40 protein-coding genes and 1 tRNA gene (1 of these 41 cut by a window edge) are annotated in these 49,251 nt (G+C 68.8%); 30 read left to right on the top strand and 11 right to left on the bottom strand.

Annotated elements, in window-relative coordinates; all coding sequences use genetic code 11:
• The first annotated feature begins 63 nt into the window (after window positions 1–63).
• The 4 genes from gyrA to QM624_RS01470 all read left to right on the top strand — a co-directional run bounded on the left by gyrA (window position 64) and on the right by QM624_RS01470 (window position 4,794).
• Window positions 64–2,631, top strand: a complete 2,568-nt coding sequence (gyrA, locus tag QM624_RS01485) for a DNA gyrase subunit A (RefSeq protein WP_415088319.1) — start codon at window positions 64–66, stop codon at window positions 2,629–2,631.
• 18 nt (window positions 2,632–2,649) lie between these two features.
• On the top strand, window positions 2,650–3,210 hold the full coding sequence (locus QM624_RS01480; RefSeq protein ID WP_415088315.1) for a DUF3566 domain-containing protein: 561 nt from the start codon (window positions 2,650–2,652) through the stop codon (window positions 3,208–3,210).
• A gap of 56 nt (window positions 3,211–3,266) precedes the next feature.
• Window positions 3,267–4,601: a hypothetical protein gene (locus QM624_RS01475; RefSeq protein ID WP_415088314.1), complete on the top strand. Its 1,335-nt coding sequence runs from the start codon at window positions 3,267–3,269 to the stop codon at window positions 4,599–4,601.
• Between the two features lie 119 nt (window positions 4,602–4,720).
• A tRNA-Ile gene (locus QM624_RS01470) sits at window positions 4,721–4,794 on the top strand.
• A 136-nt stretch (window positions 4,795–4,930) separates the two neighbouring features.
• Here the strand turns inward: QM624_RS01470 and QM624_RS01465 are convergent.
• On the bottom strand, window positions 4,931–5,590 hold the full coding sequence (locus tag QM624_RS01465) for an HAD family hydrolase (RefSeq protein WP_415088313.1): 660 nt from the start codon (window positions 5,588–5,590) through the stop codon (window positions 4,931–4,933).
• Between the two features lie 930 nt (window positions 5,591–6,520).
• The gene (locus tag QM624_RS01460) at window positions 6,521–6,919 is read right to left on the bottom strand and encodes a hypothetical protein (protein ID WP_415088311.1); all 399 of its coding nucleotides are present in this window, start codon (window positions 6,917–6,919) and stop codon (window positions 6,521–6,523) included.
• A gap of 230 nt (window positions 6,920–7,149) precedes the next feature.
• Between QM624_RS01460 and QM624_RS01455 the strand changes: the two genes are divergently transcribed.
• From QM624_RS01455 to QM624_RS01415, 9 genes are all read left to right on the top strand, one after another.
• Complete coding sequence (locus QM624_RS01455; RefSeq protein ID WP_415088310.1) at window positions 7,150–7,806, top strand: AAA family ATPase; 657 nt, start codon at window positions 7,150–7,152, stop codon at window positions 7,804–7,806.
• Between the two features lie 73 nt (window positions 7,807–7,879).
• Entirely contained in the window at window positions 7,880–8,650 is a 771-nt protein-coding gene (locus tag QM624_RS01450) for an SDR family oxidoreductase (RefSeq protein WP_415088308.1), read from the top strand.
• The gene (locus QM624_RS01445; protein ID WP_415088307.1) at window positions 8,647–9,753 is read left to right on the top strand and encodes an isochorismate synthase; all 1,107 of its coding nucleotides are present in this window, start codon (window positions 8,647–8,649) and stop codon (window positions 9,751–9,753) included. Before QM624_RS01450 ends, QM624_RS01445 begins: the two co-directional genes overlap by 4 nt.
• A complete protein-coding gene (locus QM624_RS01440; RefSeq protein WP_415088306.1) occupies window positions 9,750–11,462 on the top strand; it encodes a (2,3-dihydroxybenzoyl)adenylate synthase in 1,713 nt (570 codons plus the stop codon). The genes QM624_RS01445 and QM624_RS01440 overlap by 4 nt, the downstream gene beginning before the upstream one ends.
• Complete coding sequence (locus tag QM624_RS01435; protein WP_415088305.1) at window positions 11,459–12,349, top strand: isochorismatase family protein; 891 nt, start codon at window positions 11,459–11,461, stop codon at window positions 12,347–12,349. The genes QM624_RS01440 and QM624_RS01435 overlap by 4 nt, the downstream gene beginning before the upstream one ends.
• Window positions 12,339–16,250, top strand: a complete 3,912-nt coding sequence (locus tag QM624_RS01430) for an amino acid adenylation domain-containing protein (RefSeq protein ID WP_415088304.1) — start codon at window positions 12,339–12,341, stop codon at window positions 16,248–16,250. The genes QM624_RS01435 and QM624_RS01430 overlap by 11 nt, the downstream gene beginning before the upstream one ends.
• A complete protein-coding gene (locus tag QM624_RS01425) occupies window positions 16,247–16,894 on the top strand; it encodes a 4'-phosphopantetheinyl transferase family protein (RefSeq protein ID WP_415088303.1) in 648 nt (215 codons plus the stop codon). Before QM624_RS01430 ends, QM624_RS01425 begins: the two co-directional genes overlap by 4 nt.
• Window positions 16,891–17,769: a LysR family transcriptional regulator gene (locus QM624_RS01420; RefSeq protein WP_415088302.1), complete on the top strand. Its 879-nt coding sequence runs from the start codon at window positions 16,891–16,893 to the stop codon at window positions 17,767–17,769. Before QM624_RS01425 ends, QM624_RS01420 begins: the two co-directional genes overlap by 4 nt.
• Window positions 17,770–17,906: 137 nt before the next feature.
• Entirely contained in the window at window positions 17,907–18,593 is a 687-nt protein-coding gene (locus tag QM624_RS01415) for a type 1 glutamine amidotransferase domain-containing protein (protein ID WP_415088301.1), read from the top strand.
• 17 nt (window positions 18,594–18,610) lie between these two features.
• Here QM624_RS01415 and QM624_RS01410 read toward each other — a convergent pair whose 3' ends face one another.
• Both QM624_RS01410 and QM624_RS01405 read right to left on the bottom strand, forming a co-directional pair.
• Window positions 18,611–19,573 carry a Gfo/Idh/MocA family protein gene (locus tag QM624_RS01410; RefSeq protein WP_415088300.1) on the bottom strand — a complete coding sequence of 321 codons (963 nt, stop codon included), beginning with the start codon at window positions 19,571–19,573 and terminating at the stop codon, window positions 18,611–18,613.
• A gap of 63 nt (window positions 19,574–19,636) precedes the next feature.
• The gene (locus tag QM624_RS01405) at window positions 19,637–20,470 is read right to left on the bottom strand and encodes a class I SAM-dependent methyltransferase (RefSeq protein ID WP_415088299.1); all 834 of its coding nucleotides are present in this window, start codon (window positions 20,468–20,470) and stop codon (window positions 19,637–19,639) included.
• Between the two features lie 160 nt (window positions 20,471–20,630).
• On the opposite strand from QM624_RS01405, the gene QM624_RS01400 reads away from it, so the two are divergent.
• Window positions 20,631–21,308, top strand: a complete 678-nt coding sequence (locus QM624_RS01400) for a winged helix-turn-helix transcriptional regulator (protein ID WP_415088298.1) — start codon at window positions 20,631–20,633, stop codon at window positions 21,306–21,308.
• Window positions 21,309–21,345: 37 nt separating this feature from the next.
• Here QM624_RS01400 and QM624_RS01395 read toward each other — a convergent pair whose 3' ends face one another.
• A complete protein-coding gene (locus tag QM624_RS01395; RefSeq protein ID WP_415088297.1) occupies window positions 21,346–21,918 on the bottom strand; it encodes an HdeD family acid-resistance protein in 573 nt (190 codons plus the stop codon).
• 260 nt (window positions 21,919–22,178) lie between these two features.
• Between QM624_RS01395 and QM624_RS01390 the strand changes: the two genes are divergently transcribed.
• The gene (locus QM624_RS01390) at window positions 22,179–23,489 is read left to right on the top strand and encodes a glycosyltransferase family 2 protein (protein ID WP_415088296.1); all 1,311 of its coding nucleotides are present in this window, start codon (window positions 22,179–22,181) and stop codon (window positions 23,487–23,489) included.
• A 115-nt stretch (window positions 23,490–23,604) separates the two neighbouring features.
• Here the strand turns inward: QM624_RS01390 and QM624_RS01385 are convergent, their stop codons facing one another.
• A complete protein-coding gene (locus QM624_RS01385; RefSeq protein ID WP_415088295.1) occupies window positions 23,605–24,219 on the bottom strand; it encodes an NUDIX hydrolase in 615 nt (204 codons plus the stop codon).
• A gap of 134 nt (window positions 24,220–24,353) precedes the next feature.
• Between QM624_RS01385 and QM624_RS01380 the strand changes: the two genes are divergently transcribed.
• Together QM624_RS01380 and QM624_RS01375 are read left to right on the top strand one after the other, a co-directional pair.
• The gene (locus tag QM624_RS01380; protein WP_415088294.1) at window positions 24,354–25,799 is read left to right on the top strand and encodes a 3' terminal RNA ribose 2'-O-methyltransferase Hen1; all 1,446 of its coding nucleotides are present in this window, start codon (window positions 24,354–24,356) and stop codon (window positions 25,797–25,799) included.
• Complete coding sequence (locus tag QM624_RS01375; RefSeq protein WP_415088293.1) at window positions 25,796–28,351, top strand: polynucleotide kinase-phosphatase; 2,556 nt, start codon at window positions 25,796–25,798, stop codon at window positions 28,349–28,351. Before QM624_RS01380 ends, QM624_RS01375 begins: the two co-directional genes overlap by 4 nt.
• Window positions 28,352–28,614: 263 nt before the next feature.
• Here QM624_RS01375 and QM624_RS01370 read toward each other — a convergent pair whose 3' ends face one another.
• The 4 genes from QM624_RS01370 to QM624_RS01355 are packed head-to-tail and all read right to left on the bottom strand — an operon-like array spanning window position 28,615 to window position 33,298.
• Entirely contained in the window at window positions 28,615–28,878 is a 264-nt protein-coding gene (locus tag QM624_RS01370) for a hypothetical protein (RefSeq protein ID WP_415088292.1), read from the bottom strand.
• A gap of 10 nt (window positions 28,879–28,888) precedes the next feature.
• A complete protein-coding gene (locus QM624_RS01365) occupies window positions 28,889–29,047 on the bottom strand; it encodes a hypothetical protein (protein ID WP_415088291.1) in 159 nt (52 codons plus the stop codon).
• Between the two features lie 40 nt (window positions 29,048–29,087).
• Window positions 29,088–32,099, bottom strand: coding sequence for an alpha-mannosidase (locus QM624_RS01360; RefSeq protein WP_415088290.1), 3,012 nt, complete (start codon window positions 32,097–32,099; stop codon window positions 29,088–29,090).
• The gene (locus QM624_RS01355) at window positions 32,099–33,298 is read right to left on the bottom strand and encodes a glycoside hydrolase 5 family protein (RefSeq protein ID WP_415088289.1); all 1,200 of its coding nucleotides are present in this window, start codon (window positions 33,296–33,298) and stop codon (window positions 32,099–32,101) included. Before QM624_RS01355 ends, QM624_RS01360 begins: the two co-directional genes overlap by 1 nt.
• A gap of 233 nt (window positions 33,299–33,531) precedes the next feature.
• Between QM624_RS01355 and QM624_RS01350 the strand changes: the two genes are divergently transcribed.
• From QM624_RS01350 to QM624_RS01330, 5 genes are all read left to right on the top strand, one after another.
• A complete protein-coding gene (locus QM624_RS01350) occupies window positions 33,532–34,572 on the top strand; it encodes a LacI family DNA-binding transcriptional regulator (RefSeq protein WP_298134485.1) in 1,041 nt (346 codons plus the stop codon).
• A 156-nt stretch (window positions 34,573–34,728) separates the two neighbouring features.
• Window positions 34,729–36,009, top strand: coding sequence for an ABC transporter substrate-binding protein (locus tag QM624_RS01345; RefSeq protein WP_415088288.1), 1,281 nt, complete (start codon window positions 34,729–34,731; stop codon window positions 36,007–36,009).
• 40 nt (window positions 36,010–36,049) lie between these two features.
• Window positions 36,050–36,931 carry a carbohydrate ABC transporter permease gene (locus QM624_RS01340; RefSeq protein WP_415088287.1) on the top strand — a complete coding sequence of 294 codons (882 nt, stop codon included), beginning with the start codon at window positions 36,050–36,052 and terminating at the stop codon, window positions 36,929–36,931.
• Between the two features lies 1 nt (window position 36,932).
• Window positions 36,933–37,868, top strand: a complete 936-nt coding sequence (locus QM624_RS01335; protein WP_415088286.1) for a carbohydrate ABC transporter permease — start codon at window positions 36,933–36,935, stop codon at window positions 37,866–37,868.
• 91 nt (window positions 37,869–37,959) lie between these two features.
• The gene (locus tag QM624_RS01330; protein WP_415088285.1) at window positions 37,960–41,148 is read left to right on the top strand and encodes a glycoside hydrolase domain-containing protein; all 3,189 of its coding nucleotides are present in this window, start codon (window positions 37,960–37,962) and stop codon (window positions 41,146–41,148) included.
• A 34-nt stretch (window positions 41,149–41,182) separates the two neighbouring features.
• Here the strand turns inward: QM624_RS01330 and QM624_RS01325 are convergent, their stop codons facing one another.
• Window positions 41,183–42,103 (bottom strand): ROK family protein, encoded by a 921-nt coding sequence (locus tag QM624_RS01325; protein WP_415088284.1) that lies wholly within the window; start codon window positions 42,101–42,103, stop codon window positions 41,183–41,185.
• Between the two features lie 43 nt (window positions 42,104–42,146).
• Here QM624_RS01325 and manA point away from each other — a divergent pair, with 43 nt between their 5' ends.
• From manA to QM624_RS01285, 8 genes are all read left to right on the top strand, one after another.
• Window positions 42,147–43,343: a mannose-6-phosphate isomerase, class I gene (gene manA / locus QM624_RS01320; RefSeq protein ID WP_415088283.1), complete on the top strand. Its 1,197-nt coding sequence runs from the start codon at window positions 42,147–42,149 to the stop codon at window positions 43,341–43,343.
• Between the two features lie 27 nt (window positions 43,344–43,370).
• Window positions 43,371–44,231 carry an EamA family transporter gene (locus QM624_RS01315; protein ID WP_415088282.1) on the top strand — a complete coding sequence of 287 codons (861 nt, stop codon included), beginning with the start codon at window positions 43,371–43,373 and terminating at the stop codon, window positions 44,229–44,231.
• Window positions 44,232–44,299: 68 nt separating this feature from the next.
• The gene (locus QM624_RS01310) at window positions 44,300–44,821 is read left to right on the top strand and encodes a VOC family protein (RefSeq protein WP_415088281.1); all 522 of its coding nucleotides are present in this window, start codon (window positions 44,300–44,302) and stop codon (window positions 44,819–44,821) included.
• A 153-nt stretch (window positions 44,822–44,974) separates the two neighbouring features.
• Window positions 44,975–45,310: a PTS lactose/cellobiose transporter subunit IIA gene (locus QM624_RS01305; protein ID WP_415088280.1), complete on the top strand. Its 336-nt coding sequence runs from the start codon at window positions 44,975–44,977 to the stop codon at window positions 45,308–45,310.
• Complete coding sequence (locus QM624_RS01300; protein ID WP_415088279.1) at window positions 45,307–46,725, top strand: glycoside hydrolase family 1 protein; 1,419 nt, start codon at window positions 45,307–45,309, stop codon at window positions 46,723–46,725. Before QM624_RS01305 ends, QM624_RS01300 begins: the two co-directional genes overlap by 4 nt.
• Window positions 46,722–48,083 carry a PTS transporter subunit EIIC gene (locus QM624_RS01295; protein ID WP_415088277.1) on the top strand — a complete coding sequence of 454 codons (1,362 nt, stop codon included), beginning with the start codon at window positions 46,722–46,724 and terminating at the stop codon, window positions 48,081–48,083. The genes QM624_RS01300 and QM624_RS01295 overlap by 4 nt, the downstream gene beginning before the upstream one ends.
• 60 nt (window positions 48,084–48,143) lie before the next feature.
• Window positions 48,144–48,437: a PTS sugar transporter subunit IIB gene (locus QM624_RS01290; protein WP_415088276.1), complete on the top strand. Its 294-nt coding sequence runs from the start codon at window positions 48,144–48,146 to the stop codon at window positions 48,435–48,437.
• A 27-nt stretch (window positions 48,438–48,464) separates the two neighbouring features.
• A protein-coding gene (locus tag QM624_RS01285; RefSeq protein WP_415088275.1) for a BglG family transcription antiterminator crosses the window boundary here: on the top strand, window positions 48,465–49,251 show its beginning. The gene runs 1,124 nt beyond the window's last position; only the first 787 of its 1,911 coding nucleotides appear in the window; the start codon lies at window positions 48,465–48,467; its stop codon lies beyond the right edge, outside the window.

Here is a 49,251-nt window from a genome sequence, read left to right as displayed (position 1 = left end):
GACGAGCCGGTCGAGGGCAACGACGACGCCGGCACCGAGCCGACCCAGGCCCGCACCGACGAGATCGACCTGAACGTCGAGATCCAGCGCTCCTACCTCGACTACGCGATGAGCGTCATCGTCGGACGCGCGCTGCCCGACGTCCGCGACGGCCTCAAGCCGGTGCACCGCCGGGTGCTGTACGCGATGTACGACGGCGGCTACCGGCCCGACCGGGGCTGGAACAAGTGCTCCCGGGTGGTCGGCGAGGTGATGGGTCTGTACCACCCGCACGGCGACTCGGCGATCTACGACACCCTGGTCCGGCTGGCGCAGCCCTGGGTGATGCGGGCTCCGCTGGTGGCCGGTCAGGGCAACTTCGGCTCACCCGGCAACGACCCGGCGGCCGCGATGCGGTACACCGAGTGCAAGATGGCGCCGCTGGCCATGGAGATGGTCCGCGACATCACCGAGGACACCGTCGACTTCAAGCCTAACTACGACAACCGCGACACCGAACCGGTGGTGCTGCCGGCCCGCTTCCCGAACCTGCTGGTCAACGGCTCCTCGGGCATCGCGGTCGGCATGGCCACCAACATCCCGCCGCACAACCTGCGTGAGGTGGCCGACGCCGTCCAGTGGTCGCTGGAGCATCCCGACGCCACCAAGGAAGAACTGCTCGAGGCGGCGATCGAACGGATCAAGGGCCCCGACTTCCCGCTCGGCGCACTGATCGTCGGCCGCAAGGGCATCGAGGACGCCTACCGCACCGGACGTGGCTCGGTGGTGATGCGGGCGGTCATCGACATCGAAGAGGACAAGTCCGGCCGCACCCTGCTGGTGGTCACCGAGCTGCCCTACATGTGCAACCCGGACAACCTGGCCACCAAGATCGCTGAACTGGTCAACGCCGGCAAGCTGAGCGGCATCGCCGACATTCGCGACGATTCCTCGGCGCGCACCGGTCAGCGGCTGGTGATCGTGCTGAAGCGTGACGCCCAGCCGCGGGTGGTGATGAACAACCTGTACAAGCACACCCAGCTGCAGGACACCTTCGGCTGCAACATGCTGGCGCTGGTCGACGATGTCCCCCGGACGCTGCGGCTCGACCAGTTCCTGTCGCACTGGATCAAGCACCAGTTGCAGGTCATTCAGCGCCGGACGGCGTTCCGGCTGGCCGAGGCCGAGAAGATGGCGCACATCTACCGCGGCCTGGTGAAGGCGCTGGACGCGCTCGACGAGGTGATCGCGCTGATCCGGGCCAGCTCGGACGCCGAAACCGCGCGCACCGGGCTGATGGAACTGCTCGAGATCGACGAGGCGCAGGCCAACGCGATCCTGGAGATGCAGCTGCGCCGGCTGGCGGCCCTGGAGCGGCAGAAGATCATCGACCGGCTGGCTGAGCTGGAGCGGCTGATCGCCGACCTGCAGGACATCCTGGACCGGCCCGAGCGGCAGCGCAGGATCATCGGCGAGGAGCTCGCCGAGATCGTCGAGAAGTACGGCACCGACCGCCGCACCCGGATCATCTCCGCCGACGGTGACCTGTCCAACGAGGACCTGATCCCCGACGAGGACATGGTGGTCACCATCACCCACGGTGGTTACGCCAAGCGCACCCGGACCGACCAGTACCGGGCGCAGAAGCGCGGTGGCAAGGGGGTTCGCGGTGCGAGCCTGCGGGCCGACGACGAGGTGGAGCATCTGTTCGCAACCACCAACCACCACTGGATCCTGTTCTTCACCAACCTCGGCCGGGTCTACCGGGCGAAGGTGTGGCAGCTGCCGGAGGCCGGCCGCGACGCCAAGGGCGGGCATGTGGCCGGGCTGCTGTCGTTCCTGCCCGAGGAGCGGATCGCCCAGGTGCTGACGTTGCGCAGCTACACCGACGCGCCGTACCTGCTGCTGGCCACCCGCCGCGGCCTGGTGAAGAAGACTTCGCTGAACGCCTACGACTCGCCGCGGCAGGCGGGCGTGATCGCGATCAACTTCCGCGACGAAGATGACGAGCTGATCGGCGCCGAGCTGTGCTCGTGGGCCGACGACGTGCTGCTGATCTCGCGCAAGGGCCAGGCGATCCGGTTCGCGGCCAGTGACGAGCAGCTGCGGCCGATGGGACGGGCGACGTCCGGGGTGACCGGGATGAAGTTCCGTGGCGACGACACGTTGCTGTCGATGGCGGTGATCGATGCCGACATGCCCGAGGACGACCGCTTCGTGTTCACCGTCACCGACGGTGGTTTCGCGAAGCGGACGGCGGTCTCGGAGTACCGGCAGCAGGGCCGAGGTGGTCTGGGCATCAAGGCGATGAAGCTGAACGACGACCGCGGTTCGCTGGTCGGCGGGCTGGTCGTCCAGGAGAACGACGAGATCATGGCGATCAAGACGTCGGGGCAGATCATCCGCTCCTCGGTGAGCGAGGTGCCGCCGAAGGGACGCGACACGATGGGTGTGAAGTTCGTCCATGTGCAGGGCGACGACTCGGTGTCGGTGATCGCCTTGTACCCGGAGAGCGGCGCTGAGGTGGAAAACGGCGCCGATGGGGAAGAATCGACCCAAGGGGCGGTGTCGGATACCGTGCCAGCGTCGGATACCGTTGGGCCGGACGCCGTTGATTCAGACGGTGGCGACCCGCAGAATCCCGTCGACTGACGAGGGTCGAGGAGGACTATGAGCGACCAGCAGGGCAAGTCCAGCACGTCTGTGGCCGGGAATGTCTGGAACCCGGGGACGGCGGGCGAACACCGCGACGCCGGTGACTCCGACTCCACCCGGGTGCAGCCGGCGATCGGCGAGCAGGCGCCCGCTCAGCCCGCGCGTCCGTCGGTGGTGAGTGCCGGACCGCGTTCGGTGTCGCGACGCACCCGCAAGGCGCGACTCCGGCTGTCCCGGATCGATCCGTGGTCGGTGATGAAGACGTCGTTCCTGTTCTCCATCGCCTTCGGGATCATGTTCTGGTTCGCCACTTATGTGGTGTGGTCGGTGATCGGGGCGTCCGGTTTGTTCGACGCGGTGAACACGATTCTGCAGAGCGTGCTCTCCAACCCGAACGACCAGACCCAGGTCCGGATCGAGGACTTCGTCAACACCAACAAGGTGCTCGGCGTCGCGGCATTGATCGCGGTGATCAATGTGGTGCTGTTGACTGCGATCGGCACTCTGACGGCGTTCCTGTACAACCTGTCGGCGAACATTCTCGGTGGTCTCGAACTCACTCTTGCCGAGGACTGACCCTCATCTGCCGTTAGCATGTCCGGGTCCCCCAATCCTTAACGGAGGCACCTGGCATGACTGATCCCAACCGTCCCAACGATCCCGGACAGCCCGAGCACAGTCCGCAGTTTCCGTCGGCAGGTAGCCCCTACGCACCGCCCGGTGGGCAGCCCGGCTACGGTCAACCCGCCTACGGCCAGCCGAGCTATCAGCAGCCGGGCTACGGCCAGCCCGGCCAGCAGCCGCCGCAGGGCGGTTTCGGTCAGCAGCCCGCGGCCGGTTTCGGCCAGCCGGTGGGCTCTCAGCCGGGCTACCAGGCCCCGGGAGCGCCCGGTGGCCCCGGAGCCCCCGGTCCGGGCTGGGGAACTCCTCCGCCGCCGCCGCCCGGGCAGCCGGCCAAGGGCGGCAACAAGATGCCGCTGATCATCGGCGGTGCGGTGCTCGTCATCATCGCTTTGGTGTTCGGCCTGATGCAGCTGGGCAAGAACAACCAGGGCACCACCGGAACGCCGAGCAGTTCCGCGTCGCCGCAGGCCAGCCAGGGCACCGGCGTCGGGACCGGTTCGGCGACGGAGACCGTCCAGAAGTACTTCGACGCGCTGGCCGCGTCCGATCCCGACACGATCTTCGGCCTGGTTCGCGGTGATCTGCCGGATCGCACCTTCCTGACCAAGGAAGTGATGACCGCCGCCGTGCAGGCGAACCCGATCACCGACCTGAAGCTGACCGAACTGGAGTCGTCCAAGTACAGCGCCCAGATTCAGGCCGACTACACCATCAACGATCGCCCCAAGACCGAGAAGTTCACCCTGATCAGCAGCGACGGACGTTGGTTCATGAGCCGGATCGCAGCCCGGTTGTCGATGAGCCCGTTCAGCCCGGCTGATACCGGACTGACCGTGAACGGCATTGCGGTCGGCGATGTGGACGCCATCGAGGTGTTCCCCGGTGGTTACACGCTGGCCAGCACGGGTGACACCTACACGTTCAGCAAGACCAAGGTGGTCGTCGAAGGACTCATCGCCTCCACCAACGTGTACAGCATCCGGGTGCAGCTCTCGGACAGCGCACTGAAGTCGTTCCGCTCCGCCACCAAGGACCTGGTCAACTCGTGCAAGAAGCCGGGTTCGCTGAAGAACGCGCGGTGCAGCATCAACTTCCGGCAGCCGTCCGGCACCAAGATCAAGGCCAGCACGATCGCCTGCACGCCGTCCCGGGTGAACTCGATCGACCGGATGAAGCCGACTCTGGACTCGACCGACATGACGGTTCGCGGTTCGCTCAGTGTCAGCTTCACCTGCACGATGAAGGGCACCAACGGACGCAGCTTCCGCGGCTACGAGAGCCTGGTGGCGGTCTACGGGCAGAAGACCGAGTCGGGCTGGAAGGTCAGCGCCGAACGTCCGTGACTGCGATGTCGGCCCGGACCGTTACACGTGAAGCGGTCCGGGCCGACCCACGGGTGGACACGATTTGAGCGGGCGGCACCAGAGTCGGTAGTGTTGTCACTCGGTGTTCCCGCCCACGCGGGCCTATAGCTCAGACGGTTAGAGCGCCGCCCTGATAAGGCGGAGGTCACTGGTTCAAGTCCAGTTAGGCCCACCCAGATCTGCAAGCAGGTCAATGCCTCGGCTGCATGCCACTCCCACACCGACTGAGTGACTCCTTAGCGAGCGACTGCCGTCCTCCAAAGCGCCATCGGCGGGAACCGACCGGTCACAACGAGCGATCTATCGGGTCAGTCCTCGAAGAGCGAGAGTAGATCACGTAGGTCACTGCACTGTCGGAGTATCCTCGCGCCCGCGGGAGCTGTTCGTTGTTGTTCGTTGACCCAAGCTACGTGGATTCCGAGCGCGTTTGCTCCGGCAATGTCCGAACTCAACGAGTCGCCGACGTGGAGGACCTCAGCACGATCGAGACCGAGCGCTCGTAGTCCCGCCTCAAACAGTTCTGCTCGCGGCTTGTACGAGCGGGCTTCTTCACTGGCAATGGTCAGAGGTAAGGGCAACTTGGTGTGGCTGATCGCCGCGTCAAGGTCCACCCGGTCGATGTTGGAGATGACGCACACAGGAACGGGGCACGCGGACAGAAATGCGGCGGCTCCTGGGCGCACGGAGGGCGACTGCCAATAGGCGAACTGGTCTGCGGATAGTTCCACGGGATCAAGGGCGGACCCGATGTTTCTGAGCACTGTGGTCAGTGACGCGATTCCCAGTTCACGCTGGGTGCGGAAGGAGCGCCCGTGCGAAGCCACGAGCAGTCCAGAGAATTCCCTACCCCATTCCCGCGCGAGCCATGGTGCTGAGTGCTCTGGATGATCACGCACGATCTGTCGGACGATGTTGCGGATGGTTGGACCATCCTCTTCAACGACCGTCCCGTAGAAGTCCAGCAGCAACCCTCGATACGTCACATGAGTCAGAGTGTCAGCCCTTCGCGTCTGCGTCTCGTTGTGCGGCCTCAGCGTGCTGAACGGCCCCGGCGCACCCTTGCGCTGTGCGGCGTGCCAATTTTCGCCGCTGCCGCACATCACCAGTTCGGGTGGGGCATATGCCCGGCTCCTGAGACGTACATGGCGGCTGAAGTGGGTGCTTCTTAGGCCTGTCGACCGGGCTCGCCGCCCCGTTGCCAGCCCTCCACAATGTCGCGTCGCGCCCGGTGCAACCAAACCCCTCCTGCGTACACTCCGATAACCAGCGGCAGGAGAACGAGCCCTCCTGCCGGACCGTTCAGCCAAGCCGCGGGCAGGGCGGAAGGGATGAGCCCAATAGCCGCCAGAGGGAGACCCTTGCCGTTCAGCGTGTGTTCCTCGACCTCCTGATCGCGGAGTGTGGACTGAACGGTGACAAGCTCCGCACCCAGGGCGTCGAGCCGGTCGGTGAGGACCGCCTTTGCCTTCTCTTGTCCGTCCTGCAGAGCGTTCAATTCTTTACGCAGCTGTGCTGCTTGTCGCTCCAGTGTCGCGACGCGTTCCTCAGTGGTGTTTGGTTCCGGCTCCGCAAGGAGGGTTACCGAGACGTACCCAGTGAGGCTGTCGGCCGGTGGAGTCGGTGAGGACGATCGTGGAGTCGGTTGCGGGTGACGCAGCAGTAGGTTCCAACTCTTTGCGAGCCGCTTGCCGATGCGCGGTAGTAGGGCGCCAACTTCGTACGGACTGACGACCATCAGACCGAGCGCAGTCACCACCGCACCAAGGAGGCTCAGCGAGTCTGATAGCACGCCCTCAAGTGTCCAAGTGCAACCAGGCAACGCGACCACGGCGCGCCGGAGGTAGAGCACCGAGTAGGGCCGAGTCACGGCCTCCTATGCAGAGCCCTGGATGTGGGTGCTAGGACGGACTCTCGCCCCTAGGTACGAATCCCACTCGCACGTCAGATGATGACGTGACACTGGCGCTTAGGCCGGCAGAACGCCCGATGTGCTGGATCAGGTCGGCCAGATCGTTGTTCTTCTGGTCGCCTACCTGTCCATGGAGGACTGCCCGGTAAAGCCGGAGAGCTTCAGAATCATCACCAAACACCAACGGGATCTCGTTGAGGGGAGCGAGAAGTTTCTCCCATTCCAAGCGACAGCGCATCAGGTCGCGAGCTAACTCGTAGCGCAGTTGTTCGCGCCGCTCCTTGTCGCGCTGCCTATTCAACCAGCGCTGCTGGAAGTAGGACGCTGCCACCGTGATCACCGCGCCAACTATGACCCCGAGTACGCCGCTCCACAGTGCATCAGTCATGGCGGGAGCGTAGTAGGCCCGTGCCTCCGAGCTGGTTCGTTCGGAACACTTGGATGGGAACCCGGACGCCCACTCATGCATGCGGTGTGCGTGCCTGATGTGACGCATCTTGCGGAAGCAGCTTTAGTTATCGACCCTGACCTCATGCAAAGGCCGGGCGTAGCCTGCCCTACGGGCGTAGCGTGCAAGAAAGGGTTTCGTCCGAATCGAACCGGCTGAGAGGAACAGCGATGCACCGCTCGATCGTGATCAATCGTGAGTTCGGCAGTGGTGGCCGCGAGATCGGGCGGCTGATCAGCGAACGCACCGGCATGGAGCTGTACGACACCCGGGTGTTGCAGGAGGCCGCGAGCAAGCGTGGCCTGGCCGCCGATCTGCTGGCCACCTTCGACGAACGCGTGGTGACCGGCACCTACTTCGACATGTCCGTCATCGCCGGCTTCGACGCCGAAACCTACTCGTTGCCCTATCGCATGTACGGCGCGATCGCCGAGGTGATCACTGAGGCGGCGCGGGTCGCGCCGGCGGTGTTCATCGGTCGCTGCGCCGATTCGGTGCTGCGCAGCGCCAAGCAACCCTGCCTGAGCACCTTCGTCTACAGCACCGACACGGCCGCCAAGATCGCCCGCGCGGTCGAGGTGGACGGCGTGCCGGCCAAGGACGCCGAGAAGTACATCGCGAAGATGGACAAGATCCGCAGCCGGTACCAGCAGTTCTTCACCAACACCCGATTCGGTGATCCCCGGCGCTACGACCTGTGTCTCAACAGCGGACGACTCGGCTACGAGATGTGCGCCGACCTCATCACCGCGGCGCAGGAGGACCAACCGCGTCCGGACGGCCCGGAGACCGCTGCGAGCCCCACGGAGCCCACCTCCGCCGAGTAACCGGGCTCGGACGGCGCCGTCCGCGTAGTAGTCCGGGTAAGAATGTAGGTAAGGCTTGCCTTACTATCAGCGCATGAGCACCCCCTCGCAACGGCGCATCGTCGTGACCGGTGCGGCCGGCGGTATCGGTCGCGCGGTGGCGTGGCAGCTGGCCGGGCAGGGAGTCGCTCTGAGCCTGTTGGACCGTGATGCGGACGGTCTGGCGGTCGCCGCCGATGGGGTCGTGGCCGCTGGCGGACCGGCTCCGCTGATCCTGGCCGGCGACATCGCCGATCGGGCCGCGGTCGCCGACGCCCTGAGCGCCGCCGCTGCCGAGGGACCGCTGGACGGCCTGGTCAGCACCGCCGGCCTGCTCGAACCGGCGGGTCTCATCGACACTTCCGAAGCTGCCTGGCAGCGGCATCTCGCGGTCAACGCCACCGGCGTCTTCCACCTGTTGCAGGAGGGTGCGCCCCGGCTGCGCGACGGCGCCGCGATCGTGGTGGTCAGCTCGAACGCCGCCCGGGTGCCGCGGCTGAACATGCTGGCCTATGCGGCGTCCAAGGCGGCCGCCTCGGCGCTGGCCCGCTGCGCCGGCCTGGAACTGGCGGCCCGCGGCATTCGCTGCAACGTGGTCGAACCCGGTTCGACCGACACCCCGATGCTGCGGGAACTGTGGGCCGATCCCGAGACCGGTCCGGCCCGCACCATCGGCGGCGACCCGGAGGCGTTCCGCGTCGGCATTCCGCTGGGCCGGATCGGGGCCCCCGATGATGTCGCCGGCGTGGTCTGCTTCCTGCTCTCGGACGCCGCCCGGCAGGTCACCCTGCAACAGGTCTTCGTGGATGGCGGCGCCTCGCTGTGACCGAACTCATCGAATGCGGGCAGCCGCCCGCGGTGCAGCTGCCTTCCCCGTTGTTCGCCGGGGACACCATGAACGCCGGCACGGTGCTGTCGACATCGCAGGGCAGTGGTCCGGATTGGGCCGATCGGGTGGTGGCGTCCCTGTCGCCGGGCGAGCGGGCGCTAGTGGTGCTGCCCTTCCGTCCGGACGCGCCCGGCATCGCGCACCGGGTGGCACTCACCGCCGCGCCGGCGTCCGCCCTGGTGGCGCCGCGATTGTCGGCCGCGCGGCATCAGGTCACCGAGCAGCCGAGCGGCGCCGGTTACGCCGATCGCGTGCGGACCGCCCTGGGCTGGATCGAGGCCGGACGCCTGGAGAAAGTGGTGCTCGGACGCAACCTCGAGGTGCGCAGCGACCCGCCGCTGGACGCCGACGCGATCGTTGCCCGGCTGCTCACCGACCGCCCCGGCCGCTACGTCTTCCGGGTGCCGCTGACGAACGAGTCGGACGGCCCGGTGCTGCTCGGTGCCAGTCCCGAGTTGCTGGTCAGCCGCCGCGGACGCGTCGTCCGCAGCCTGCCGCTGGCCGGATCGGTGCCGCGGGCGTCCGACGTCGGTGAGGACGCGCACCGCGTCCGTACCCTGCTCGGCTCGGCCAAGGACCGGCACGAGCACGCGTTCGTCGTCGAAGCCATCGTCGAGTCCCTCACCGGGGTCTGTGACGGGGTGGTGGCCGACGAGCCGCGGATCGTCTCCACCGACACCCTGCATCACCTCGGCACCAGGATCGGCGGCACGCTCGCGGCGGGAACGGCCGCGCCCAGCGCCCTGCACCTGGCCCAACTGCTGCACCCGACGCCGGCCATCGGCGGGGCGCCGACCAAGGCCGCGCTACGGGCGATCGACGAACTCGAAGAGGACCGCGGGCCGCTCACCGGGGTGGTCGGCTGGGTGGACGGCAGCGGCGACGGTGAGTTCGCCATCGCCATCCGCGCCGGCGTCCTGGACGGCGACCGGCTGCGGCTGTACGCCGGGGCGGGCATCGTCGCCGGCTCCGACCCTGACGCCGAAGTCCGCGAGACCGGCGCCAAGTTGACCACGATGCTGAAGGCGGTGGGATTGTGAGCCGATCACCGGTGGCCCCGGTTCGGAGCTGGCCCGAGGACGTCCGTGCGCGCTACCGTGCGGCCGGCTATTGGACCGATGAAACGTTCGCCGCCTTCATCGAAGACCGCACCAGCCGATTCGCCGACAACCTGGCTGTCGCCGGACAGGACGCCGCCGGCACCCCGCAGCGCTGGAGCTACGCCGAACTCGGCGAGCGGGCCCGCGCGGCTGCTGTTCGGCTGCGCGGGGCCGGTGTGGAGCCCGGTGACCGGGTGGTGGTCGCGCTGCCGAACATCACCGAATACGTCGAGGTGGTGCTCGGCCTGTTCCGGCTCGGTGCGCTTCCGGTGTTCGCGCTGCCCACCCATCGTGAGCTGGAGCTCACCCAGTTCTGTGTGCTGGCCGACGCGGCCGCGCTGGTGGTGGCCGTTGGGGCCGACCGGGTCGATCATCGTGCGCTGTTCGACACGGTGTCGGCGCAGGTCGCCGACCGTGGGGTTGAGCCGCCGACGTTGATCGACGTGGGGACGTGGGCGTCCGAGGCTGCGGATACTGCGGAGGGAGATCCCGGCGTTCGCCGGGATGACGAGAGGGGCCCGGGTGACGAGAAGGGCCCGGGTGCCGAGGAGACTGCCTTTCTGCAGCTGTCCGGGGGTACCACCGGGGTGGCGAAGCTGATCCCGCGGACGGCCGCCGACTACCTGTACTCGGTGCGGGCCAGTGCGGAGATCTGCGGGCTGGACGCTTCGACCCGGGCGTTGATCGTGTTGCCGGCCGCGCACAACTTCCCGATGAGCTCGCCGGGCATCCTCGGCGTGCTGCACACCGGTGGCGCGGTGGTGCTGGCCCGTGACCCCAGCCCGCGGACGGCGTTCCGGCTGATCGCCGAGCACGGGGTGACCGATGTCGCCCTTGTGCCGCCGCTGGCCCAGGCCTGGATCTCGGCGGCGCAACGCCGGCGTCCGGATCTCGCCACGCTGCGCACCGTGCAGGTGGGAGGCGCTCGGCTCGCCGATTCGGTGGCGCCGGCCGTCCGAGAGGTGCTGGGTGCCCGGCTGCAGCAGGTCTTCGGCATGGCCGAGGGCCTGGTCAACTACACCCGCGCCGACGACCCGGACGAGTTGGTGTTCACCACCCAGGGCAGGCCGATCAGCCCCGACGACGAGGTACGCATCGTCGACCCCGAGGACCGCGACGTGCCCGAGGGTGCCGAGGGCAGCCTGCTGACCCGCGGCCCGTACACGATCCGCGGCTACTACGCCTCGCCGCAGGCCGACTCCGACTCGTTCACCGCTGACGGCTACTACCGCACGGGCGATCTGGTCCGCCGGTTGCCCAGCGGCCACCTGATCGTCACCGGACGCGACAAGGACCAGATCAACCGTGGCGGCGAGAAGGTCTCCACCGAAGAGCTGGAGGGCTTCGCGCTTACCCATCCCGCGGTGCTGGACGCGGTCGCGGTCGGCGTCCCGGACGCCTATCTGGGCGAGCGGGTCGTGCTGGTTGCCCGCACCGAGCCGGACGCCGAGCGACCCGACCTGGTCGGCCATCTGAGGGCGGCCGGGCTGGCCACCTACAAGGTGCCCGACGACATCGTCTTCCTCGACGAGCTGCCCGCCACCCACGTCGGCAAGAACAGCCGCCGGGAACTGCGCCGGCTGCTCGCCACCACCCTCGCCCCCCAGGCCGTGCCGCAACCGGCCGCACCATCGAAGGAGCACCGATGACCCTGCCCGTCGGCATCGACTACGAGGCCCCGCTGCACGACCTGCCGGTGAGCCGCGCCACCTGGGAGCTGGACGCCGGCCGCGCCGCCGTCCTGGTGCACGATCTGCAACGCTATTTCGTCACCCCGTTCACCGACGGCTGCCCGGCCCTGGCCGGTGCGCTGGCCGCCACCGAGCAGATCGTGCAGGCTGCCCGCGCCGCAGGAGTGCCGGTGTTCTACACCGCGCAGCAGGGCGACCAGGACCCGGCCGACCGCGGCCTGCAGGGCGACCTGTGGGGTCCCGGGATGAGCACCGATCCGGTGCACACCGCGATCGTGGCCGAGGTGGCGCCGTCCGAAACCGACGCGATCGTGGAGAAGCACCGTTACAGCGCGTTCGCCCGCACCGACCTGGCTGACCGGCTGGCCGCCGCCGGGCGTGACCAGCTGATCATCACCGGCGTCTACGCCCACATCGGCGTCACCGCCACTGCCCTGGACGCCTTCCAGCGCGAGATCCACCCCTTCGTCGTCGCCGACGCGGTGGCCGACCTGGGGGCCGAGCAGCACCGCCGCGCGTTGGAACTGATCGCGTCCTGCTGCGGCGTGGTGATCCTGGCCGACGACGTGCTCGGCGCGCTGCGGTCCGACGACGAGTCGTCCGAGGCGGGGGGCTGGGATGAGCGGATCCAGAGCGCCCTGTCGGGTTTGCTGGCGCCGGACGCGCTGACCGCGTTCTTCGCCGATCCGGATTCCGACCTGTTCGAGCTCGGTCTGGATTCGCTGCGCGCGTTCGACTTCCTGGATGCGCTGGCCGACGACGGGCTCGACTTGGACTTCGGTGAGTTCACCCGCAGCCCCACCCTGAACTGGCTACGTCGGCAGGCTGGTTCCGTTGCCGCCTAGCGATTCCACCGCTCGTCGAGCCTGTCGAGACCCCAGGACCGGCGCCGGCGAGGACTGGCTTGCCCTCACGCCAGCCCAACTGGGCTTGTTCTTCGCCCACCAGCTCGACCCCGGCAACCCGGCCTACACCACCGCCGAGGTGGTGGAGCTGAGCGGTGCCGTGGACGCCGCCGCGCTGGCCCAGGCGATTGCCGCCGGCTACGCCGAGTTCGAGCAGTTGCGGGTCGAGTTCGCCACCACCCCCGACGGCCCCCGGCAGCGGGTGCGTCCGACCGCTCCGGTCGAATTGCTGGTCCAGGAGGCCGCCGACCGGGACGCCGCCACCGCCCTGATCGACGCCGAGTTGGGCCGTCCGCTCGACCTGCTGGCCGGTGAGGTGACCCGGACCGGCCTGGTTCGGCTGGCCGACGGCACGACCTGGTGGTGGCACGCCGCCCATCACGTGGTGCTGGACGGTTATGGCGCGCAGCAGTTGCTGCGCCGGATCGCTGCGCTCTACGACGGCGCTGAGCCTGCCGAGGCGATCGCGCTCGCCGATCTGGTCGCCGAAGACCATCGGGCGGCTGAGTCGGAGGAGTTCTGGGACGCCCGGTTGGCCACCATGACCGATCCGGCCTCGCTGGCCGGCGGGGTTGCGACCCCGCGGCCGCGGGCCATCCGTCGCGCCATCGATCTGGAGGCCGAGGCACAGACGGCGCTGGTGCGGGGCGCCCGCCGGCTGGGTGTCACCTGGGCCGACCTGGTCACCGCCGCCACCGGCAGCTATGTCGGACGGCTGCTCGGCACGGCGTCCGGACGAATCGGGCTGCCGCTGATGAACCGGTCGTTGCCCGGATTTGGGCAGCTGATCGCCGCCCGGACGGTGTGCACGGCGATGAACGTGCTGCCGGCCGCCGTTCCTGCTCAGGGAACCGTGGCGGACGCGCTGGCCGCGACACGTGACGAGCAGACCCAGCTACGGCAGCATCCGTTCGAACGCCAGGAGTGGCTGACCCGGCGGCTGGCCCGCCGCGGCGGACCCGAACTGTTCGGCATGCAGGTCAACGTGCTGCCGTTCGACCTGGAACTGACGCTCGGCGGGGTGCCGGGCACCGTCCGCAACCTGACCGCCGGACCGGTGGAGGACCTCACCTTCACCCTGCGCGGCGTTCCCGGCCGCGGCCGGCGGGTGCGGCTCGAGCTGGACGCCCACCCCGAGCTGTACGACGCCGACGCACTGGATCGGCACCTGGCCCGGCTGCGGCACTGGCTGGGGGTATGGGCGAGCGCCGAGCCGGACGCCGACGTGGCCCGGCTGCCGCTGCTGCCGCCGGAGGAATACTCCCTTGTCACTGAGGGGTTCAACGCGACAAGTCATGAGCGGGACAATGCCACGCTGGGGCAGCGGTTCGTCGCCCAGGCGGCCCGTACGCCCGACGCCACCGCGCTGGTCTTCGCGGGCGAGAGCCGCAGCTACGCCGAGCTGCTGGACCGGGCTCGGCGGATCGCCGGCGGGTTGGTCCGGGCGGGCGTCCGGGCCGGTGACGTGGTCGGCGTCCGGCTGCCGCGCGGCTTCGGCCTTTACGAGACAATTCACGCGATCGCACTGCTCGGCGCGGTCTATTGCCCGATCGATCCCGACCTGCCGCCGGCCCGGGTCGAAGCGATGCTCGACGATGCCGGCGTCGTCGCAGTGGTCGACGATCCGGACGCGCTGGCCGCCGGTGAGCCGTACCCGGGGGAGCCGCCCGGTGACGTGGACGCCGCGGCGTATCTGCTGTTCACCTCGGGCTCGACCGGTCGTCCGAAAGGTGTGCTGATCGGGCACCGAGCCATTGATAACCGGCTGGCCTGGATGCAGCACCACCTCCGGTTGGCGCCTGGTGAGCGGGTGCTGCACAAGACCCCGATCTCGTTCGACGTGTCGATCTGGGAGCTGTACTGGCCGCTGCAGGTCGGTGGCTGCGTGGTGATCGCACCGCCCGGCGCGCACCGCGACCCGCGGGCGCTGGCCGAGCTGATCGTCACCGAACAGGTGGCCGTGCTGCACTTCGTGCCGTCCATGCTGCGCGCCTTCCTCGGCGACCGGCCGGCTCGGGAACGGGTCGCTGAAGCCCGCGTCCGGCACCTGGTCGCCAGCGGTGAGGCGCTCACCCCTGACCTGGTCGCCGGCAGCCTGAAATGGTTCGGCGTGGGGCCTACCAACCTCTACGGTCCGACCGAGGCCGCCGTCGACGTCACCGTCTGGGACTGCACCGCCGCAGACGCGGCCGACGGGCACAGCGTGCCGATCGGCCGTCCGATCTGGAACACCACCTGCTTCGTTCTGGACGCCGCACTGCAGCCGGCCGGGGTCGGCGTCACCGGCGAGCTGTGGCTGGGCGGCGTGCAGCTGGCGCAGTGCTACCTGGGCCGTCCGGACCTCACCGCGGAACGCTTCGTCGACACGCAGTGGGGACGGCTGTATCGCACCGGCGACCTGGCCGCGTGGCGTCCGGACGGCGCGCTGCGCTACCTGGGCCGCACCGACGACCAGGTGAAGATCCGCGGCCAACGGATCGAACTCGGCGAGATCGAAGCGGCGCTTTCCGCTGGTCGAGCTTGTCGAGACCTCTCCGCCGGCCGAGCGACCGAGGTGGCAGTCGGGGTCGTCGACGGCTCCCTCGCCGTTTGGTTCGTCGCCTCGCCCGACACCGCGGACGAGGTGCGCGAGGTTCTCCGTGCGGCCGCCGCCGACGCACTCCCACCTTCGTTCATGCCCACCCGCTGGATCGACGTCGACGCGATCCCATTGACCCCCAGCGGCAAGACCGACCGGCGTGCGCTGGCCGAAATCGCTGCCCGGCAGCCGGCGCCCGCGGCGTCCGGAGTCGACGGCGAGGTGCCGCGTGACCTGCTGCAGCAGCGGGTGGCGGCGGTGATGGCCGAGGTGCTCGGGCTGCCTGCGGTCTCGGTGGACGCCGACTTCTTCGCCCTCGGCGGCGATTCGCTGTCGGTGCTGCGGCTGCTCGGACGGCTCGCCGACGACCTGGGCGTCGACATCGGCCTGGCCGAGGCGTTCGGGCATCCGACCGCGGCCGGGCTCGCCGAGCTGATCAGCGGAACTCTGAGCGGTGCCGGCCGGGAACTTATCGACGACTTCGCCGAAGTGCTCACCCTGCGGCCCGGGACCGATCGCCCGCCCCTGTTCCTGCTGCCGCCGGCCGGCGGCCTGGGCTGGTGTTACACCAGCCTGCTCGCCGACCTGCCGTCCGACCTCGGGGTGCACACCATTCAGGCACCCGGCACCGGCACCGGTTCTCCTGAGCCGGTCGCCGATCTCACTGCACTGGCCCGACGGCAGCTGGCCGCGATCCGCACCGTGGTGGGCGACGGGCCGTTCCACGTCGCCGGCTGGTCGCTGGGCGGCATGGCCGCCCACGCCGTCGCGGCACTGGCCCGCACCGAAGGTCAGAGCGTCGGCGCCGTCACCCTGCTGGACGCCTACCCGGCCGAACAGTGGCACCACCTGGCCGAACCGACCGAAGCCGAGGCGTTGATCGGCATCCTGCGGCTGGCCGGCCTGGACGCCCCGGACGACGACATACCGCTCACCCGGGAGCGGGTGGCCGGGTTGCTGCGCGACTCGGGCAGTGCCCTGGCCGCGCTGCCGTCGGTGCTGGTGGACGGCTGCATCGTCAGCGTGATCGAAGCCGCCCGACTGGTCCGGACGCCGCCGCCCGCCGCACTGGACGGTGACCTCACTGTCGTCGTGGCCGGCGCGCCGCGTCCCGAGACGCATCTGGACGCCGAGGGCTGGCGAGCGCATACCGTCGGGAACGTGCGCATCGTCGAACTGCCCGCCAGCCACGCCGAACTCGTCCGCCGTCCGGTCAGTAGCCGGGTCGCGGCGCTGCTCACCGAGGCGATCGAGGCGGCGTGACCATCGCCCGGTTCGCGCCGGTCGGCGAGGTGTCGGTGGACGCCGAACTCACCGGGGCTGAGCAGGCGCGGCACGACCGGCTGCGATTCGCCGCCGACCGGGACGCCTACCGTGCGGCCCACCTGCTGGTCCGGGCCTGCGCCGGAGAACTGCTCGGCGTCGTGCCCGAGCGGGTGCGGCTGCAGCAGCACTGCCCGCGCTGCGGCTCCACCGATCACGGACGGCCCTCGATCGTTGGCCAACCAGAGGTATGGGTCAGCCTGAGCCATACCCGCGGCCACGTTGCCGCCGTCGCCGCGACGTCCGAATGCGGCATCGACGTGGAGCGGATCGCCGGCTCGATCCCGCGCACCGCGGTCACCCCGCGCGAGCAGGCCTGGCTGGACACCGCCGCCGACCCGCTCCTGGAATTCACCCGGCTCTGGGTGCGCAAGGAAGCCCTGGTGAAAGTCGGTGTCGCCGACGAGCCGGGCCGGATCGACGTGCTCGGACCCGACATCGCACCAGCCCCCGCGACCCGGATCGGCGGGTTCGCCCTCACCGACTGGGCCGGCCCTACCGACGCACTCGGGCGTCCGGCCGTCTGGGGTTGCGTCGTGGTCCGCGCAGATAGCCTGCAGCCCATCGGCGGGGGTCGGGAATGACGCAGCTGACCTCGTGGGACGCACTGCGGGTGTTCGTCGCGGTGTGCCGGGCCGGGTCCTTCTCGGCGGCTGCCGATGAACTCGGATCGGCGCAGTCCTCGGTGTCGGAGCAGATCGCCCGGCTGGAGCGGCACCTCGGCCATCGGCTGCTGGAGCGCAGCCCGGCCGGAGTGCGTCCGACCGAGCGGGGGGCCGAACTGCTGGCCAGGATCGCCGGCCCGATCGACGCGCTGGCGGCCGCGACAGCACCGTCCGGAGCCGAAGCGTCCCGCACCGTGTTCCTGGGCGGGCCGGCCGAGTTCCTCTCCGAGGTGATCCTCCCCGCGTTGCTGCGAACTCCGCTACCGGACGGAGTGCGGGTGGCGGCACGATTCGGCCAGGCGGAGGAACTCGTCGACGACCTGCGCGCCGGCGCCGTCGATGTGCTGGTCAGCGCACTGCCCGTCCGGGGTTCCGATTTGGCCGCCGAACCGGTGTACGACGAGGAGTTCCTGCTGGTCGCCGGCCCGGCATGGGCAGGCACGGGCGACCTCGACGCCATCCCGGTGCTCAGCTACGGGCCGGAGTTGCCGATCATCCGCCGCTACTGGCGCAGCGTCTTCGGACGTCGCCCCGAACAGCTGGACGTGCGGGTGATCGCCCCAGATCTGCGCACCCTGCTGCGGCTGGCATTGGACGGCGCGGGCATGACGGTGCTGCCGGACTATCTGGTGCGCGAACAGCTGGCCTGTGGCGCGCTGGTGCAGCTGCACGAGCCGGAACTCGCGCCCCTGAACACGATCTACGTCGCCACCCGGAAGCCGGCCGCGCTACCCGACTCGGCGGTGCTCGCGGTGCGTGCGTCCGTTGTCGCGGCGGCCCGCTCGGTGCGCTGATCGTAGCCGCGAGCCGCGCCCGTCATCGGAGCGCCGATGCCCGCCATCGGCGGCCCGGTTACTGCCCGGGTGGGCACGATTCCTAGCCTGGGGAGGCGTCCCCATCCGGACGCAACTCCCCTGCGAAAGGCCTTCCGATGACTGTTTCCTCCACCGCCCGGGTGTTGCTGGTGCTCACCAGCCACGACGACCTCGGCGGCATCCGCAAGACCGGCTTCTACATCGACGAGGCCGCCGAGCCGTGGCAGGTGTTCACCGCTGCCGGCTACACGGTCGACTTCGCCTCGGTACAGGGCGGCGTCCCCCCGCAGGACGGCCGCCGGATCGGCGACCCGGTCCAGGACGAGTTCCTCAACGATCCGCAGGTCGCCCGCCTACTCGCCCACACGCCCGCCCTCGCCGACGTGGACGCCGCCGGCTACGACGCGGTGTTCTACGTCGGCGGTCACGGGACGATGTGGGATTTTCCCACCTCTCCGGACGTCGCCAGAGTCGGGCGCGAGGTCTATCAGAGCGGCGGTGTCGTCGCCGCGGTCTGCCACGGTCCCGCGGCCCTGCTGAACCTGACCCTCGCCGACGGCACGCATCTGGTCGACGGACGGCGGGTGACGGGCTTCAGCAACGCCGAAGAGGAGGCTGTCGGCCTGACCGAGGTGGTGCCGTTCCTGCTGGCCGAAGAAATGAGCGCCCGGGGTGCGACGCACGTGGCCGCCCCGAACTTCACCGAGAACGTGGTGGTGGACGGGCGCCTGGTGACCGGCCAGAATCCGCAGTCGGCCGCCGGTGCGGCGCGGGAGGTCGTTGCCGTCCTCGCCGGCCGCTGACAGACCGACCGCAGACGTCAGCGCGGGCCGCGCGCCAACTGCTCGTCCATGATCCGGCGGCTGGCGAGGGTCAACTCGGCCCAACGCGGGTCGATGGCGCCGGCATCCACCTGGTCGACGAAGTCGAGCACCTCGTGCTGCATGGTGTCGGCCGGGGCGACCCGTGGACCGGGCAGCAGCAGCCGGCTGGCACCGCCGCGTGGGTGCAGTTCGATCCGGGACAGCTCGCCCGGGTCGTCCATGGTGAGGGCGGCGTCCTCGCCGTAGATCACGCTCGGGCCGAGACCGGCGGCGATCTTGGAGTAGACGACGTCGGCGACCAGGGTGCCGTAGTCGAGTTGCAGGCTGCCGCCGCCCTCGAAGCCGTTCGCCAGCCACACCGACGCCCCGGACGTCCGCGGCGGGATGCCGAACAGGTCCAGTGCCGGCTGCAGGCAGTAGACGCCGATGTCGGCCAGTGCCGAGTTGCCCAGCGACGGATCGAAGGCGTTCAGCAGTTCGCCGGCCCGGAACCGGTCGTAGCGCGACGAATACTGCAGCTTCTCGAACCGGGCATGCCGCAGCGCACCCAGCTCGGGCAGCGTCGAACGAACCAGCTGATGCGCGGGGGTGTGCACATTGCGCACCGCCTCCATCGCGATCACGCCCGCGGCTCGGGCGGCGGCGAAGATCTCCTCCACCTGGACGGCCGAGGTGCCGATCACCTTCTCAACCAGCACATGCCGGCCGGCCGCGAGGGCCCGCATCGCCTGCGGATGGTGCGCGGCGTTCGGGCTGGCGATGTAAACCGCGTCAACCGCGTCGATCAGGGCGTCCAGATCGTCGAACGCCGATCCGATGCCCTGAGCGTCGGCGAAGGCCTGGCCGCGTCCGAGGTCGCGAGAATAAACCGCGGCGGCCTCGGCACGACCGGTGGCCCGGCAGGCCGCGGTGAACCATTCGCTGATGAAGTTGGTGCCGATGATCCCGAAACGCAGCATCGATGATTCCTCTCGGTCGCGCTGGAGCGGGCCGGTGACCCAGCCCGCTCCGACGCTATCGGCTCACCCGGCTCTGCGGGCGGTGACCACCAGGTACTCCCAGTCCATCGCACCGTCGATCAGCGCGTCGTCGGCGAGGCCGGCCAGTGCCACGTCCAACTCGGCACGCCGGACGGCGTCGTCCCCGACGTTGCGATAGGCGCCGAGAGTGGGCCCGTAGTTGTCGCGGAAGAAGTCGCGGAACTCGGCTCCGGTGGCGAACCGGTCCACCCGCAACATCCGCCGCTCACACCGCAGCTCGGTCACCCCGTCACCGAACAGGTCGGTGACGTAGTCGGGATCGCCCCACCGGGGCGCCGGCTGGACGCCCGGCGGCGGGGCCGGCACGAACGGACGCACGGTGGCGAACAGCTGTCCGATGAAACCGGCCGGGGTCCAGGAGATCAGCCCGATCGTCCCGCCCGGACGGCACACCCGGAGCAGCTCGGACGCGGCTTCGGCATGGTGCGGTGCGAACATCACCCCCACGCAGGACAACACCACATCGAAGCTGCCGTCGGCATAGGGCAGCGCCTCGGCGTCGCCCTGTTCCCACTCGAGGCGCAGGTCCTCGATGGCCGCGAGCCGGGCACCCTCGGCGAGCAACTCGGGGGTAAGGTCGCTGGCCACCACCGCTGTGCCCCGCCGAGCGGCCGGAACGGCGGCGTTGCCGGTGCCGGCGGCGACATCGAGCACCCGGTCGCCGGGACGGACGCCGCAGGCCTCCACCAGGCTCGCACCGAGGGTGGGGATCACCTCGCGGGCCACGGCGCCGTAGTCGCCCGACGCCCACATGGCGCGGTGCTTCTGCTTGAGTGCCTGATCCGCCCCGGTGGCCGGGATCAATGTGTCAGTCATGGTTCTTCCTCCCCGGGATCGCACCGTGCGACCCCTCATCAAGGGTCGATCCGCGCGGCGTACCGCTCCAGTGCGGGTTCTGTACCGGAGGCGGTTCACTTTCTGTACTGGTGCGGGGCCCCGACAGGGCGTGTACTTGAGCCGGAAAAGGGGGTGGGAGATGAGCGGGTACGGACAGTTCTGCCCGGTCGCCAAGGCGATGGAGGTGCTCGACGAGCGCTGGACGATCCTGGTGCTTCGGGAGTTGCTCAAGGGCAGCACGCGATTCAACGAGTTGCGCCGCGGCGTCCCCAAGATGTCGCAGGCGTTGCTGGTGAAGCGGTTGCGCAGCCTGGAACGGCACGGGGTCGTCGAGCGGGTCGGGCACGGCAGCCACACCAGCTACCGGCTCACCGCCGCCGGACGCGAACTCGATGCGATCGTGCGTGGCTTGGCGGCCTGGGGCACGCGCTGGATCGGTGAGTTGGGCGAGGAGGACCTGGATCCGCATCTGCTGATGTGGGACATCCAGCGCACCGTGCCGATCGACGCCTGGCCACGGACCCGGACGGTGATCGGGTTCGAGCTGCGGGAAGCCGTCCAGGCCGGGTCGCGATGGTGGCTGGTGGTCGCCGAGGGCGAGACCGATCTGTGCGACTACGACCCCGGCTACGAGGTGAATGCCGTGGTCAGTGGTGGTTTACGAGACCTGATCCGGGTGTGGCGGGGCGATCTGGGCTGGCCGGACGCGCTGCGCACCGGGGCCGTGACGATCAGCGGACCACGGCTGATCTGCCGGCAGGTACCGAACTGGATCGGGCAGGCCGAGACGGCGTCCGTGCCCCGGGTGGTCGGCTGAGAACAGGCGACCACCCCGGCGCCGGGAGCGTGACCGGTCAGGCGGTCGGGTCGGACGGCGGAACGATCTCGCCCTCGATCGGCGCGATCCGGTTGACCTCACGGCGGACCAGGAAGCCCACGGTGATCAGCACGATGCCCCAAACGATCGCCAGGATGCCGAGCCAGAGCGCGATGATCAGGGCGGCCGCGGTGTTGGGTGCGGAGAGCACGAGCCAGCCGGCGAGCAGCCAGAACACGCCGCCGAGCACCAGCAGCCAGCGGGGTGCGGTCTGCGGTTGGGTGAACGCCGAGACGATCTCGATGATGCCGCGCAGCATCAGCCAGACACCCAGCACCCACAGCAGCGCGAGGCCTGCGGTCAGCGGTGAGAAGACGGCGACGCCGCCGGCCAGAATGCCGACGACGGCGGTGAAGATCAGATAGCCGCGGGATTGGTCGGGTCGCGGGTTGAACGCCATCACGGCCGCGACGATGCCGTCGAGCAGTGCGTAGATGCCCCACAGGATCACCAGGGTGATCCCGGTGGCGATCGGGAAGAACGCTGCGACAAGGCCGAAGAGCAGGGCGACGGCGCCGGAAACGAATAGGTAGGTCGATGACCGTTTCATCAGGTCGATCATGCTGAGTCCTCCGACGGGGGAAGCTGCCCGTGAGGTGTGCATCGGGCGATGCCCAGTCTTCCACGCGACCCCATCGAGCGCTCCCCGAACTACTTACCGCTCGCCGAATTCAGCGAGCCCCAGATAGTTCGGGGAGCGCTGGGTGGGCGAACCGCCGGACCAGGCTCGGACAGTCGGGGACGGCGCACCCTAGACTGGCCCCTCAGCGCCGGTCACACCGGTAACCATCCACGACAGGAGCCCCCACGGTGCCCGTGCTCGATGTGATCGGCTGGGTTCTCCAGACGATCATGGTGATCGGCGCCGTCTACGGTCTCTATCACGTTCTCGTCGGCCTCAACGCGTTCGGGGAGTTGAAGCTGCCCGAGCCGCAGCCCGGTGAGAAGCAGCATCGTTTCGCGATCCTGGTGTGCGCCAAGAACGAATCGTCGGTGATCGACCAGTTGCTGCTCACCCTGGGCAACCAGGAGTATCCGCGTGAGCTGTACGACGTCTTCGTGGTCGCAGACAACTGCACCGACGACACCGCCGAAATCTGCCGGCGGGCGGGTGCCTTCGTCTATGAACGCACCGATCCCGACCGCAAGGGCAAGGGCTTCGCGATGTCGTGGTTCTTCGAGCGGTTCAACGTCGACCATGCCGGCCAGTACGACGCCTGCGTGGTGTTCGACGCCGACAACGTCGTCGAGGTCGGTTTCCTGGAGGCCGTCAACACCCGGTTCAACCACGGCGAGACCATCGTGGTCGGCTACCGCACCGGCAAGAACCCGTCGTCGTCATGGGTGGCCGGCTGCAGCACCCTGTACTGGCTGCTGCAGACCCGCTTCTTCCACCTGCCGCGCAACCGGTTCGGCTGGTCGCTGTTCTCGGTCAGCGGCACCGGCTTCGGCTTCCTGCTGTCGGTGCTCGACGGCAAGGGCTGGGACACCAAGACCCAATGCGAGGACATCGAGTTCACCCTGAACGCGATCGCCGAGGGGCATCGGGCGGTGCTCGAACCGCGCGCGGTCTTCTTCGACGAGCAGCCGCAGGGGCTGTGGACGTCGATCAAGCAGCGTTACCGCTGGGCGCTGGGCGGCGTCCAGATCGTGCCGATCTGCACCCCGCGGCTGTGGCGCCGGGTGCGTTCGGGGGATCGGCGGGCGATCGACGGCGTCATCTACAGCGTCGGTCTGCTGGTCTCTGCGATCGCCGGCTGGTCCAGCATGGTGTTCAGCGTGATGACCGCGTTCCGCACCGGCAACTGGACGCTGATGATCATCGCGGGCGCCGCGTTCGGATTGTTCGCCTACCTGTTCACCCTGATCTTCGGCTGGATCACCGTCATCCTCGAGGACGCCCGCTGGCCCGGCATGTGGAAGACGATCGTGCTGTTCCCGGTCCACCTGGGCATCTGGTGGGTGCTGATGCTGGTCGCACTGTTCTACCGCGACTCCACCTGGCACGACATTCCGCACACCGTCCGGCTCAGCCTGTCCGAGATCGAGGCCGAGCATCACACCGGACGGCTGCCGCTGCGGCGTCCGGAGGGCCGGGAGCCGGACGCAGACGCGTCCTGATCCCGAGCGCCGTCGGGCCGGACTCGATCCTCGTCATCCCGGACTCGATCCTCGTCATCCCGGACTTGACCCTCGTCATCCCGGACTTGATCCGGGATCTCCAAACCAGCCGTTCTCAGGCGGCCGGATGCTCCCATTCCCACACGGTGCCGGGCCGGCCGCGTCCGAGCACCATGCGTTTGCTGCTCACGGCGAGCCCCCGCAACGAGGCCAGCCGGCGGTTCAGGTTGCCCCGGTCAGGGGCGATGCCGCTGAGGGTGTGGGTGATTGCCACGGCCGCACTCACCGGGAACTCGGCGCCGGTGAGCGCCCTGGTGAACTCCAGGTCGCGCCACAGCATGTCGACCAGCAGCGGACGGCACTCGAAGAGCATCACGTTGTGGTCGAACGCCAACTTGGGAACGTCGTCGAAGCCGTACCAGTCGGCGTCGCCGTCACCGACCGCCCACATCGCCACCGACAGCGAATAGCCGCGCGGATCCCGGTTGGGCTGATCGAAGACGGTCAGCTGACCCAGCGCGGAGACGTCGAAACCCACCTTGGAGATGACGGCACGGTGGGCAGCGGCGGCCAGCCGCTCACCCTCGCGCAGCAGCACGCCGGGCAGCGCGGGGACGCCGAGATAGGGCTCGGTGGTACGAGGCTTGGTCGCCAACTCCACCCGCCGCAGTTCCGCGTTGTACCGCAGCGCGATGACATCCACCGAGACCAGAGATCCGACGTTGTTCATGGTGCCTTCTTGTCAACATCGCTTCATCAGCTGTTCATTGGTCTGCCTGACTATAACCGGCACGACGAGGCTTGTCAGGCGGTAGTTGAACCTGGTCGAGGGTTGCCGCGGAGCATCGCTGCCACAATGGCCCGGTGTTCTTGACCCTGACCATGACCGGAGCGGACGCCCCGGCACTGGGTCATCTGCTGCGCAAGCACCCCGACCGAGTGCAGACCTTCACCCTGCCGGTGGGCGCCGCGACGGTGTTCTATCCGGAGTCGACGCCGGAACGGGTGACCGCGGCGCTGCTGCTCGAGGTCGACCCGATCGGCATGGTGAAGCGCCGGCTGAAGTCGCGCGACGGGTTGTCGCTGACCGACTACGTCACCGACCGGCCGTATGCGGCGTCGTCGATGCTGGCGGTGGCGTTGGGCCGGGTGTTCAACACGGCGCTGAACGGCCGCAGTGAGTCCTACCCGGAGTTGGCCGCCGGACCGGTGCCCCTGGAGATCCGGACGCCGGCGGTGCCGGCGCGCGCGACGTCCCGCCACTCGGGTGCCGAAGTGGTGCGCCGCCTGTTCGAGCCGTTGGGCTGGAACGTCACCGTAACCACCCGCGACTTCGGTCCGGACGGAAGCTGGGGGCCGGCACCGTATGTCGACCTGACCCTGACCGGACGGGTCCGGCTGGCTGACGCGCTGTCGCAGCTGTACGTGCTGTTGCCGGTGCTCGACAACGCCAAGCACTACTGGGTCGGCTCGGACGAGGTGGCCAAGCTGGTACGCCGTGGTGAGGGCTGGCTGGCATCTCACCCGGAGCGGGAGCTGATCGTGCGCCGCTACCTGAAATCGCGCCGCGACTACGTGGAGGACGCCACCGCGCGACTGCAGGCGCTGGACGACGCGGTCGACGAAACCGAGCCGCACGACCCGGCCTCCGGTGGGGAAGGGGCAGAGGCACCGACGCCGCTCAAGCTGTTGCGCCTGCAGGCCGTGCTGGACGCCGTCCGCGAGGTCGGCGCGCGCCGAGTGGTCGATCTGGGCTGCGGCGAGGGGTTCTACCTGCGGGCGCTGCTCGACGACCCGGCGATCACCGAGATCGTCGGGATCGATGTGTCGCCGCGGGTGCTGGAGTATGCCGAGCGCCGGCGGGGCCTCGACCGACGCTCGGAACGGCAGCGGGCGAAGCTGTCGCTGTGGCAGTCGTCGGCGACCTATCGCGACGACCGGCTGACCGGGTTCGACGCGATCCTGCTGGTCGAGGTGATCGAGCACCTCGACCCCGACCGGATCGATGCCCTGGAAGCGAGTGTGTTCGGGGCGGCCCGCCCAGCGCATGTCGTGCTCACCACGCCGAACCGGGACTACAACGTCGTCTACGGGCTGCCCGACGGTAAATGGCGGCATCCGGACCATCGCTTCGAATGGACGCGCGCCGAGTTCGCCGCGTGGGCGCGACGTGTGGGCGTCCGTTTCGGCTACCGGGTGGAGCTCCGCGGCGTCGGTGCGGTCGACGCCGAACTCGGCGCGCCGACCCAGCTCGCCCTGTTCAGTCGCGACGACGCCCCGGAACCGCCCGGACGAGGGGAGGGTCGATGACCGAGCTGCCGGTTCCGGCGCTCAGCCTGGTGGTGCTCGTCGGGGTGTCCGGCTCGGGCAAATCCACCTTCGCCACGCGGGCGTTCGCGCCGTACGAGGTGCTCAGCTCCGACTACTGCCGGGCGCTGGTCAGCGGTGACGAAACCGACCAGTCGGCCAGCGCGGACGCCTTCGATGTGCTGCACCACATCGCCGGTAAGCGCCTCGATCGAGGGTTGCTGACTGTCGTCGACGCCACCAACGTGTCCCGCGAGGCGCGGGCGTCCCTGGTGCAACTGGCCCGCGACCACGACGTGCTGCCGGTGGCGATCGTCCTCGACGTGCCCACGCAGGTCGCGATCCAACGCAACGCCAGCCGCGCCGACCGCCCGTTCGGGGAGGGGCCGATCAAACGTCAGGCGGCCCAGCTGCGCCGCTCGGTCCGTGGGCTGGGCCGGGAGGGCTTCCGCAAGGTGCACGTGCTGACCTCGGTCGACGAGGTCGACCAGGCGGTGATCGTCCGCGAGCGGCTGCTGAACGACTTCCGCGATGAGCACGGACCGTTCGACGTGATCGGCGACGTGCACGGCTGCCTCGACGAGCTGGTGCTGCTGCTCGAACGGCTCGGCTACCTGGTGGTTCGGGATTCCGCCGGGAGGGCCGTCGATGCCCAGCACCCAGAGGGACGCCGCGTCGTGTTCGTCGGCGACCTGGTGGATCGCGGCCCGTCGTCGGTGGGCGTGCTGCGGTTGGCGATGGGTATGACGGCCGCCGGTCACGCGCTGGCGGTGCCGGGCAATCATGAGGCGAAGCTGATCCGGGCACTCGACGGCCGCAACGTGCAGGCCAGTCACGGCTTGGAGCGGACGTTGGCCGAGCTCGCCGACGAACCCGACGATTTCCGGATTGAGGTGCGGGAATGGTGTCGCAGCCTGGTCTCGCACCTGGTGCTCGACGACGGCAAGCTGGTGATCGCCCACGCCGGACTCAAACAGGCCTACCACGGCCGGGCGTCCGGGCGGGTGCGGTCGTTCGCGCTGTATGGCGATACGACCGGCGAGACCGACGAATACGGGCTGCCGGTGCGGCTGCCCTGGGCTGAGGAGTACCGGGGACGGGCGCTGGTCGCCTACGGACACACCCCCACCCCGACGCTGGACTGGGTCAACAACACGTTGTGCCTGGACACCGGCTGCGTGTTCGGCGGCAAGCTCTCCGCACTGCGCTACCCCGAGCGGGAGACGGTCTCGGTCGACGCGCTCGGCGTCCACTACGAGCCGGTGAAACCGCTGGTTCCAGAGGCTGAGCAGCGCGCCACCGACGAGCTGCGGCTCGACGATGTCGCCGGACGCCGCTCGATCGAAACCTCGACGATGGGCCGGGTGACGATCACCGCCGAGGACGCCGCCGGTGCCCTCGAAGTGATGAGCCGCTTCGCGCTGCACCCCCGGTTGCTGCCCTACCTGCCGCCGACCATGTCGCCGGTCGCCACGGCGAAGCGGGAGGGCTACCTGGAGCATCCCGCCGAGGCGTTCGCAACGTATGCGGAGTGGGGCGTCGATTGGGTGATCTGCCAGGAGAAGCACATGGGGTCGCGGGCGGTGGTGTTCGTCCGGCCCGGTGACGGGGCGGTCTACACCCGCACCGGCCGCACGTTCTTTGGCCCAGAACTCACTGCGAACCTGCTCGACCGGGTGCGGGCGGCCGTGAAGGCCGCGGGTCTCGATCGGGAGCTCGGTTCGGACTGGCTGTTGCTGGACGCTGAGCTGCTGCCCTGGTCGGCCAAGGCCGGGTCGCTGCTGCGCGAGCAGTACGCGCCGGTCGGTGCGGCGGCGGCGATGGCGTTGCCGCCCGCGGTTGCGGCGCTGCGGATGGCCTCCGCGCGCAATGTCGACCGAGCGGGTGAGGTGGAACGAGGGGACGGTTCTTTTCGTTCCACTGGGCTCGACATCGGGCCGCTGCTGGAGCGCACCGAGTCCCGGCTCGCGAACGCGTACGCCTATGACGCGGCCTGGCAGCGTTACGTCTGGCCGACGTCCGGGCTGGACGGCGTGCAACTGGCGGTCTTCCAGGTGCTCGCCGCCGAAGGGGCATCGTTCGCCGGACGTGACCACCAGTGGCACCTGGCGATCGCCGACCGGCTGGTCGAAGCCGATCCCGGGTTGTTCCGGACGACGCGGCGGCTGGTGGTGGAGGTGGACGACGCCGAGAGTGTCGCGGCCGGCATCGGTTGGTGGGAGGAGCTGACCGAGGCAGGCGGTGAGGGCATGGTGGTGAAACCGCTTGCCAACCGGGTGCCGGTGACCAAAGGACGCCGTCCGCAGCCCGGTCTGAAAGTGCGCGGCCGGGAGTATCTGCGGATCATCTACGGCCCCGACTACACCGAGCCCGGCAACCTCGAACGGCTCCGCAACCGCAACCTCAGTAGGAAGCGCTCGCTGGCCCTTCGCGAGTATGCGCTGGGGTTGGAGGCGGTGGATCGGCTGGTCGCCGGGGAGCCGCTGTGGCGCGTCCACGAGGCGGTGTTCGGGGTGTTGGCCCTGGAATCGGAGCCTGTCGATCCGCGGCTGTGACGATCCGACGGTCGGTCGGCGGATCCCCAGGGAGCCTTGGGCTGCTCTTGAGGTTCCGCTGATCGTTGGTTGAGGAGCACCCGGCAGAGTTCTTCTCGTGCTGGGGGGCCAAGCCACCACAGGGCAGGGGCCGGGATCGTGATTCGGGGGAACACGAGCCAGGTCGGAAACTGCCTAGTGGTGAGACGGATCGAGCCGGGTCTGGACGCAGGAGGAAACGTCCGGAACCCGGCTCTCCGCAATTTCTCTGGTCGAGCCTGTGGTTAGGAGACCGTGAGTACCTGATAGCCGCCGATGACCTCCCAGAACAGAAGCACCGGAAGCGCCAGCACCGCGGCAGCGGCGATCCAGTAGACCGCTCGGACCCACGGTGTCGACGACGACCAGCCAGCCCGGATCAGCGCCACCACAATCACGGCGCCGAGCGCGGCAAGGGCGATGAACCCGAAGAAGTGGAGGGCGATGGCCACCACGAGCGCGAACAGCGCCCAGCCGCCCGCTCTCTTCGCAGTGGTCTCGGCTTGCACGGCAGTCACGCTACGCGTTGTTGCCCTCCTCGACCAGTAGGTCGCAGCGGTGGATCAGGGCAGCGGCCCCGATCAAGGGAGCGTCTACGGAGTCGGCGGCGGCCAGTTGCTCGCCGTCCGAACCCGTCCAGCCCTGCGCGGCGAGTCCTCGCCGATAGGGTCTCGACAAGCTCGACCAACGGTGGGGGCAAGCTCGGCTGACGGGGCTGTTAAGCCTGGGCGATCCTGAGGGTCTGCACCTGGAACGGACGCAAAGTGAGGCCGACTGACACTCCGCCGGCCGTCGCGGCGTGGGCGACCGGATCGCCGGGGCGCTCCAACAAGTCCGCGGCCCGCACGGAGGCAACCGGCAGATCGACGGTCAGTTCAGTCGACGCTCGGCCGCCGGAGGACTCGTAGATCCGGACGATCAGGTCGCCCGAGCGGTCGTCGGCGAGCTTGACCGCGCTGATCAGCACCCGCGGATCGCTGGACGTCACCAGCGGAGTCAGTTCAGCGCCGCGCGCTGGGCGGGCCGGCACATTGACCGCCCAGCCCAGCTCGGTGGCCCGGGCCGGGTCGGCGCCGAAGGCGAGCGCGAACCGCATCTGCTGGACGCCGAGGTCGGTCCGCGGGTCGGGGAAGCGCGGAGCCCGCAGCATCGAGAACCGGACGTCCGAGACGACGGTGCCGCCGCGCTGCGATCGCACCACGTCGAAGCCGTAGGTGGAGTCGTTGGCGAACGCCACCCCGAAACCCGGCTCCTGGACCAGGAACCAGCGCTGGGCGTGGGTTTCGAAGCGGGCGTTCTCCCATGAAGTGTTGTCGTGGGTGGCGCGCGACTGGAAGCCGAACTGGGTCTCGGCCACGGCGGTGTCGGCGAACACGTCGATCGGGAAGGCCAGCTTGAGGAACTTCTCGGTCTCCTGCCAGTCGACGGTGTTGTCGATCAGCAGCGCCCGGCCGTCCGCGGACAGCGACAGCCGCTGCTCGATGGACGAGGCACCGAACGAACGGCGCACCACGATCGCGTCGCCGTCCAGCCGCACCTCGTCGGCGGTGTCGATGTCGTGGCGCATCTGGCGGTAGCTGTTGTCGACGTCCCAGGCGTCCCACAGGTTCGGGAAGTCCTGGTGCAGCTGCAGCAGGTTGCCCCGTTCGCCGGCCGGGATCGCATCCCGTCCGGACGCCAGGTCGACCGCGCTCAGCACGTGCCCGGCGGCGTCCAGTTCGATTCGGACGGCGTCGCTGGCCAGCACGAAACCGTCCCCCGCCACCGAGGCAGTGGTGCCGGCGGGGGTGACCGGAAGGCTGACGGCGCCCGCGGTGACGCCCGATTGAGCGATCGGTGCGGCGTTGACCAGGAGGTTCGGCTCTGCGGCGTCCAGCTCGACGCCCAACGCCGCCAGCGAGTCGGTGATCACCTGGTTCAGGCTCTGCGCCACCAGCGCGTAGCGGACGGCCGCCTCGCGATGCACCCAGGCGATCGAGGTGCCGGGCAGGATGTCGTGGAACTGCAGCAGCAGCACCTCGTGCCAGGCCCGGTCGAGCGTCTCGTACGGGTACGGACGCCCCGCCCGGACGGCCGCGACGCTGGCCCACAGCTCGGCCTCGAACAGCAGCTGTTCGCTGCGCCGGTTGCCCTGCTTCATCTTGTGCTGGGTGGTGTACGTGGCGCGGTGCCGCTCCAGGTACAGCTCGCCCTTCCACACCGCCGGCTCGGGCAGCTCGGCCCTGGCCCGCTCGAAGAAGGCGTCCGGGGTCTCCCAGGCGACCTTGGCGCTGCCCTCCAGGTCGGCCAGCCGCTTGGCTCGGGCGATCATCTCGCGGGTGGTGCCGCCACCGCCGTCGCCCCAGCCGGTCGGCGCCAGCGAGGACGACCCGACCGATTTCTCCTTGAAGTTGCGGTCGGCGCGGGCCACCTCGTCACCGGACAGCTGGGAGTTGTAGGTGTCCATCGACGGGAAATGGGTGAAGATCCGCGAGCCGTCGATGCCCTCCCAGTGGAAGGAGCTGTGCGGGAAGATGTTCCGCTCGTTCCAGGAGATCTTCTGGGTCAGGAACCATTCGAAACCGGCCCCGACAAGCAGCTGCGGCAGTGCCGCCGAGTAGCCGAAGCTGTCCGGCAGCCAGGCCCCGCGGCATTCGACGCCGAACTCGTCGCGGAAGAAGCGCTGCCCGTACAGGAACTGCCGGATCATCGCCTCGCCGCCGGGCAGCACGGCGTCGGCCTCGACCCACATGCCGCCGACCGGGACGAAACGCCCGTCGGCGACCGCCTGCTTCACCCGGGCGTACACCTCGGGCCGGTGCTCCTTGATCCAGGCGTACTGCTGGGCGCTCGACATGGCGTAGATGAAGTCGTCGTGCTCGTCGAGCAGCGTGACCATCGAGCTGGTGGTGCGGGCCACCTTGCGCACCGTCTCGCGCAGCGGCCACAGCCACGCCGAGTCGATGTGGGCATGGCCGACCGCGGTGATCCGGTGGGCGGACGGCGCGGCCGGGCTGCTCAGCACCTCGACGAGTTCGGCCCGGCTCGCCGCGGCGGTGCCGGCGATGTTCTGCAGGTCGACGGCGTCCAGCGCCCGGTCGAGCGCGAACAGGATGCGTGCCCGACGGGCGGAGCTGACATCCAGCTGCTGGGCGAGTTGCAGCAGCACCTCGACGTCGTGGACAAGTTCGAACACCTCGGACTCGAAGACCACCGCGTCCGCACGTCGGATGCGGTACAGCAGCTCCTCGCCGGCAGTGGCCCACTCGCCCTTCTCAGTGGGCTGGAACGGCACATAGTCGAGCAGCACCGGATTGGACGCCGCCTCGACGTAGAACTCGATCGGCTCACCGCCGGTGGCCTCCCGGACCACCGGGATCCACTGTGCGCGCGGGTGCAGCGATCGCACCGGGCTGCCGTCCGCGCGGTAGACCAGGCCCTCGGCCTGGAAGCCCGTCATGTTGATGTCGAAACCGAGGTCGAGCAGCACCTCGACCCGCTCGCCGGCGAACTCGGCGGGCACCTGGCCGGTGACCCGGAACCAGGTGGTGTCCCAGGCCCGCCCCCACGGCTCGCCCGGCTGGGTCGGTGCGTACTCGGCGGCCAGCCCGTCGGCGACGGCGATCGGCTCGCCGCCCACCCGGTGCGCGGCGAGCATCAGCGGATGTGGCCGCGAATGGATGGCCGGGCGCAGCCGCTCCTCGAGGACGCGAACCGCGCGGGCGAGCGTCAGATCCTGATTGTTGTGCATCAAGCCTCCACGGTCGCGGCCAGGGTCACCCGAGGGTGCCGGCCGGCACGGGCAATGTCCATGTAACGCTCCCAGAACGCGCCGCCCGGTGCCAGATCGCGGCGGCTCACGTCGGTGGGGTCGAGCAGCAGCCGTGGCGGGTCGGCGTCGTCGACGCCCTCCCGGCGGCGTCGGCGCAACTCTTCCATCGCCCGGGCGAGGACCCGGCCCTCGGTCTTGATCGTGCCGTGCTCGTCGATCAGGCCGAGGTCGTACTCCAGCTCGGGGAAGTCGGCCAGCGAGCGGCTGACGTCGTGCGAGCACCACCAGGTGATGCCGTACAGCTGCGGGGTGTCGGCGAGTTGCTCGACGGTGGCCTCGATGAACGGCGCGACCGACGCCCGCGGCAGCACGTTGCGCGGCGCACCCACCTCCTGCACCCACACCGGGCGGTCCGGGTCGGCCTGGAACGCCCGGGCCACCTCGGTCAGGTAGCGGGCGTGCGCCCGGGTCTCGAACGCGTCCGGGCCGTAGACCTGCGCGGTGCCGTTGAACACCCACGAATGCAGCACGGTCATGTCGCCCAGGTTCGCGGCGTGGGTGGGGGTGAACGGCTGGGTGTCGTCGTACCAGGTGGCGTCGTAGCAGGCGTGCAGTGCCGCGACGTCGGGGGCGCCGGTGCGCAGCGCACCCAGCATCGCGTCGAGCCACGCGCTCACCTCACCCTCGGACGCCGGATACGGCTCGGGATGGACGGTGCCGGTGAACTGGTTGACCTCGTTGCCGACGGTCAGCCCGAGCAGGTTGGGGTGGCCGGCGCAGGCCCGGGCCAGCGCGGTCAGGTAGGCGGCGGTGGAGGCCACCACGTCGGGGTCGGTGAAGAAGCCGCGGCGATGCCAGCTGGTCAGCCAGGCCGGCACGAAGTCGAAGCTGGACAGGTGTCCCTGCAGGCCGTCGACCCAGACGTCCAGGCCGCGCTCGTCGGCGAGCTCGATCACCTTTTCGACATCGGCCAGGCCGCCGGGGCGGATCAGCGTCCGGTTCGGCTGCAGCAGCGGCCAGAGCGGGAAGACCCGGACGTGGTCGACGCCCAGTTCGGCGATGGTGTCGAAGTCGCGGGCCACGTCGTCGGCGCAGAAATCGAGCCAGTGGTGGAACCAGCCGACGCGCGGGGTGTAGTTCACCCCGAAGCGGACCGGGGCTCCAGCAGGGGCCATCATCGGCGTAACTTTACCGATTGAGTATCACCTGTCAAAGACCTCGTCCGAGGCCTGCGGCGCGGGTTCGGACGAGGTCTTTGACCGTCGCTGGCGAGCGCGTCGGGCCCAGTCACCGGGGCGGGCCGGAACCACCCCGGCCGGGGCGGCCGCGAGTGGGGCCAGGCACCCCTGACCACCCCTCCGCCACTACGTTAAGGTTGGCCCGGAAACAGGCACGACCGGGAGGCGGAGCAATGGCGGCCAGAGAGGCGGGCATTCCCCGTTCCGGCCGCGTCACGATTTCTGACATCGCCCGTCGGGCGGGTGTCACCAGCGGCGCCGTTTCGCTCGCAATCAACGGCAAACCGGGCGTTTCCGATATCACCCGGGCCCGCATCCTCAGGATCGCCGACGAGATGCGCTGGCGTCCGAATCACGCCGCGAAAACGTTGCGCGGCCAGAGCCCGCATTCCATCGGACTGGTGCTGACCAGACCCGAAGAGGTGGTCGGCGAAGAAGTCTTCTTCACCAAATTCCTCGCCGGTGTCCAGTCGGTGCTGAGTCAGCGGGGCTATTCGCTGCAGTTGCAGATGGCCACCGACCTGGCCTCCGAGACCGCCATCCATGCCGACTGGATCGCCGACGGTCGGGTGGACGGCATCCTCGTCCTCGACCCGCGGGTGGACGACCCACGGGTGGCCGCCCTACTCGAACTGGGCCTGCCTGCGGTGATCGTCGGCGGCGACCAGGACGGCGCGGCGTTGACCAGTGTCCGCACCGACGACGGGCAATTCATGCGGGTGGTGTTCGACCACCTGCTCGCCCTGGGGCATCAGCGCATCGGTTACATCACCGGCGACCAGAGCTTCGCCCATATTCGCCGGCGCATTGCTGCTTTCACCGACTACACCCTTGAATCGGGTATCTGGGGCATCACCCTGGCGGCAGACTTCGTGCCGCAACAGGCCAAGGAAGCCACCCGGAAACTCATGTCGTCGCCCAAGGGACCGACCGCGCTGATTTTCGACAGCGAGGTGATGGCCATCGCCGGAATGGCCACTTTGAGCGAGTTGGGATTCGCTGTTCCGGGCGATGTTTCGGTGTTGTCCTGGGAAGACTCGGCAACCTGTCGGGTGCTGCACCCGACGCTCACCGCGCTGAATCGGGACGCTGCGGCATTGGGTCGCCAGGCCGCGACCGGCATGCTGCGACTGCTCGATCGCGAACCGGCCGACGAGCCGGCGGTCGTCGCCAGCGTGGTGCCCCGCGAGTCCACGGCGCCCCCGGCGTCCTGACCTTCGCCCTCTGTGGCACGCCGGAGCCTGCCCGGCAGTTGATTCGCCCTGGCCCGATCGGTGGGCCATGTCTTGCACTCAACTCAATCGTTGTAGTAGCTTCCACGCCACCATGCGCCGTCGCTTGGGCGGCCTGCACATACAAGAGGAGGCATGATGAGACGCTTCACCGGACTCGTCACCCTGGTGGCATCGGCCGCACTCGCTCTGACCGCTTGCACGGGTGGTGGTGCCCCGGCACCGGCTCAGCCCAGCAGCAGTGGCGGCGCGCTCTCCGGCACCGTGAAATTCCAGAGCTGGTCGTTGAAGAACGAGACGTTCAGCCCCTACTTCGAGAAGCTCATCGCTGACTTCGAGAAGGAGACCGGCGTCAAGGTCGAGTGGCTCGACCAGCCCGGCGAGGGCTACCAGGAGAAGGTGCTGGCCCAAGCCAACTCCAACTCGCTGCCCGACGTGGTGAACCTGCCGCCGGACATCGCGTTCCCGCTGGCCAAGGCCGGAGTGCTGCTCGACGTCAACGCGGCCGACCCGTCGCTGGCCGCCACCTACGTTCCCGGCGCCTGGCAGGCGTACTCCTACCCGGGCCTGACCGGCACCTTCGGCCTGCCCTGGTACCTGGGCACCGACCTCAGCTGGTGGAACGGCACCGAGCTGAAGAAGTACGGGGTCGACACCAACAATCTGCCCACCACCAACGAGCAGCTGATCGAGCTGGCCAAGAAGGTCGGCGAGGAGTCCAAGGGCAAGCTGCCGATCCTCTCGTCGATGCCGACGGTCGATCTGTTCGCCTCCAGTGGCATCCCGGTGATCAACGACGCGGGTGACTTCACCTTCAACACCCCGCAGGCCGCTGCGATCGTCGATCAGTTCCGCGACGCCTACAAGGCGGGCGGGGTTCCGCCAGAGGCGCTGACCGGTGACTTCGGCGGCAACGCCGACGGCTTCAAGGCGGGCAAGGTGGGCTTCACCACCGCGACCTCGACCTTCGCCGGCGACCTGGAGAAGAACGCACCGACCATCCGCAAGGGTGTCATCGCCACGCCGCGCATCGGCGACGCGCCGCTGTTCGTGCAGGGTGTCTCGGTGGCGGCCAACTCGACCAACAAGGACGCCGCGATCGCCTTCGCGAAGTACCTGACCAACACGGCCAACCAGGTGGCGTTCTGCAAGATCGCCGTCGGCTTCATGCCCGGCACCGTCGAGGGCAGCGCCGACGTCGCCTCGCTGACCGAAGGCATCAAGGACGAGCTGCAGCTCAAGGCCATCGGCATCGTGGTGGAGTCCATGAAGACCGCCCGGGTGCTCACCCCGGTGCAGTGGACCAGCGCCATGAAGACCTACATGGACCAGCAGCTGGCCCTCGCCCTCAAGGGTGAGATCAGCTCCCAGGAGGCGCTCGACAAGATCGTCAAGTACGCCAACCAGAACAAGGTCTGATCCTGTTTCGCTGAGCGATCCCGGGAAGTAAGGAGGAGCGATGAAGTCGCATAAGTGGTTCACCCCGTGGCTGCTGGCGGCGCCAGGCGTGATCTGGGTGCTGGTGTTCGGCCTGTGGCCGTTCTTCAACACTGTCGTGCTGAGCTTCACCAACGCGCGACCGCTGCAAGCCGGGCGGTTCGTGGGTCTGGAGAACTACGCCCGCATCGGGTCCGACGAGCAGTTCGGTTACGCGTTGACGACGAGCTTGATCTACATGGTGGTGTGCATTCCGCTGTTGACGATCCTGCCGCTGCTGCTCGCGTTGCTGGTGGAGAAGACGATCCCCTGGATCACCTTCTTCCGTACCACCTTCTACTTCCCGGTGATCGCCTCGGTGGTCGTGGTCGCACTGATCTGGACCTGGCTGTTCGACACCAAGGGCCTGATCAACGGGGCGCTGGAGGCGATGGGCGTCGTGGACAACCCCATTCCGTTCCTGGTCGATCGGTGGTGGCTGCTGATCTGCGCCATTCTGCTGACGGTCTGGAAGGGTCTCGGGTACTACATGGTGGTCTATCTGGCCGCGCTGGGTAACTCCAACAAGGAGCTGCACGAGGCGGCCGCGCTGGACGGGGCGGGCACCTTCCAGCGCTTCCTGACCGTCACCATTCCGGCGGTCCGCGGCGCGATGGTGCTGATCATGGCGCTGGTCGCCGTCTCGGCACTGCGCGTCTTCACCGAGCTGCAGGTGCTGTCCAACGGCACCGGCGGCCCCGGTGGTCAGTCCATGTCGATCGTGATGCTGATCAAGACGATCGGCTCGGGTCTCACCGGCAACGTCGGCTACGCCTCGGCGCTCAGCGTCGTGCTGTTCCTGATCACGGCACTGCCGCTGCTGGCGATCGCCTGGATGAACCGCGAGAAGGAAGCGAAGGCCTGAGATGACCACAACGGTGGAAGAAACCCCGCAGTCGATCGAGGTCGCCGCGCGGGCCGTCAAGACCAAGAAGTACAAGGAGCCCGCCTACCGGCGCAAGGGTTCCAGCGACTTCCTCAAGCCCACCCTCGGTGGCCTGATCTTCCGTTACGTCCTGCTCGCGCTGGTGACGGTGATCGTGGTGGGTCCGCTGATCTTCCAGCTGTCCACCTCGCTGAAGGGCCCCGCGGAGGACATCTACAACTTCCCGCCCAGCCTGATTCCGCAGGATCTGACGTTCCAGAACTACGTGCGGGTGACCGACTTCATTCCGGTCTACCTGTACGCCTGGCACTCGCTGCTGGTGGCGGTCGGCACGGTGATCACCAACGCGGCATTCGCCACCTTCGGCGGCTACGCGCTGGGCTGCATGGATTTCAAGGGCAAGAAGATCGTGATGGGCATCCTGCTGTCGACGATGCTGCTGCCCGGTGAGGTCACGATCACCAGCCAGTTCCTGACCATCAAGGCGTTCGGCCTGGCCGACACCCTGTGGGGCGTGTTCCTGCCGGGCGCGGTCGGGGCGATGAACGTGCTGCTGATCACCACGGCCTGCCGGGCCATTCCGAAGGACATGCTCGACGCGGCCACCATCGACGGTGCGACCACGTGGCAACGCATCCGTCACATGGTGTGGCCGAACATCAAGGGCATGGTCAGCGTGGTGGCGATCTTCTCGTTCATCGGCGCCTGGGACGACTTCCTGTGGCCGCTGATCGTGTTGACCGATCCCGCCAAGTACACCCTGACGGTCGGTATGGCGTTCCTCAGCGGCAACTTCGCCGATCCGCGCCTGGTCGCGGCCGGCACGATGATCGCGCTGATTCCGATCGTGATCCTGTTCTCGGTGATGCAGCGGCACTTCTTCGCCGGTGTCGAGGAGGGCGCGATCAAGGGATGACCGCACAGTGATGACTCCGGCCATCGCGCCCGATCCGGGCCCGCCGGATCCACCATCGTCTCGCCCCCGAGCAGGAGTGCTCGGGGGCGAGGTGTTCTCCTTCTCCTACCGACCTGCGGACGGCATCGCCGTCATCCCGATGGACCTCGTCATTCCGGCGGACGCCGGGAGCTCGCTGGTCGACACCCCGTCGCCGGTCGAGCTTGTCGAGACCCATCCCGCAGCCGACCACTCCGTTACCGCCGACACCGAACTGCACTGGGCCTTCTACGCCGACGACGCCGCCGCCCTGCAGGCGCCGTGGGCATCCCTGGCGGTCTGCCCGGACGTGGTCTTCGACGACGGCTCCAGACTGTCCGACGGCCTCCCGGATCGTGGGGAAGCCGCCGACCGGTACGGCTTCCCGGTCACGCCGTCCGATCAGTTCGCGGCGCGCTGGAGCATGCCGCAGCAATGGAACGCCGACACCGTCTCGCTCGCCCCCTGGGCCGGACGCCGGATCAGCGCGATCGAGGTGGTGCTCGGCGACGAGTCGCTGGTCGGTGATGCCGCCGCCGCTGAGCTGGCGACGGGCTGGGTCGAGGTGGTGGTGCGGCGAGCCGAGGCACTTCGGGGCTCCCCGGCCGAATGGGTCGACACCCGGCGCGGCACCCATGCGGGCGCCCGGTTCTCCCGCGGGAACACGCTTCCCGCCGTCGCGCACCCGCGCGGCTTCGTCTTCCTCACCCCGGCCACGGACGCCGCCGACACCCGCTGGCCGTACCGCTGGGGCGTCCACGACGAACCGGCCGGACGCCGGCTGGCGGCACTGCAGACCTCGCATCAGCCGAGCCCATGGATCGGGGATCACGGGGTGCTGCAGTTCCTGCCGTACCTGCCCGCCTCGGGTGGACCGTCCGGTCACGGCGGGCACATCGTGCCGGGCACCGAGCTGGCCCAGCCGCACCGGTACGCCGCGACGTTGATCGAGGGCATCGAGGTCGAGGGCACCAGTACGGCTGCGGTGGTCGCGGTGCGGGTACGTAGTGCCTGGGCAGGTCTGCTGGTCGGCTGGCCGCAGGGCGACGGCTCGCTGGTGCTGGAGTCGCTCCCGGACGGCAGAGTGATGGTCCACGGCTGGATCGGCGAACGTCCGGACGCCGCCTGGGGCAACGCGCCCCGAATGTACGTCTACGGCGAGACCGCGGAACGTGCCGCGGTGGAGACCTCCGGCGAGCCGTACGGTCTGGGGGTGATGGCACCCGGCCAGCTGGAGCTGAGGGTCGCGACATCCTTCCTCTCGACCGATCAGGCGCGTCGCACCTTCGCACTGGAGGCGCCCTGGACGTCCGGCTTCGACGAGTTGGTGCCGGCGAGCCGGGCTCGCTGGGACGCGATCTGCGGCGCCGTCGAACTGCCGGCGCCCGCCGATGATCGGTACGCCCTGGCGCATCGCGAACTGCGCGCCAGACTCGCGCACGCGCTGTACCGGCTGAACCTCTACCCGAACACCGCATCCGAGAACGCCGGGACCGCTGACGCACCCGAGTGGCGCTTCGCCGACGTCTTCACCCGCGCTGAACCGCACGGCGAGGAGGTCACCGGAGCCCCGATCGCGTCAGGTCGGCTGGTGGTGAACAACGGCTACTGGGACACCTACCGCACCGTCTGGCCGCTGCTCGCCCTGCTGGACGCCGACGGCACTGGGGAACTGCTGGACGGGCAGCTGGAACAGGTCCGCCGCGGCGGTTGGACGGCGCGATGGAGCGGTCCCGGCTACATCGATTGCATGGTCGGCACCTCCAGCGACCAGGTGTACGCCCAGGCGGCCCGGCTCGGTGTCGGCGGGTTCGACCGTGAGCTGGCCTACGAATCGGGTTGGCGCAACGCCTGCGAACCCAGCCCGGACGCCCGGACCGGACGCGCCGGAACGGCCTCCGCGCGGTTCACCGGCCATGTTCCACGTGAAATCCATGCCGGGCTGTCCTGGACGATCGAGGCCGCGATCGGGGACGCGGCGCTGGGCCGGTTCGCCGAACTGCTTGCCGAATCGGCGTCGGAAGCCGAGCGCTACCGCGCGCATGCCCGCTACTTCGCCAATCGTTCGTTGAGCTACCGGCAGCTGTTCGATCCGGAGACCGGCTTCTTCCGCGGCCGTTCCGCCGCTGGTCGAGACGCTGCTGGCTTCGATCCCGCGGTCTGGGGCGGTGACTACGTCGAGACCAACGCCTGGGGCATGTCGGCCTCCGCGGTGCACGACGGCGCCGGCCTGGCGGAGCTGTTCGGTGGGCCGGCGGCATTGCGGGAGCATCTGGACCGGCTGTTCGCCGAGCCGGAGACGATCGTGGCGCCGTACCACCCTGACCAGGTGGTGCACGAGCAGGTCGAGGCGAGGGCGCAGCGCTCGGGCATGTGCGCGCTGTCGAACCAGCCCGCGCACCACCTGCCGTTCATGTACCTGCACACCGATCAGCCCTGGCGCGCCGCACCACTGGCGCGGGAACTGGCCGGACGGCTGTTCGCCGGCGGTCACATCGGCCAGGGCTTCCCCGGCGACGAGGACAACGGCGAGATGAGCGGCTGGTGGCTATGGGCGCTGCTCGGCCTCTACCCGCTCGATCCCGGCTCGGCGGAGCTGGTGATCGGGACGCCGCTGGTCGACGACGTCACCCTGCGCCGTGACATCGGGCCGCTACGGGTGCGGGTGAACCGCGAGTCACCGGACGCGTCGTACCTGGCGGCCGCCTCCTGGAACGGGCGTGTCCTTATCCGACCCCGGCTCACCCCCGCTGAGCTCGCCGAACCGGGGCTGCTGGAGATCGACCTGGTCGATGAACCGCCAATCGACGCACCGCTCTGGCAGGCGCCGCCGGTCACCGTCAAGGAGTGGCAACCGGATCTGTGTCATCCCGAGTTCGCCCTCGCGAACTCCGGTGTGAATGCTCAGGTTGTCTTCGACGACGGCGCCGATCCGGACGGCTGCCGCCTGCTGGCGCCCGGTGACTGGGTCGGTCAGGACTTCGGCGCTCCGAAGCGGGTGACCGACCTCACGGTGACAAGCCTGGACGCGACCGACTCCGACGTTTTCGTGATCGAGCACAGCGAGGACGGCCTGGTCTGGCAGGAGGCTCCCGCCACGCACCACGAGCTGCTGCCAGCTAACCGGACGACCCCATTTCAGCTAGCCACACCGGTATCGAGTCGCTACTGGCGAGTCCGGGTGACAGCCCCGCTGCGGCTACGGCAGCTCGAGTTCTTCGATCTCGATCCGGACGGAGATCCCGGGGCAAGCCCGGGATGACGAGACGGCGTCCGAGGGATGACGAGGCGGTGGGTCAGACCAGCAGGTCGGAGCGGTGCACCAGGGCGGCAGCGCCGATCAGCGGGGCGTCGCCGGCCAGGGACGCCCGCTCGACCCGGACGGCGCGGGCGAACGCGTTCACCGCGCGAGAATCCACCGCCGCGCGGATGTGATCGACGTAGTCGTCGGCGACCAGCGAGAAGCCGCCGCCGACCACGGCCAACTCCAGGTCGAGCAGGGTGGCGGCGTTCACCACGCCGGTGCCGATGAAGGTGGCGGACCGCACCACGGCGGCGACCGCGATCGGATCGCCGGCGGCGTAGGCTGCGGCCAGCTCTTCGCCGTCCGACCCGGCCCATCCCTGGGCGCGTGCCCAGGTCACGGTGTGCGGCCCGGACGACAGCTCTTCGACGGTCGCCGCGGCCGCCGAGCCCTCGACCCGGTCGACGATGACCTGGCCGAGATGCCCGGCGTTGCCGGTGGCCCCGGCGATCACCCGACCGTCGGAGATGATGCCGCCACCCACACCGGTGGAGACGACGAAGACCATGGCGTTGCTGACGCCGCGTGCCGCGCCCAGCCACAACTCGGCCAGCGCGATGCAGGTGCCGTCGAGACGCAGCCGGACGTCGTCCAGCCCGGACGCCTCACGCACCACGTCGACGATCGGGAAGTCACGCAGGCCGGTCAGGTTGATCGGCGAGATCGCGCCGAGCGGCAGGTTCAACGGGCCGGCCGAACCGATGCCGGCGGCGGAGACGTCCGACCAGTGCGGCGAGTCGAGTGCCGGCCGCAGCGCAGAGGCGATCGAAGCCGCCGCGGCGTCCGGAGTCGACGCACCGGTGGAACCCATTGCGGCACGGCCGCGGGTGCCCTCGATAATGGTGCCGTCGGTGTCGATGAGCGCCGCCTCGACCTTGGTTCCGCCGAGGTCGATAGCCAATGCAGCCGTCATGGCGACACGGTATCCTAAATCGATTGAGGAGGGTAGGACTTCGTTGTTCATCGAGCTTGTGAATACGCCGCGGCTCTATGCGTGGGGTTCCTACGACGGCATCGCCGACTTCACCGGGCACCAGCCGAGCGGGGAACCCGAGGCCGAGCTGTGGTTCGGTACCCATCCCGGCTCGCCCAGCCTGACCTCGCGCACCTTCCCGCCCAGCGAACCCGGCCACGCGACGCTGCGCGACTGGGTCGCCGCCGAGCCGGAATTGCTGCTCGGCGACCCGGACGCCACCGAGCTGCCGATCCTGCTCAAGGTGCTGGCCGCCCGGACGCCGCTGTCGCTGCAGGTGCATCCCAGCCCGGAGCAGGCCGAGCACGGCTACGCCGACGAGGTGGCCCGCGGCATCGCGGTCGACGCGTTCAGCCGCTCCTACAAGGACCCCTTCCCCAAGCCCGAGATCATCGTGGCCGTCACCGAGTTCGAGGGGCTGTGCGGCTTCCGGCCCAGCACCGAAGTGGCTGCCTTCGCTGCCGACCTCACCGCGCTGGCGCCGCAGCCGAGCCCGGGTCTTGCCCAACTGCTCGAGCTGCTGGCTGATCCCACCGCGATGGAGCCGGTGGTCGACTGGCTGCTGTCCGGCGAGGCGTCGGCTGCCGAGTGCGTCTCCGAGGTGATCGCCCTGGCCGGCTCGGCCGCCGCCGCAGGTACTGTCAGCGCGGCCACCTTCCGCACCGTCATCGAACTCGCGGAACACTACCCGGGCGACCCCGGCGTGGTGGTCGCCGCGCTGCTCAACCGGATCGCGCTGCGGCCGGGGGAGTGCATGTTCGCCGCTGCCGGCGTCCTGCACGCCTACCTGCGCGGCGTCGGCATCGAACTGATGACCGCCAGCGACAACGTGCTGCGCGGCGGCCTGACCCCCAAGCACGTCGACACCGGCGAACTGCTCCGGGTGCTGTCCTTCGACCAGGGCGAGCCGGCCCTGCTGGCACCCGGCCGTCCGACCGACAACGTGACGGTGTACGCGCCGCCGGCGCCCTTCGAACTCACCGTCGTGGATCTGGCCGACAGCACCGAGCAGTTGCATGGCGGGCCGGCGATCCTGCTGGTCGAACGTGGCGCGGTGACGCTCACCGGCGCCGAGGCGTCCGTCACCCTGGAGCGCGGGCAGGCGGTGTTCATTCCGGCGTCCGAGGCCGACGTGAGCCTGAGCGGCACCGGACGGGCCTGGCTGGCCAGCGCCGGCTGACAAGCTGCGGAGGTCTATAGTCCGGTGGTGCGCAGCGCCCTGACCCGGATCGACCCCGTGTGGCTGGTGCTGTTCGGGATCGCCTCGGTGCAGCTGGGCGCCTCGTTCGCGAAGGACCTGTTCGCGCTCAGCACGCCGACCGCGACGGCCTGGCTGCGGCTCTGCTTCGCGAGCCTGATCTTCCTCACCTTCGCCCGGCCCCGGCTGCGCGGACGCCGTCCGCGGGAATGGGTGATCGTGCTCGGCTACGGGCTGGCGCTGGCCGGGATGAACTGGGCCATCTACGCCAGCTTCGCGCGGATCCCGATCGGGGTCGCGGTCACCGTGGAGTTCCTCGGACCGCTGGCCGTCGCGGTGGCCGGCTCGCGGCGTCCGCGCGACCTGATCTGGGTCGGCCTGGCCGGGCTCGGCGTCGCTCTGCTCGGCCTGCAACCGGTCGAGGCCGACTGGGTCGGACTGGGCCTGGCAGTGCTGGCCGGCGCCCTGTGGGCCGGCTACATCCTGCTCGCCGGACCGACCGGACGCCACTTCGAGGGCGTCTCCGGCGTCACCGTCGCCAGCGTGGTCGGCGCGGTGCTGCTGGCGCCGGCGGCGCTGATGTTCGGCGATCCGGTGTTCAGCCCGCATGTGCTCGGTGTCGCCCTGGCGGTCGGGTTGTTGTCGTCGGTGATTCCGTACGGATTTGAGATGGTCGCGTTGCGCCGGATGAGACCCGGACTGTTCGGCATTCTGATGAGTCTCGAGCCGGCGGCCGCGGCACTGTTCGCCCTTGTGTTGCTGGGAGAGAACCTCAGCATCGTGGAGTGTGCGGCGATGGCCTGCGTGATCTTCGCCAGCATCGGCGCCGCCCGTTCGGCCGACACCTCCACGCCGGTGGCCCGCGACTAGCCGCTACCCTCTGCGTTCGCCGGATCACCCTCTCGATCCGGAACCACACCGACCAAGGGGAGCTTTCGATGACGAAACCCGCTGCATTCATCCATCATTCGGCGTTTGTCGTCTCCGATCTGGAGAAGACCCGCGAGTTCTACGTCGACGTTCTGGGCTTCGAAGAGATCCACCGGCCGACCGACTTCGTCTTCCACGGCGCCTACTTCCGGCTGGGCGAGGCGGAGATCCACGTCGTCCAGGAGAAGACCCCCGGACGGCTGCGCGACAACGCCCCGAACTGGGAGGTCGACGAACTGCAGACCGGCCTCGTCCACCACGTCGCGATCATGGTCGACGACTGGCGTCCGCTGCTGGCCAAGGTGCAGGCACGGGGTGAGGACCGGGTCGGCGGCTTCCGGGTCCGCGACGACTTCGTCGAGCAGGTCTACGTCGCCGACCCCGACGGCAACATCATCGAGCTGCTGCAGCAGCACGACGAGGCGTCCGGACGCCTCCGTCGGCAGCAGATCTTCGACGAGGGCATCGCCGTCCCGGTGGCCCCCGGCTACCCGCTGATCAATCCCCGTGAGAAGTACGGCGAGGCGTAAGCGCAGGTAACACCCGGACGAATTCTGCCGCGGTGGCGGAAGCAGATTTCCTGCCGCCGTGGCGGAAGCAAGTGTGTTGGAGCGGCATGGTTCGGCTCGGCTACGTTCGCTTGGGTCCCCGGCATCGGTGCCGGGGAGGGACAGGAGAACGAGATGCTCGACCCGGCCGATTACGAGGCCGCATTCCAGATCATCAGCACCGCGGGGGCAGCGAAATCCGAGTCGATGCTGGCGATCCGTGCTGCCCGCGAGGGAGATCAGACCGCCGCCAAGGAGGCGCTCGCTCGTGCCGATGAGGTGCTGCACGAGGCGCACACGCTGCAGACCGACCTGATCACCGCCGAGGCGCGGGGCCAGGCGGTGCCGGTGAACGTGATCCTGATCCATGCCCAGGATCACCTCACCGGGGCGATCCTGATCCGCGACCTCGCCGAGGAGTTCGTGCACCTGTACGCGGCCGTCCGGCCCGCGGTGGGAGCGACCGAATGATCCGCCGATTCCCGGACGGCTTCCTGTGGGGTGCGTCGTGCTCGGCGCACCAGACGGAAGGCGCCTGGGACGCCGACGGCAAGGGCCTCTCGGTGCAGGACACCCGGCCGCGTGACAACCACGACATCTGCGACTTCGCCGTCGCCGTCGACCACTACCACCGCTACCGCGAGGACATCGCGCTGCTCGCCGAGATGGGTGCCAAGGTCTTCCGGTTCTCCATCGCCTGGACGCGCATCCTGCCCGAGGGCACCGGTGCGGTGAACGAGGCCGGCCTGGCCCACTACGACGACGTGATCAACGCCTGCCTCGAGCACGGCGTCGAACCGATGATCACGCTCTACCACTTCGACCTGCCGCAGGCCCTGGAGGACCGGGGCGGCTGGGACTCGCGCGAAACCGTCGATGCGTTCGAGAACTACGCCCGGATCGTGTTCGAACGCTACGGCGACCGGGTCAGCCGCTGGCTGACCATCAACGAGCCCAACATCATGCTGCTGGTCGACAAGAAGATCCTCGGCCGGGCCATTCCGCTGGAACGCAAATACCAGCAGTTCCATCACCTGATGATCGCCGAGAAGCTGGCCATCAAGGCTTGTCACGAGCTGGTTCCCGGCGGCCAGATCGGCCCCGTCCCGAACATCTCGATCGTCTACCCGGCCAGCGCCAAGCCCAAGGACTACCGGGCTTCGCTGTACTTCAACGCGATCCGGCAGTGGGCCTACCTGGACTTCTCCTGCAAGGGCGTCTACAACCCGCTGCTGCTCGACTACCTGGCCAAGAAGGGCGTCTCGATCGAGGTCACCGAGGCCGACCGCGAGCTGATGGCCGCGCACTTCCCGGACTTCATCGCGATGAACTACTACACCTCGGTTACCGTCGAGTACCCCGAGGACGCCAGCAACATGGCCGACGGGATCAGCGACCAGCAGTCCGAGGACATCATGGACGCCGGCTTCTACAAGGGGTTCACCAACCCCAACCTGGAGAAGACCCAGTTCGCCTGGACGATCGACCCCGACGGCATGCTGACCACCCTGCTGGCCATCGAGGACCGCTACCGGATGCCGATCGTGATCACCGAGAACGGCCTCGGCGCCTACGACGAACTGACCCCCGAGGGCACCATCGAGGACGACTACCGGATCGACTACTACCGCAAGCACCTGACCATGTGCGCCCGGGCGATCGAGTCCGGCGTCCAACTGGTCGGGTACAGCCCCTGGTCGGCGATCGACCTGGTCAGCGTGCACGAGGGAATGCGCAAGCGGTACGGGTTCATCTTCGTCGACCGTGACGAAGCCCACGAGAAGCAGCTCGCTCGCTACCCCAAGAAGAGCTTCCACTGGTACCAGGGCGTCATCGCCGACAACGCCGTCGACGACGCCTCCGAGAGCAAGGAAGGCGTGGCATGAACAAGCTGTTCGAGATCCTCGAAAAACACCTGATGGGCCCGCTGAGCACGCTGGCCAACACCCGGATCATCCGGGCGCTCATGAACGCCGGCCTGGCGACGGTGCCGTTCACGATCGTGAGCTCGATCTTCCTGCTGATCAACAACCTGCCGTTGATCATTCCGCCGCTGGCCGACTTCCTGAAGGCGACCGTTCTGAACTACTCGGCGCTGTACTCGGTGGGCAACACCATGGCGCTGGGCTCCATCGCGGTGTTCTACGTGCTGGCCTTCGGGTACTACCTGACCCTGGCCTACCAGGAGGTCGTGCCGAAGATGGACCGGTTCACCGGTGCCATCCTGGCGCTCTACGCCTTCCTGATGACTATTCCCCAGGTGCGGATCATCGACGGCAAGGCCGTGCTGATGTCGGCGCAGGCCGAGACCTCCACCGTGTGGAACGGCATCGCGCTCGGTGGCTGGGTGACCCGCTTCGGCGGCGTCGGCATCTTCATCGGCATCGTGGTGACCTACCTGGCCATCCGCCTCTACCGGGCCTGCGTCGAGTACAAGATCACCATCAAGATGCCCCCGGGTGTGCCGGCCGGCGTCGAGCGGGCCTTCGCCTCGCTGCTTCCGGCGATCTTCATCGCCTTCATGATGATCATCATCAACGGCGTCCTCGCTGCGTTCGGCACCGACATCCATGAGTTGCTGTCCAAGCCCTTCGCCTTCGTCAAGGACATCGCCGGCAGCCTGGGCGGCATGATCGTGATCATGCTGCTGGTCCACCTGCTGTGGAGCGTCGGCGTGCACGGCACCTCGATCGTGGTGAACTCGTTCGTCAACCCGATCCTGCTGGTCGCCCTGACCGAGAACATGGAGGGCGCCAAGAACATCTTCGCCGGCGACTTCAAGAACATGTTCGTCTTCATCGGTGGTGCCGGCAGCACCCTGGGCCTGGTCATCTGCATGCTGATCTGGGCCAAATCCAGCCAGTTGAAGACGTTGTCGCGGGCCGGTGCGGTGCCGTCGCTGTTCAACATCAACGAGCCGATCATCTTCGGTGCGCCGATCGTCTACAACCCTTACCTGGTGATCCCGTTCTTCGTCATCCCGCTGATCACCACCACGCTGAGCTACTTCGCGATCTCGCTCGGAATGGTCGGTTATGTGGTGGCGGCGATCCCATGGATCTCGCCGGTCGGCGTGGGTGCCTTCCTGGGTACCGGCGGCAACTGGGCGGCGGCCGTGTTGGCGCTGATCAACCTGGCGATCTCCATCGTGTTGTACTTCCCGTTCATGAAGATGTACGACAACAAGCTCTACGCCGAGGAAGTCGCCGCCCGCGAGGCGGAGAGCGAAACCGTTGCCGCCTAGCCCGAATCCCCACGCCGTCCGTCGACGGCGACAGACACCAACCACAAGTGAGGAATAACCATGAAGGTGCTGCTGATCTGCTCGGCAGGAATGTCCACGAGCATGCTGGTGAACAACATGATGAAGTTCGCCGAGGCCGGTGACGCGGTCGAGGCGCTGCCGTTCGGCGAACTCGAGGCCAAGATCGCCGACTACGACGTCGTGCTGCTCGGCCCGCAGATCCGGTTCAAGCTCAAGGACGTCGAGAAGGTGGCCGCCGAACACGGCAAGCCCACCGAAGTCATCGACATGCGGGTGTACGGAACGATGAACGGCCAAGCCGCCATGGAGCAGGCCCGTCGCCTGCTCGCCTGAGCATGATCAGGATGGAGAGTTCGCGTCATGGCCAGGCGGCCTGATCGCGAACACCAGCTGATAGCGGCGCTCGAAGCGGGCAGTCGGCCGTTGTCCGGATCGGACCTCGGCCGTCTGCTGGGCGTGTCCGCGCGCAGCGTTCGGGAGTACGTCCGTGCCATCAACCGGCGTGCCGGCGGCACGGTGATCGAGTCGTCACACCGTGGCTATCTCCTGGATCGACAGGCGTATGCGCGGCGCACCGAGGACGAACTCGTGCCCGGCGACAGCGGCGGCCCCAGCCAGCGTGCCCTGCACGTCCTGGAGCTGCTGCTGTTCGCCGGTGACTCCGGCGACGTGCATGCGTTTTGCGAGCAGGTGCATGTCAGCCTGCCCACCCTGGAGCTGGAGCTGGGCCGGGCCCGCAAGATCCTGCGCGACCACGGGCTGCGGCTGGTGCGCAACCGGGACCGGGTGTGGATCGAGGGAGCGGAGCCGCAGAAGCGGCTGCTGCTGCGCCACGCGCTGTGGTCGGCGGTGGCGAGTTCGCGGCGCGACGACTTCGCCGAGCTCGTCGCGGCCCGTCCTGGCCACCCGCTGGAGCTGCTGCGGTCACTGGTGCGCAGCGAGCTCGACGCGTACCGGCTGGAGACCAACGAGTTCGCGCTGAACGACCTCGCCGTCAATCTGGTGGTCGCGGTGACACGGGCACGGGCCGGACGGCAGCTGCCGGCGTCCGAACCCAGCGCGCTGCCCGAGGTGGTGGAAACGCTCGCCGACGAGGTCGGTGAGCGGCTCGGGGTCGAACTGGATCTCGCCGAACGGCAGCACCTGG

It is taken from the genome of Micropruina sp., assembly GCF_047606365.1.
Taxonomy (GTDB): Bacteria; Actinomycetota; Actinomycetes; order Propionibacteriales; family Propionibacteriaceae; genus Micropruina.
This window is presented reverse-complemented; position numbering and strand designations above follow the sequence as displayed.

Bases quoted from the DNA above. Each gene is read 5' to 3' on its own strand.
- QM624_RS01480 (WP_415088315.1), top strand. From the start codon at position 2,650: ATGAGCGACCAGCAGGGCAAGTCCAGCACGTCTGTGGCCGGGAATGTC.
- QM624_RS01475 (WP_415088314.1), top strand. From the start codon at position 3,267: ATGACTGATCCCAACCGTCCCAACGATCCCGGACAGCCCGAGCACAGT.
- QM624_RS01460 (WP_415088311.1), bottom strand. From the start codon at position 6,919: ATGACTGATGCACTGTGGAGCGGCGTACTCGGGGTCATAGTTGGCGCG.
- QM624_RS01455 (WP_415088310.1), top strand. From the start codon at position 7,150: ATGCACCGCTCGATCGTGATCAATCGTGAGTTCGGCAGTGGTGGCCGC.
- QM624_RS01450 (WP_415088308.1), top strand. From the start codon at position 7,880: ATGAGCACCCCCTCGCAACGGCGCATCGTCGTGACCGGTGCGGCCGGC.
- QM624_RS01435 (WP_415088305.1), top strand. From the start codon at position 11,459: ATGACCCTGCCCGTCGGCATCGACTACGAGGCCCCGCTGCACGACCTG.
- QM624_RS01420 (WP_415088302.1), top strand. From the start codon at position 16,891: ATGACGCAGCTGACCTCGTGGGACGCACTGCGGGTGTTCGTCGCGGTG.
- QM624_RS01415 (WP_415088301.1), top strand. From the start codon at position 17,907: ATGACTGTTTCCTCCACCGCCCGGGTGTTGCTGGTGCTCACCAGCCAC.
- QM624_RS01410 (WP_415088300.1), bottom strand. From the start codon at position 19,573: ATGCTGCGTTTCGGGATCATCGGCACCAACTTCATCAGCGAATGGTTC.
- QM624_RS01405 (WP_415088299.1), bottom strand. From the start codon at position 20,470: ATGACTGACACATTGATCCCGGCCACCGGGGCGGATCAGGCACTCAAG.
- QM624_RS01400 (WP_415088298.1), top strand. From the start codon at position 20,631: ATGAGCGGGTACGGACAGTTCTGCCCGGTCGCCAAGGCGATGGAGGTG.
- QM624_RS01395 (WP_415088297.1), bottom strand. From the start codon at position 21,918: ATGAAACGGTCATCGACCTACCTATTCGTTTCCGGCGCCGTCGCCCTG.
- QM624_RS01385 (WP_415088295.1), bottom strand. From the start codon at position 24,219: ATGAACAACGTCGGATCTCTGGTCTCGGTGGATGTCATCGCGCTGCGG.
- QM624_RS01375 (WP_415088293.1), top strand. From the start codon at position 25,796: ATGACCGAGCTGCCGGTTCCGGCGCTCAGCCTGGTGGTGCTCGTCGGG.
- QM624_RS01360 (WP_415088290.1), bottom strand. From the start codon at position 32,099: ATGCACAACAATCAGGATCTGACGCTCGCCCGCGCGGTTCGCGTCCTC.
- QM624_RS01355 (WP_415088289.1), bottom strand. From the start codon at position 33,298: ATGATGGCCCCTGCTGGAGCCCCGGTCCGCTTCGGGGTGAACTACACC.
- QM624_RS01350 (WP_298134485.1), top strand. From the start codon at position 33,532: ATGGCGGCCAGAGAGGCGGGCATTCCCCGTTCCGGCCGCGTCACGATT.
- QM624_RS01345 (WP_415088288.1), top strand. From the start codon at position 34,729: ATGAGACGCTTCACCGGACTCGTCACCCTGGTGGCATCGGCCGCACTC.
- QM624_RS01340 (WP_415088287.1), top strand. From the start codon at position 36,050: ATGAAGTCGCATAAGTGGTTCACCCCGTGGCTGCTGGCGGCGCCAGGC.
- QM624_RS01335 (WP_415088286.1), top strand. From the start codon at position 36,933: ATGACCACAACGGTGGAAGAAACCCCGCAGTCGATCGAGGTCGCCGCG.
- QM624_RS01325 (WP_415088284.1), bottom strand. From the start codon at position 42,103: ATGACGGCTGCATTGGCTATCGACCTCGGCGGAACCAAGGTCGAGGCG.
- QM624_RS01310 (WP_415088281.1), top strand. From the start codon at position 44,300: ATGACGAAACCCGCTGCATTCATCCATCATTCGGCGTTTGTCGTCTCC.
- QM624_RS01305 (WP_415088280.1), top strand. From the start codon at position 44,975: ATGCTCGACCCGGCCGATTACGAGGCCGCATTCCAGATCATCAGCACC.
- QM624_RS01300 (WP_415088279.1), top strand. From the start codon at position 45,307: ATGATCCGCCGATTCCCGGACGGCTTCCTGTGGGGTGCGTCGTGCTCG.
- QM624_RS01295 (WP_415088277.1), top strand. From the start codon at position 46,722: ATGAACAAGCTGTTCGAGATCCTCGAAAAACACCTGATGGGCCCGCTG.
- QM624_RS01290 (WP_415088276.1), top strand. From the start codon at position 48,144: ATGAAGGTGCTGCTGATCTGCTCGGCAGGAATGTCCACGAGCATGCTG.